At 54.2% G+C, this 56,587-nt stretch carries 55 protein-coding genes and 1 pseudogene (1 of these 56 running past the window's edge); 37 read left to right on the forward strand and 19 right to left on the reverse strand.

Features of this window, described 5'->3' with window-relative positions; translation table 11 throughout:
• From AC2FNE_RS07960 to AC2FNE_RS08005, 10 genes are all read left to right on the forward strand, one after another.
• Positions 1 to 1,059, forward strand: the 3' portion of a protein-coding gene (locus tag AC2FNE_RS07960) for an ATP-binding protein (RefSeq protein ID WP_496805126.1). 579 nt of this gene lie to the left of the window's left edge; only the last 1,059 of its 1,638 coding nucleotides appear in the window; the start codon falls outside the window, past its left edge; its stop codon occupies positions 1,057 to 1,059.
• 1 nt (position 1,060) lies between these two features.
• Positions 1,061 to 1,885, forward strand: a complete 825-nt coding sequence (locus AC2FNE_RS07965) for an HNH endonuclease (RefSeq protein ID WP_496805127.1) — start codon at positions 1,061 to 1,063, stop codon at positions 1,883 to 1,885.
• Positions 1,878 to 3,704, forward strand: a complete 1,827-nt coding sequence (locus tag AC2FNE_RS07970; RefSeq protein ID WP_496805128.1) for a DEAD/DEAH box helicase — start codon at positions 1,878 to 1,880, stop codon at positions 3,702 to 3,704. The genes AC2FNE_RS07965 and AC2FNE_RS07970 overlap by 8 nt, the downstream gene beginning before the upstream one ends.
• Positions 3,704 to 4,138 carry an EcoRII N-terminal effector-binding domain-containing protein gene (locus AC2FNE_RS07975; RefSeq protein ID WP_496805129.1) on the forward strand — a complete coding sequence of 145 codons (435 nt, stop codon included), beginning with the start codon at positions 3,704 to 3,706 and terminating at the stop codon, positions 4,136 to 4,138. The genes AC2FNE_RS07970 and AC2FNE_RS07975 overlap by 1 nt, the downstream gene beginning before the upstream one ends.
• 67 nt (positions 4,139 to 4,205) lie before the next feature.
• Entirely contained in the window at positions 4,206 to 4,679 is a 474-nt protein-coding gene (locus AC2FNE_RS07980; RefSeq protein WP_496805130.1) for a hypothetical protein, read from the forward strand.
• Between the two features lie 113 nt (positions 4,680 to 4,792).
• A complete protein-coding gene (locus AC2FNE_RS07985) occupies positions 4,793 to 6,139 on the forward strand; it encodes a site-specific DNA-methyltransferase (protein ID WP_496805131.1) in 1,347 nt (448 codons plus the stop codon).
• A complete protein-coding gene (locus AC2FNE_RS07990; RefSeq protein ID WP_496805132.1) occupies positions 6,129 to 6,515 on the forward strand; it encodes a DUF5681 domain-containing protein in 387 nt (128 codons plus the stop codon). Before AC2FNE_RS07985 ends, AC2FNE_RS07990 begins: the two co-directional genes overlap by 11 nt.
• A complete protein-coding gene (locus AC2FNE_RS07995) occupies positions 6,505 to 7,680 on the forward strand; it encodes a hypothetical protein (protein WP_496805133.1) in 1,176 nt (391 codons plus the stop codon). The genes AC2FNE_RS07990 and AC2FNE_RS07995 overlap by 11 nt, the downstream gene beginning before the upstream one ends.
• A gap of 114 nt (positions 7,681 to 7,794) precedes the next feature.
• On the forward strand, positions 7,795 to 9,021 hold the full coding sequence (gene dcm, locus AC2FNE_RS08000; protein ID WP_496805134.1) for a DNA (cytosine-5-)-methyltransferase: 1,227 nt from the start codon (positions 7,795 to 7,797) through the stop codon (positions 9,019 to 9,021).
• A gap of 1 nt (position 9,022) precedes the next feature.
• Positions 9,023 to 9,496, forward strand: a complete 474-nt coding sequence (locus tag AC2FNE_RS08005; protein WP_496805135.1) for a very short patch repair endonuclease — start codon at positions 9,023 to 9,025, stop codon at positions 9,494 to 9,496.
• Positions 9,497 to 9,738: 242 nt separating this feature from the next.
• Here AC2FNE_RS08005 and AC2FNE_RS08010 read toward each other — a convergent pair whose 3' ends face one another.
• Together AC2FNE_RS08010 and AC2FNE_RS08015 are read right to left on the reverse strand one after the other, a co-directional pair.
• Positions 9,739 to 10,227, reverse strand: coding sequence for a GFA family protein (locus AC2FNE_RS08010; RefSeq protein WP_496805136.1), 489 nt, complete (start codon positions 10,225 to 10,227; stop codon positions 9,739 to 9,741).
• Positions 10,228 to 10,453: 226 nt separating this feature from the next.
• The gene (locus AC2FNE_RS08015) at positions 10,454 to 11,152 is read right to left on the reverse strand and encodes an RraA family protein (protein ID WP_496805137.1); all 699 of its coding nucleotides are present in this window, start codon (positions 11,150 to 11,152) and stop codon (positions 10,454 to 10,456) included.
• 360 nt (positions 11,153 to 11,512) lie between these two features.
• Between AC2FNE_RS08015 and AC2FNE_RS08020 the strand changes: the two genes are divergently transcribed.
• The 9 genes from AC2FNE_RS08020 to AC2FNE_RS08060 all read left to right on the forward strand — a co-directional run bounded on the left by AC2FNE_RS08020 (position 11,513) and on the right by AC2FNE_RS08060 (position 19,466).
• On the forward strand, positions 11,513 to 11,746 hold the full coding sequence (locus AC2FNE_RS08020) for a DUF3489 domain-containing protein (protein WP_496805138.1): 234 nt from the start codon (positions 11,513 to 11,515) through the stop codon (positions 11,744 to 11,746).
• Positions 11,746 to 12,183, forward strand: coding sequence for a DUF2924 domain-containing protein (locus AC2FNE_RS08025; protein ID WP_496805139.1), 438 nt, complete (start codon positions 11,746 to 11,748; stop codon positions 12,181 to 12,183). The genes AC2FNE_RS08020 and AC2FNE_RS08025 overlap by 1 nt, the downstream gene beginning before the upstream one ends.
• Positions 12,180 to 13,856 (forward strand): recombinase family protein, encoded by a 1,677-nt coding sequence (locus tag AC2FNE_RS08030; RefSeq protein WP_496805140.1) that lies wholly within the window; start codon positions 12,180 to 12,182, stop codon positions 13,854 to 13,856. Before AC2FNE_RS08025 ends, AC2FNE_RS08030 begins: the two co-directional genes overlap by 4 nt.
• Before the next feature lie 67 nt (positions 13,857 to 13,923).
• Positions 13,924 to 14,280 carry a hypothetical protein gene (locus AC2FNE_RS08035; RefSeq protein ID WP_496805141.1) on the forward strand — a complete coding sequence of 119 codons (357 nt, stop codon included), beginning with the start codon at positions 13,924 to 13,926 and terminating at the stop codon, positions 14,278 to 14,280.
• A 24-nt stretch (positions 14,281 to 14,304) separates the two neighbouring features.
• The gene (locus AC2FNE_RS08040) at positions 14,305 to 15,489 is read left to right on the forward strand and encodes a tyrosine-type recombinase/integrase (protein ID WP_209509453.1); all 1,185 of its coding nucleotides are present in this window, start codon (positions 14,305 to 14,307) and stop codon (positions 15,487 to 15,489) included.
• On the forward strand, positions 15,489 to 16,373 hold the full coding sequence (locus AC2FNE_RS08045) for a hypothetical protein (RefSeq protein WP_209509452.1): 885 nt from the start codon (positions 15,489 to 15,491) through the stop codon (positions 16,371 to 16,373). The genes AC2FNE_RS08040 and AC2FNE_RS08045 overlap by 1 nt, the downstream gene beginning before the upstream one ends.
• A 140-nt stretch (positions 16,374 to 16,513) precedes the next feature.
• On the forward strand, positions 16,514 to 16,738 hold the full coding sequence (locus tag AC2FNE_RS08050; protein ID WP_209509451.1) for a helix-turn-helix transcriptional regulator: 225 nt from the start codon (positions 16,514 to 16,516) through the stop codon (positions 16,736 to 16,738).
• Entirely contained in the window at positions 16,735 to 17,109 is a 375-nt protein-coding gene (locus AC2FNE_RS08055) for a hypothetical protein (protein WP_496805142.1), read from the forward strand. The genes AC2FNE_RS08050 and AC2FNE_RS08055 overlap by 4 nt, the downstream gene beginning before the upstream one ends.
• Entirely contained in the window at positions 17,106 to 19,466 is a 2,361-nt protein-coding gene (locus tag AC2FNE_RS08060) for a phage/plasmid primase, P4 family (protein WP_496805143.1), read from the forward strand. Before AC2FNE_RS08055 ends, AC2FNE_RS08060 begins: the two co-directional genes overlap by 4 nt.
• A 240-nt stretch (positions 19,467 to 19,706) precedes the next feature.
• Here the strand turns inward: AC2FNE_RS08060 and AC2FNE_RS08065 are convergent.
• Positions 19,707 to 20,491 (reverse strand): annotated as a pseudogene (locus AC2FNE_RS08065) (IS5 family transposase); the annotation flags it as partial.
• Between the two features lie 167 nt (positions 20,492 to 20,658).
• Between AC2FNE_RS08065 and AC2FNE_RS08070 the strand changes: the two are divergent.
• From AC2FNE_RS08070 to AC2FNE_RS08090, 5 genes are all read left to right on the forward strand, one after another.
• Positions 20,659 to 22,398, forward strand: a complete 1,740-nt coding sequence (locus AC2FNE_RS08070) for an amidohydrolase (protein WP_496716031.1) — start codon at positions 20,659 to 20,661, stop codon at positions 22,396 to 22,398.
• A 158-nt stretch (positions 22,399 to 22,556) separates the two neighbouring features.
• Positions 22,557 to 22,946, forward strand: coding sequence for a hypothetical protein (locus AC2FNE_RS08075; RefSeq protein WP_496805144.1), 390 nt, complete (start codon positions 22,557 to 22,559; stop codon positions 22,944 to 22,946).
• Complete coding sequence (locus AC2FNE_RS08080; protein ID WP_171239094.1) at positions 22,936 to 23,205, forward strand: hypothetical protein; 270 nt, start codon at positions 22,936 to 22,938, stop codon at positions 23,203 to 23,205. Before AC2FNE_RS08075 ends, AC2FNE_RS08080 begins: the two co-directional genes overlap by 11 nt.
• A gap of 347 nt (positions 23,206 to 23,552) precedes the next feature.
• Entirely contained in the window at positions 23,553 to 25,415 is a 1,863-nt protein-coding gene (locus AC2FNE_RS08085; RefSeq protein ID WP_050931066.1) for an adenylate/guanylate cyclase domain-containing protein, read from the forward strand.
• A gap of 172 nt (positions 25,416 to 25,587) precedes the next feature.
• Positions 25,588 to 26,220, forward strand: a complete 633-nt coding sequence (locus AC2FNE_RS08090; protein ID WP_496805145.1) for a tyrosine-type recombinase/integrase — start codon at positions 25,588 to 25,590, stop codon at positions 26,218 to 26,220.
• Positions 26,221 to 26,340: 120 nt separating this feature from the next.
• Here AC2FNE_RS08090 and AC2FNE_RS08095 read toward each other — a convergent pair whose 3' ends face one another.
• A complete protein-coding gene (locus tag AC2FNE_RS08095; protein WP_367879970.1) occupies positions 26,341 to 26,631 on the reverse strand; it encodes a DUF1330 domain-containing protein in 291 nt (96 codons plus the stop codon).
• A 345-nt stretch (positions 26,632 to 26,976) separates the two neighbouring features.
• On the opposite strand from AC2FNE_RS08095, the gene AC2FNE_RS08100 reads away from it, so the two are divergent.
• Positions 26,977 to 27,912, forward strand: a complete 936-nt coding sequence (locus AC2FNE_RS08100) for an FUSC family protein (RefSeq protein WP_496717086.1) — start codon at positions 26,977 to 26,979, stop codon at positions 27,910 to 27,912.
• Positions 27,913 to 28,026: 114 nt separating this feature from the next.
• Here the strand turns inward: AC2FNE_RS08100 and AC2FNE_RS08105 are convergent, their stop codons facing one another.
• Positions 28,027 to 28,299: a hypothetical protein gene (locus AC2FNE_RS08105; protein WP_496717085.1), complete on the reverse strand. Its 273-nt coding sequence runs from the start codon at positions 28,297 to 28,299 to the stop codon at positions 28,027 to 28,029.
• Positions 28,300 to 28,637: 338 nt separating this feature from the next.
• Here AC2FNE_RS08105 and AC2FNE_RS08110 point away from each other — a divergent pair, with 338 nt between their 5' ends.
• The 3 genes from AC2FNE_RS08110 (at position 28,638) to AC2FNE_RS08120 (ending at position 34,451) form a co-directional block, all read left to right on the forward strand.
• Positions 28,638 to 30,740, forward strand: coding sequence for an alkyl/aryl-sulfatase (locus tag AC2FNE_RS08110; RefSeq protein ID WP_496717084.1), 2,103 nt, complete (start codon positions 28,638 to 28,640; stop codon positions 30,738 to 30,740).
• 497 nt (positions 30,741 to 31,237) lie between these two features.
• Entirely contained in the window at positions 31,238 to 32,362 is a 1,125-nt protein-coding gene (locus AC2FNE_RS08115) for an alpha/beta hydrolase (protein ID WP_170499405.1), read from the forward strand.
• Positions 32,363 to 32,873: 511 nt separating this feature from the next.
• Positions 32,874 to 34,451, forward strand: a complete 1,578-nt coding sequence (locus AC2FNE_RS08120; RefSeq protein WP_496805146.1) for an adenylate/guanylate cyclase domain-containing protein — start codon at positions 32,874 to 32,876, stop codon at positions 34,449 to 34,451.
• A 392-nt stretch (positions 34,452 to 34,843) separates the two neighbouring features.
• On the opposite strand, the gene AC2FNE_RS08125 is transcribed toward AC2FNE_RS08120, so the two are convergent.
• From AC2FNE_RS08125 to AC2FNE_RS08155, 7 genes are all read right to left on the reverse strand, one after another.
• Complete coding sequence (locus tag AC2FNE_RS08125; RefSeq protein ID WP_496805155.1) at positions 34,844 to 35,215, reverse strand: LysR substrate-binding domain-containing protein; 372 nt, start codon at positions 35,213 to 35,215, stop codon at positions 34,844 to 34,846.
• Positions 35,154 to 35,354, reverse strand: a complete 201-nt coding sequence (locus tag AC2FNE_RS08130; RefSeq protein ID WP_496716864.1) for a hypothetical protein — start codon at positions 35,352 to 35,354, stop codon at positions 35,154 to 35,156. Before AC2FNE_RS08130 ends, AC2FNE_RS08125 begins: the two co-directional genes overlap by 62 nt.
• A gap of 167 nt (positions 35,355 to 35,521) precedes the next feature.
• Entirely contained in the window at positions 35,522 to 36,625 is a 1,104-nt protein-coding gene (locus AC2FNE_RS08135; RefSeq protein WP_496805147.1) for a mechanosensitive ion channel family protein, read from the reverse strand.
• Between the two features lie 67 nt (positions 36,626 to 36,692).
• Entirely contained in the window at positions 36,693 to 37,040 is a 348-nt protein-coding gene (locus tag AC2FNE_RS08140) for a hypothetical protein (protein WP_170608576.1), read from the reverse strand.
• A gap of 37 nt (positions 37,041 to 37,077) precedes the next feature.
• The gene (locus AC2FNE_RS08145; protein ID WP_496716862.1) at positions 37,078 to 38,175 is read right to left on the reverse strand and encodes an alpha/beta hydrolase; all 1,098 of its coding nucleotides are present in this window, start codon (positions 38,173 to 38,175) and stop codon (positions 37,078 to 37,080) included.
• Between the two features lie 90 nt (positions 38,176 to 38,265).
• On the reverse strand, positions 38,266 to 39,066 hold the full coding sequence (locus AC2FNE_RS08150) for a hypothetical protein (RefSeq protein ID WP_170461201.1): 801 nt from the start codon (positions 39,064 to 39,066) through the stop codon (positions 38,266 to 38,268).
• 73 nt (positions 39,067 to 39,139) lie between these two features.
• On the reverse strand, positions 39,140 to 40,723 hold the full coding sequence (locus tag AC2FNE_RS08155; RefSeq protein ID WP_496805148.1) for a sulfatase-like hydrolase/transferase: 1,584 nt from the start codon (positions 40,721 to 40,723) through the stop codon (positions 39,140 to 39,142).
• Between the two features lie 143 nt (positions 40,724 to 40,866).
• Here AC2FNE_RS08155 and AC2FNE_RS08160 point away from each other — a divergent pair, with 143 nt between their 5' ends.
• A complete protein-coding gene (locus tag AC2FNE_RS08160) occupies positions 40,867 to 41,448 on the forward strand; it encodes a TetR/AcrR family transcriptional regulator (protein WP_496805149.1) in 582 nt (193 codons plus the stop codon).
• A gap of 316 nt (positions 41,449 to 41,764) precedes the next feature.
• On the opposite strand, the gene AC2FNE_RS08165 is transcribed toward AC2FNE_RS08160, so the two are convergent.
• Entirely contained in the window at positions 41,765 to 42,877 is a 1,113-nt protein-coding gene (locus AC2FNE_RS08165) for an HlyD family secretion protein (RefSeq protein ID WP_170619605.1), read from the reverse strand.
• 143 nt (positions 42,878 to 43,020) lie between these two features.
• On the opposite strand from AC2FNE_RS08165, the gene AC2FNE_RS08170 reads away from it, so the two are divergent.
• Entirely contained in the window at positions 43,021 to 43,515 is a 495-nt protein-coding gene (locus tag AC2FNE_RS08170; protein ID WP_496805150.1) for a hypothetical protein, read from the forward strand.
• Between the two features lie 768 nt (positions 43,516 to 44,283).
• Here the strand turns inward: AC2FNE_RS08170 and AC2FNE_RS08175 are convergent.
• Both AC2FNE_RS08175 and AC2FNE_RS08180 read right to left on the reverse strand, forming a co-directional pair.
• Complete coding sequence (locus tag AC2FNE_RS08175; RefSeq protein ID WP_496716860.1) at positions 44,284 to 45,309, reverse strand: carbohydrate porin; 1,026 nt, start codon at positions 45,307 to 45,309, stop codon at positions 44,284 to 44,286.
• 292 nt (positions 45,310 to 45,601) lie between these two features.
• A complete protein-coding gene (locus AC2FNE_RS08180) occupies positions 45,602 to 46,474 on the reverse strand; it encodes a bile acid:sodium symporter family protein (RefSeq protein ID WP_496716859.1) in 873 nt (290 codons plus the stop codon).
• Between the two features lie 194 nt (positions 46,475 to 46,668).
• Between AC2FNE_RS08180 and AC2FNE_RS08185 the strand changes: the two genes are divergently transcribed.
• The gene (locus AC2FNE_RS08185; RefSeq protein ID WP_496805151.1) at positions 46,669 to 47,679 is read left to right on the forward strand and encodes an AraC family transcriptional regulator; all 1,011 of its coding nucleotides are present in this window, start codon (positions 46,669 to 46,671) and stop codon (positions 47,677 to 47,679) included.
• A 9-nt stretch (positions 47,680 to 47,688) separates the two neighbouring features.
• Here AC2FNE_RS08185 and AC2FNE_RS08190 read toward each other — a convergent pair whose 3' ends face one another.
• Positions 47,689 to 47,811 carry a hypothetical protein gene (locus AC2FNE_RS08190; RefSeq protein WP_496805152.1) on the reverse strand — a complete coding sequence of 41 codons (123 nt, stop codon included), beginning with the start codon at positions 47,809 to 47,811 and terminating at the stop codon, positions 47,689 to 47,691.
• Between the two features lie 29 nt (positions 47,812 to 47,840).
• On the opposite strand from AC2FNE_RS08190, the gene AC2FNE_RS08195 reads away from it, so the two are divergent.
• The 3 genes from AC2FNE_RS08195 (at position 47,841) to AC2FNE_RS08205 (ending at position 49,948) form a co-directional block, all read left to right on the forward strand.
• Positions 47,841 to 48,707, forward strand: coding sequence for a cysteine hydrolase family protein (locus AC2FNE_RS08195; RefSeq protein ID WP_496716858.1), 867 nt, complete (start codon positions 47,841 to 47,843; stop codon positions 48,705 to 48,707).
• Positions 48,708 to 48,755: 48 nt separating this feature from the next.
• Complete coding sequence (locus AC2FNE_RS08200) at positions 48,756 to 49,241, forward strand: YHS domain-containing (seleno)protein (protein ID WP_496716857.1); 486 nt, start codon at positions 48,756 to 48,758, stop codon at positions 49,239 to 49,241.
• 137 nt (positions 49,242 to 49,378) lie between these two features.
• Entirely contained in the window at positions 49,379 to 49,948 is a 570-nt protein-coding gene (locus tag AC2FNE_RS08205; protein WP_170473744.1) for a carboxymuconolactone decarboxylase family protein, read from the forward strand.
• Between the two features lie 30 nt (positions 49,949 to 49,978).
• On the opposite strand, the gene AC2FNE_RS08210 is transcribed toward AC2FNE_RS08205, so the two are convergent.
• Positions 49,979 to 50,896: a LysR family transcriptional regulator gene (locus AC2FNE_RS08210; protein WP_496716856.1), complete on the reverse strand. Its 918-nt coding sequence runs from the start codon at positions 50,894 to 50,896 to the stop codon at positions 49,979 to 49,981.
• A 118-nt stretch (positions 50,897 to 51,014) separates the two neighbouring features.
• Between AC2FNE_RS08210 and AC2FNE_RS08215 the strand changes: the two genes are divergently transcribed.
• Genes AC2FNE_RS08215 through AC2FNE_RS08225 form a run of 3 tightly spaced genes read left to right on the forward strand, consistent with a single transcriptional unit; the run spans position 51,015 to position 53,649 of the window.
• The gene (locus AC2FNE_RS08215; RefSeq protein WP_496805153.1) at positions 51,015 to 51,641 is read left to right on the forward strand and encodes a pyridoxamine 5'-phosphate oxidase family protein; all 627 of its coding nucleotides are present in this window, start codon (positions 51,015 to 51,017) and stop codon (positions 51,639 to 51,641) included.
• A gap of 60 nt (positions 51,642 to 51,701) precedes the next feature.
• Positions 51,702 to 52,682: an alpha/beta fold hydrolase gene (locus AC2FNE_RS08220; protein ID WP_496716855.1), complete on the forward strand. Its 981-nt coding sequence runs from the start codon at positions 51,702 to 51,704 to the stop codon at positions 52,680 to 52,682.
• A 55-nt stretch (positions 52,683 to 52,737) separates the two neighbouring features.
• Entirely contained in the window at positions 52,738 to 53,649 is a 912-nt protein-coding gene (locus AC2FNE_RS08225; protein WP_496716854.1) for a PhzF family phenazine biosynthesis protein, read from the forward strand.
• A 370-nt stretch (positions 53,650 to 54,019) separates the two neighbouring features.
• Here AC2FNE_RS08225 and AC2FNE_RS08230 read toward each other — a convergent pair whose 3' ends face one another.
• Both AC2FNE_RS08230 and AC2FNE_RS08235 read right to left on the reverse strand, forming a co-directional pair.
• The gene (locus AC2FNE_RS08230; RefSeq protein WP_496716020.1) at positions 54,020 to 55,561 is read right to left on the reverse strand and encodes a glutamate synthase-related protein; all 1,542 of its coding nucleotides are present in this window, start codon (positions 55,559 to 55,561) and stop codon (positions 54,020 to 54,022) included.
• Between the two features lie 160 nt (positions 55,562 to 55,721).
• Positions 55,722 to 56,303: a TVP38/TMEM64 family protein gene (locus tag AC2FNE_RS08235; protein WP_170525501.1), complete on the reverse strand. Its 582-nt coding sequence runs from the start codon at positions 56,301 to 56,303 to the stop codon at positions 55,722 to 55,724.
• Positions 56,304 to 56,587 lie beyond the last annotated feature (284 nt).

The raw sequence follows: 56,587 nt of genomic DNA on the forward strand, positions 1-56,587 counted from the left end.
GAGCACGCGGCATTAATCTACTACAGGTTTTTGGATGCGAATGATGAACGAGAGCGGAACGTCGTAATCACCATAAACGGTGAAAATGTCGATCCTTGGAACCCGTTTTACCCCGAAAAGGCCGAACAAGTTCTGCCTCCAGAAAAGCAGAAACTAGAGATCGAATTGGAAGATGGTTCGGTTGAGCTTGCGCACATCAAGGCGTGGATTCTTCCCAACAGAAGGGACCTTTCAAAGGAAGAGCAAAAGGTTGCCAACATTACCAACCGTGGTCAGGGTTTTTACATCCACCGGGAAGGTCGTGTGATTCAGCAAGGTGGCTGGCTTGGGGTGTTCGGGGCGGTAGAACCGCATACGTCACTTTTGAGGGTCGAGTTCGACTTTGATTACAAACTTGATGAGGCATTTAAGGTCGACGTCAAGAAATCAAAAATCCTCTTTGACCCGGCACTTGAAGAGGCCTTGAAGACATTGCTGCAGCCCACGTACCGCGAAGCTGGAAACCGCTATCGCCGAAAAGAGAAGGCCGTTGCAGCGGAACGTGGAGTGGATCACGGAAGCGCCAATAAGGCAATCGGCAACACTCCATCCACGAAAAAACCTGCTGTCGGTTCGGCAGACCCGGAGCAAAAGACGGCAACCCTCAATAACAATCGTGGAGCCGGAATAAAGCTTAGAGTCCCTGTGGATATTAATGTCAGCGCCGATAGCATCTATGTAGAGGCGGTAGAAACGATCACTTCGGGCGATCTCTGGGAACCGGCAATGCGCAGCGAAGCGGACTCAGGTTTCGTTTCAGGCGTGCGCATTAACAAACACCATGATTTCTATATGAAGATCTACCAGAGGGCGGCTGCCAGTGGATATGCAGTGGAAGGCATGGACCTTCTTCTCTGGGCCTTCGCAGTCGCGGAACAAAATAATACGAACGATGAGCTTGAGCCTATTTTCGAGGACATAAGAAACGAAATATCCACCAACCTTAGAAAGCTACTTCGCGAAGTTCCTTTGCCAGACGACGAAGAGCTGACAGGAACCGTGGACGAAGACGAGGCCTGAGATGCTAGCCGAAAAACGGGCCTTGATTCATCAGGAGGTTGAGGAAGGAACCGGCGCGGGCATTTGTCTGGAAGAGGACCGGAGCGGGCTCCAGACCGCATTGCATCTTTGGTTCTCGGACCTTGAAAGGTCGCACAGTCCGATCGTCATTCTGCAGCCTACAGGCCTTCATCGTTTCCGGGCGAAGTTGACCTTTGGAAATTTTGCCGCGGACACCATCCGTCAAATGCAAAATGCGGAAGAGGAAGAGATACAGCTGGCCCGTGCGCTTGTTTCTTCGGTCGCCCTGGACGCTAAGGTAACTTTGAGTGATGGGCAGACGCTCGATAACTGGCACGTCAGTCCCAAAGACTTCTCTATAATCGTTGAAAAGAAGGACATTGAGGCCCGCTTTGACGACGAGGCGCTTACAGAAACATGCAGGTCTATTGTAATACCGCTGCTTGCAGCAATGGCAGAGCTCTATGGTTACGATCCGGTCGAAGAGATCCATCAGCCCGACGAAAACGCCTTGCTCGAAGGGGCCGTCAAAGTTGCAGTGATCAGAAAGCGAGAACGTAATCCCAGAAACCGCCTGCTGTGTATCCGTATTCATGGACCAATATGCAAGATATGCGGGCTCGACCCGGAAAAGCTTTATGAAGAGGCCGGCGGAATCATTGAAGTCCATCACCTGCAACCTCTGTCGCTGACGGAAGACGAGCGACCCTACGATCCGATAACTGACCTGATTCCTCTTTGCCCAAACTGCCATCGTGCCGTTCACACTCGGCGTCCGGTTCCCTGGACGCCTGAAGAGATCCTCGAGAAATTTGACAATGGCTGAATCGGCGCAGTCTCTTCCTCTTGATTACAGGGTTGTTGCCGCCAGTCCAACGGCGGGATGGGAGTTGTCTTCGCGTGTGGTCCAGCCCGAGCTTCAGATCAGCAAGACCGACTTCGGATTTGTAGTGAGCCTGGTCGGGAGCCGAACTGTACGGGGGCAGAAGAAGGTTTGGAATGCACTTAGTCCTCGTCATAACTGGGTTGCCGATGGGCATGTGATCCGGCCGCTTCCCCACGACACGCCAGACGTTCTTCGAGAGCTTATTGGTGAAGAATTACCCGAAATGATCGGCTTTTCTGATGTCGTTCGTCTGCTCCGAATTGAAAACTCGGATATTCCCGTTTTTGCAGATAGTGGTGTGCTCCTTCCTGCGCGTGAAGCTGCTGAAGAGATTTCGCGCGCTGAGCCCGTAAAGGGCCTGCAAGCTGTGCTTTATCCCTACCAGGCTCAGGGCGTGTCCTGGATGCGTCGGACTATTGAACATACCGGAGGACTGATACTCGCGGATGAGATGGGACTTGGCAAAACTATTCAGGTGATAGCGTTGCTACTGTGTGAGAAACCGACACAGGAAGCGCCTGCACTTATTGCGTGCCCCACAAGCCTTATTGCGAATTGGCGTAATGAGATACTCAAATTCGCGCCGGAGCTGTCTGTCATTATCCATCGTGGTGCACATAGAACAGGGGTAGTTTCTGGGCTTCAACAGGCTCAAGTGGTGCTTTCTACATATGATACGGTTGTGAATGACATCTCCATTTTTTCCGGTCTTCGCTGGACCTGGCTGATATGCGACGAAGCCCAGGCGCTAAAAAACCCTGATTCTGGCCGGCGGAAAGCAGTGGCATCTCTTCCCAGAGAGCGGACAATACCCATGACCGGCACGCCAGTGGAAACCAGCCTGCTTGATCTATGGTCGCTTACAGATCTTGCGATTCCGGGTCTTTTGGGCAGCCGTGCAAACTTCGAGACCGACTTCCCAGACACCGAGGAATCGGCGCGAGCACTTTCGCAGATTACCGACCCGGTTGTACTTTGCAGAAAGGTTGCCGACGTTGCCGGGGATCTTCCGGAGCGCAGGGACATCGACATTCCACTTGAGCTCGGGGATGAGCTTGCGCTTCGTTACGACGAAGTTCGGCGGGCAACGCTCGAGAGATACCCGGTAGCCGGAAATCTCGTGGCGACCGGGCAACTCCAGCTATTCTGCGCTCATCCGTGGTTGCAAGGCGGGGGTGGAGCCGACGAAAACGATGACGCTGAAGTCGCTCCAGCCGGTAAAACCCCGCTTGTCACTCCGAAGATCGAACGCACTGTCTCTATCCTGGACGAGGCGTTTCAAAGCGGTAAGAAGGTTCTCATCTTTGCAATCTTCAATCGATGCAGTGACCTCATTCGCGAGGCGGCAAAGGGGCTACTTCCGGAGGCTTTCTGGTCGAGTATTAATGGATCAACACCGCAACAGGAGCGGCAGTCGATCGTGGATGCATTTTCTGATCACGAGGGACCCGGTTGCCTTGTCCTGAATCCGAAGGCGGCTGGCGCGGGGTTGAACATCACAGCTGCGACAATTGTCATCCATTTTACCCAGGCGTGGAACCCGGCGCTTGAAGCACAGGCGAGTGCCAGAGCGCATCGGAGAGGTCAAACGGAACCTGTTTGGATCTATCGCCTCTTTTATGAGGATACGGTAGAACGCGTTATGATTGACCGATCAGAATGGCGCCGACAGCTGGGGAATGAAGCGGTTCCTGTATCTACCCGGGATCCTAATGATCTGAAACGTGCGCTAACAATAAGGCCTGGAATAGGAAGCTGATGAGTAACCAAACTTTCGAAAAAATGCTGACGGCAAATGACACCGGTGAGACAGGCGGTCATCAGGCAGGTGTTCATATTCCCAAGACGCAGACCGATCTTCTGGAAATGTTACCATTTCTTGATGCGTCGCAAAAAAACCCAGACGCTTGGCTCGAAATGCGTGATGAAACGGGCGAAACATGGCGATTCCGGTACATCTACTACAACAATAGATTGCACGATGAAGGCGGAACCCGAGACGAGTATCGAATTACACATATGACAAAGTTCTTCAGAGCCGTTGGAGCTAGTGCGGGTGACATTTTAGTGCTTTCCGGAGCGCGTGGGTCCCACAGTTATTCGATCTCAATTCGGAAGCCGGATAATATTCCGCAGGAAGATTCGGATAGGCCAGTTCGAGTGCGACTTCGGGGCTGGCGTCGAGTGCACTAACAGCCGCTACATCAATGGCGAGTTAAAGATCCAAATGGATCTTGAGCAAATCTAGGGTGAGCTGTTTGTGAATGTTGTGGCCAAGAAAGGTTCGGAGGAGCATCGTTTGTACGGCGGCAAGCATGATCATAGGCGTTACGAATGGCACGCTGAAAGGATCCGCGCGGATCAGGATGCTTGGGTTGACTCATCACTATTGATGGATGTGGTTCGCACGAACAGCAGCACTCCGATCCCGGACGTTGTCCTCGAATACCTGCGTCGCCGGCTTGACGGAGAGGTCCCCTCTCCACCTGGACGGAGGCCAGCGGGCGCTGCGGGGTTCATTCGAAACGAACTTATCCGCCTCTACTATCGTAGTTATTTGGACTGGCTGACGGCGAGGAAAAAGTCGGCGGGCCTTGACGGGTGGGCTAGCATCCGTGAAGCGGAATGGTGGCAGGGAGCGCCCAGTGAGCGAGCCGCCCGAATGACCAGGAAACGTCTCGCCCGATCGATCTCCTGGCAGAGGGTGCGCCAGATTGCGTCGGAGACCAGCTGAACGGCGCAGCCTCACGCAACGCGTTCCAAATAAGTCCGACGAATTATTCGAAATGATCGCTGTTCCTACCCTGTTTAATAGGGAGGTCGTCTTCAACCGATGGAGTACGACCAATGACAGACAGCAATCAAAGGGGAGCATCCGCTCTCGAACAGATCGCCATAGCAGACCTGAAACCCTTCGATCGGAACGCTCGCACGCATAGTGACAGGCAGATCAGTCTGCTCGCAGGCTCGATCGAGGCCTTAGGGTTTAACAACCCGGTTCTCGTCGATCATGCGAACTGCATCATCGCCGGACACGGTCGGGTGAAAGCCGCCCGCAAACTAGGACTGAAGACGGTGCCTGCCGTCCGGATTGAGCACCTGAGCGAAAGCGAAAAGCGAGCCTACATCCTCGCTGACAACCGCCTGGCGGAGAGGGCTGGCTGGGATCGTGACATCCTGGCCATCGAACTTCAGCACCTGACGACGTCCGACCTGACCTTCGATGTCGAGATAACCGGGTTTGAAACGGCCGAAATCGACCTCCTCATCGGCGACGAAGCAACCGAAGACAGCGAGGGTGAGAGAGCGGTCTTGCTGGACCCTCAGGAACTAGCGGTGACCAGGACAGGAGACGTCTGGCGCCTCGGGGATCACCGGCTATGCTGCGGAAATAGCCTCGATCCTGCGGCCTGGGAAGCAGTGATGGAAGGTGAACGGGCCCATGCGGTCTTTACGGATCCCCCATACAACGTGCCTGTGTCAGGTCACATCTGTGGCCTCGGTGAGACGCAGCATCGCGAGTTCGCGATGGCATCCGGCGAGATGTCACGTGCCGAGTTCACGGCCTTTCTCAAACACTCGCTCGACCTCCAGCGTCAATTCAGCTGCGACGGGGCGGTTCTGTTCAACTGCATGGACTGGCGGCACATCGGCGAGATGGATGCAGCAGCCACTGAGGCTGGCCTCACCACGCTGAATATCTGCGTCTGGGTCAAATCCAACGGTGGCATGGGGTCGCTTTACCGGTCGCGCCACGAGTTTGTTTTCGTTTTCCGGTCGGGCCGGGGGGGCCACGTCAATAATGTTCAGCTTGGCCGGTACGGGCGGTATCGGACAAATGTCTGGGAATACGCCGGGGTCAACAGTTTCGGCCATGGCCGTATGGACGCTCTTGAAATGCATCCCACCGTCAAGCCGGTTGCGCTGGTTGCGGACGCAATCCGGGACTGTTCGCGCAGGCGGGATCTCATCCTTGATCCCTTTGGCGGGTCAGGCACGACACTCATTGCCGCCGATAAGACCGGCCGGCGCGCGCGGCTGATCGAGATAGATCCTCTCTATTGCGATGCCACGATCCGGCGCTGGCAGCGGATGACGGGCCTCGAAGCTCTTCGCGCTGACACCGACGAAACTTTCGATGAAACAGCATCTCTGCAGCCGGTACAGGCGGAGGAGCACACAGATGGGCAGTAAAAAGCGATACTCCGCAGATTATGACGTCGGTTTCGGCAAACCGCCAAAGCACAGGCAGTTTAAGAAAGGGCAGTCCGGCAATCCGAAAGGCCGGCCGAAGAAATCGAAGAACCTGAACACGCTGCTTGAAGCGGAACTTGAGAGCCGGATCACCGTTCGCGAAGGGGATCAGGAAAAAAGCCTGACCAAGCGCCAGGCAGTCATAAAACGGATTGTCCAGGGCGCGCTGGCCGGCGACATCCGGCAGTTGCAGTTCCTGTTCCGCTATCTCGAAGGACGTAACGATCCGGAACCCTTCCGCATCACGCCGGAAGATGAAGCGGAAATCGCAGCCCTGATCGCCAAAGCCGGCAAGGAGGCCAGCGATGAAAGTTAGTCGTGATAATCTTGTTCTGGGTTGTTACCGCTCGGATTTCGCCGCCTTCAACCGCTTTGCATTTCGGGAGCTACACCCGGGCGTTGCCCTGTATGACAACTGGCACATCGCCTTGATGGCCGACCGTCTCGAGAAGTGCGCACGCGGTGAAATCCGGCGCCTGATCATCAATGTCCCGCCTCGCAGCCTGAAATCCCACGCCGCCAGCGTCGCCTTCCCACTCTGGGTCCTTGGCCGGGACCCGTTGCGGAAGATCATGACCATCGCGGGCACGCGATCGCTGGTGGCTGATCTGAGTGGCAGCTCAGACCGGCTTCTTCGGTCGGATCGGCTTCGGGCAATCTTTCCGCACTTAATGCCAGGCCAGAAGCCCGGAGTTCTCGAGTTGCCTGATGGCGGACGACGCATGCCTGTTCTTGCGGGAAACAGTCAGATCGGGCGCGGGGCTGACATGATCATAATTGATGACCCGATGCCAGCCGACGCTGCGAAAGATGAAAAAGCACGGACCGAGGTAAACCGATGGTTCGATGGCGAGGTGATCCAGCGACTGAATGACAAGACCAACGGCGTCGTTATCGTGGTCATGCAGCGCCTGCATCCTGAAGATCTGACAAGTCATCTTCTTGCCGGCTCCGAAACCTGGGATCATCTTTCACTGCCGGCCATCGCGCTTGAGGATGAATGCTGGTCGCTACTCGACGGACGCGTTGTTCAGCGCAGGCGTGGCGAGGCGCTGTCCCCGCAAACCGAAGACAAGGGTCAGCTGCGCGACCGACTGATGCAGATCGGAGCCGGCAATTTTACCGCGCAGTATCTGCAGGCTCCGCGGCTCTATGCGGAACCCGATGAGAAGAGATCCGGGGCTTTTCAGGTCGACTCCGGGCACGGGTACCCGACCTTGGTTTTCCGCAGGGTGCCGGAGGTGAATTATCTGAGGCAGGAAATCTTCGGGGATACAGACGTCTTCGCACCGCCCAGACCGCGCCCCCTTACGGATAAAGAAAAGGCAGCGGCCATGATTCATTCAGAAGAAAACAGGCGTGCCACGGAAGAATGGGTTCAGCGTGAGATCATCAACAACCCCTCGCCGGGAGGACCACGCACACTGCCGCCGGGGGTGTTCTATCCGGAAGACCTTGATTCAGGTGATCAAGGCGACTGACCCAGGATGGAGTGGGCATTAACCTGATATATACCATATGTCCGCAAATTGTTCTTGTCTGGCGGGCGTGCGCCCGCCATAGTGTCAGAAAAATACCCAGGGTGGCGAGCAGCAATGACAAACTTCGGGATTCTCTTGCAGAAGGCAGGTTATTCGGTGCCGGAAGCGGCAAAGCACCTCGATTATTCCGAGGGCCATATCTACCGCTGGATTCGCGGTGAAGAAAATCCCCGCGCCGGCGTCACCCGCCTTCTGGAACTGGAGATCGAGGGACGTCGCCCCCTGCCGAGGGCCGGCGACTTCAGGTTTATCGATCTCTTTGCCGGCATAGGCGGACTGCGAAAAGCCATGGAGGGGGCGGGCGGCCGCTGCGTGTTTACTTCCGAATGGGATAAGTACGCGCAACAGACCTATCTGGCGAACTTCGCCGATAACCGCCCGATCGCTGGCGATATTCGCGAAGTCGACGCCGCCGCCATCCCGGATCACGATGTGCTCGTTGCAGGATTTCCGTGTCAGCCGTTTTCGATCGCCGGGGTGTCAAAGAAGAACGCGCTGGGCCGGGCCCACGGGTTTGAAGATGAAACTCAGGGCACCCTGTTTTTTGATGTGCTGCGAATTCTGAAGCACCACCGTCCGGCTGCGTTTCTCCTGGAAAACGTCAAGAATCTGAAAAGCCATGACAAAGGAAAGACCTTTGCGGTGATCAAGCGGAAATTGGAAGAAGAACTGGGCTACTCGCTGCGGACCCGTATCATCGATGCCGCCCACTTCGTACCTCAGCACCGCGAACGTATTGTTATCGTCGGCTTCCGGGAAGATACTGGGTTTTCTTTTGATGACATCAATCTACCGGTGCGTGGTCACAGGGTCATGCGCGACATTCTGCATCCTGAGAACGGGCTGGAAGACCCTGAAGGGCATTATACGATTGGCCGGGATGCGGCAGTCAGTGAAAAATATACGCTCTCTGACAAGCTCTGGCAGTATCTACAGAACTATGCAGCCAAGCATAAAGCAAAAGGCAACGGTTTCGGTTTCGGGCTGGTCGATGGCGACAGTATCGCTCGTACGCTGTCGGCCCGGTATTACAAGGATGGTTCTGAAATCCTCGTCAGCCGCGGTGAGGGGCGAAACCCGAGGCGCCTGACACCACGCGAGTGCGCCCGTCTGATGGGCTATGACGAAGACTTCCGGATTCCGGTCTCCGATACCCAGGCGTACAAACAGTTCGGGAACTCTGTCGCGGTGCCGGTATTCGCGGAGGTTGCACGGATCATGAGACCGCATATTCTGAGTTTGACAAGCAATCAGGTGGAGCCGGTAAGCAGAGTTGGTTGATGTGCACGACAAAGCCACCCGCAGCCGGAATATGGCGGCGATACGTGGCACAGATACAAAACCAGAGATGATGATCCGCCGCGGGCTCCACGCCCGCGGTTTCCGCTTCCGGCTGCATGATCGGAAGCTGCCTGGCCGCCCTGACTTGATCTTTCCGAAACATCACGCTGTGCTCTTCGTCCATGGTTGCTTCTGGCATGGTCACGGCTGCCATCTATTCAAATGGCCGGGCACGCGAGAAGAATTCTGGCGTCAAAAGATCGGGGCTAATGTTGCCCGGGATGAGACCAGCAAAAAGTCGCTGCACCAGACCGGCTGGCGCGTCGGGGTTGTCTGGGAATGCGCCCTGAAGGGGCGCCAGCGACGACCGGTCGACGATCTCCTGAATGCCGTCTCCGATTGGCTGAACGCGCCAAATGGCGACCTCAGTCTGCAGTGTTTGACCGAAGATAGGCCTGTGGCGGTATCCTCATAAATTTCGGTGTTCTGGCAGATCTCTTTGAGGGCGCCGGTGCCAAGGTGCTGACCGAGGTCGAGATTAGTCGAGAATACTCATAAAAGTTTGGCCACGACCACAACTTATCCAACGCTGTCCTGTTGCCCCAAGGTCTGCTGTGCGGGACAAAACAGGCATTCGCTGCTGTGCGGCGACTGAATGGCTTTTGAGTGACCGCTGTGCGGACAGAGCAGCCCAAAGAAATCCGAAGGTGCCCTGAATCAACCCTCAACCACGTAAGGTTCTTTTCGCACGTTCGGTTCGATGGGTGTACCGTCGTTCTCGGCTGCATGCCGTTCGTAGAAAGGGAAGCCTGGCGGCACAATGGTTCCGGGCCGCGCTTCGGACAGAAATATGTGCTTGCTGTTTTCTGGCGTCACCGAAATGGATGTGGGTCTGTCAAGGGTGCCAACATAAATTCCCAGACGGTCCGGCCATCGCTCAAAAGTCAAAGCCAACTTTGTCCCACATTCGGAGCAGAAATGGACATTTATGTCTTTACCGCTTCCATCTGAAGGAAGCGTGTAAATTGACGGGTTTCTATGAGTAAACCTGAAGGGTTCGCGTTCGAATATCGGCTCGATCATCTTATCAGAGCCTGTGGCGCGCTGGCAGAACCGACAGTAACAAATGGTAACCCACAAAGGTTCACCCCCTGTGTTGTACTCCACGTTCCCACAAAGACAGCGGCCTGTTTGCCCATTGGTCATGTCCGATTGAATCCTTCGACAGAGTTATCCATTAAATCCAACGCTACCTGATCGCGGCAGGGACATAAACGTTTGTCGACTGGCTCCTTTGGGCTCGCAACAGTCATTCGCTGCACTTTGCCTGAATGTCGGCTTTCGGCCAAAGCGATCAAACTGCTTGCTGTTCCTCACTGACTGCTCTGCGGACACAGCGGAAAGTAAGAATTCCGCCCTCCATCAACCGCTTTCAGTCTTTGTAAGTCACCCGATTGCTTGCCAATAGATCGCCGACCCAGTCCGGGACTCGCATCCCCCCGACAACTCTTTCGTCCTGCACCTGCTCTGCTTTTCGAATTCGTTCGAGATTCTCGATGACTTCATCCAAACGTTCAAACGGGACGACTACAACACCGTCTCGATCTGCCACGATCATGTCGCCGGTTTCTACTTCCTGGGCTCCAATCTGGATCGGGAAACCAACGGCCCCGGGCCCGGACATATGCGGCGACGCGGGTGTGACACCGGTGCACCAAACCGGCAAGCCAACCTTGACTATACCTTCGTAGTCGCGGAGCGGCCCGTCTGTCACAAACCCAGCGGCGCCGCAGTTCTTCAACATTCCAACGAGCCCATCCCCACCTGCCGCACACCCGGAGTGGGCTGCGAACGAGGAGACGACGACATCTCCGGGACGCGTGAATTCAAGGGCTGCAAATACGGCAAGCACATCCGCAGCTCCACAGTCGGCAGTTAGTGCCGGGCCAGCGGCAACGCAACATAGATCATGGCCGCCGCCAATCGGCTGAATGGTGTTGGATAGGGCACCACCTCCAAACATAGCATCAACGACAAACCCGGTCGGGGCGCCTCGGAAAGCAGTAATTTGAGCTTCGGTTGGACGCCGAAGGTCTTTCTTGATTGTCAGTGTCGGTGGGGCTTCGATCATCCGCAGTTCCCTCTATTGCCTTATTCGTAACCGATCACGTTAAGGGGCACACCGCACCTTGTCTATTTACACCCAATGAGTTCCGTTTTGGCTCAACGTAGTCGTTCGTTGCACGGCAGCGCAAAATAGCTAGATGAGCGTCTGTTCTGGGCTCTAAGCGGTCATCTGAGCCTTTCTGTCGGATGACTGCTTTTCCACGTTAAACGGCCATTATTCCACTGGACTTGTGCGCCAAACAGAGCGGTACTGTCTGTGTCGCGACGCACCTGGCGCTGTGCGCCGCCTTCTCCGCCCGGGCTTCCGGGCTCTGCTCAGTAGCAGGATCACTTCCGACCTGCATCAACCAGATGGAGAAGATCAGTGACACAATCATCGAAACCAAAAACCAAGAAAGCGCAGCTTATCCGGATGCTGAACCGGAAGGCCGGTGCGGATGTTGCAACGATCAGCAGTAAACTCGGCTGGCAGTCGCATACGACTCGGGCGGCGCTGACTGGCCTGCGCAAATCGGGGTTCGAGATCTCCGCGGAAAAGGCGGGAGAGGGCAAGCCTCTCAGCTACCGCATCACGGCACAACCGGCCGACGCCGCCTGATGACGAGCGATGAGGAGATCACTGCGCGCTGGGCAGAACTCGGTCAGATGGAGCGAGCCGCCCTGCGCGTGGCCTGGGCGGAGGCGTTTGGCGACGTCCCGCCGCACTTCCTGTCGATGATGTTCATGCGCAAGGCGCTGATCTGGGATGCGCAATGCCGCGCGTTCGGGGGCCTGACGACGGAGGTAAAGCGCGCTTTGAAATCCGCAATTGGCGGCAAACAGGTCAGACCCCCGACACCCGTGATCAAAACCGGTACGCAGTTGGTACGCGAGTGGAACGGCCGGCGATACCAGGTCGAGGTCCGGGAAGACGGGTTCATGATGAATGGCGACCACTTCAAATCCCTGTCGGCCATCGCGCTTCAGATCACCGGCACCAGCTGGTCGGGGCCGCGGTTCTTCGGCATCAACGGCAGGGCAGGGACGGACGCATGAAGAAGATCCGCTGTGCCATCTACACCCGCAAGAGCTCAGAGGATGGATTGGAGCAAGAGTTCAACTCACTCGATGCTCAATACGAGGCCTGCGCTGCCTACATCGCCAGTCAGAAAGCTGAAGGCTGGGTGCTGTTGCCGGACCGGTACGATGATGGCGGTCTCTCTGGCGGCAGCATGGAGCGCCCGGGTTTGCAGCGCCTTCTGGCGGACATCGACAGGGGTACCGTGGATCAGATCCTCGTCTACAAGATCGACAGGCTCACGCGTTCGCTGGCGGACTTTGCCAAGATGGTCGAGCGGCTGGATGCAGCAGGCACGTCCTTTGTCTCGGTCACGCAATCCTTCAACACCGCCACCAGCATGGGGCGGCTGACGCTGAACATGCTGCTGTCCTTTGCCCAGTTCGAGCGTGAGGTCACCGCCGAACGCATTCGCGACAAGATTGCGGCCTCAAAGAAGAAGGGGCTCTGGATGGGTGCGACGGTGCCGCTGGGCTATGCCGCCGATGGCCGGTCTCTGAAGATCGCTGAACCCGATGCGGAGGTGATCCGCACGATTTATGACCTCTACCTCAAACACCGGAACACGCGCGTCGTTAAAGAAGCGGTTGATGCGCTTGGTCTAAAGACCCCTGTCAGAACGCTGATCTCGGGCAGAGTGAAAGGCGGCGCGTCCTTCAGCTACGGTCATATCCACTACATCCTGACCAACCCGGTGTATGCTGGACGCATCCGGCATCATGCGAATGTCTATCCCGGCCAGCATCCGCCGCTGATTGAGCCTGAGGTCTGGGACAGTATCCAGGAACAGCTCCGATCTGATGCAGCGAAAGATCGAACCTTCACGAGGCGGAACCGGAAGGGTGCAAGAGCATCAGCTTCACCGCTGGCCGGCAAGATCTTCGATCAGACCGGGGATATTCTGACCCCAAGCCATTCGAAGACGGCGAAGGGTCGCAAGCTGCGCTACTACGTATCCCATCGGCTGGTACGCGGAACGGCACCACGTGATCCATCGGGATGGCGGTTGCCGGCTTCAGAGCTGGAAGACAAAGTTGCTGATCTGATCCGGCGACATCTCAATCAACCAGAAGTGCGCGCAGGCATTCTGGTTGATGCTGCTGCAGATGAAACCGCGACGATCGGAACCCGGTTGTCCCGACTGGCCGTTGGCGACGCCGCCGCAAACAAAGATATGAGGCGTCTCTGTTTGAACCTGATCGAACGCATCGACATCATGCCGGGTGAAATCTGTGTCGCAGTCTCGGCTGAGCATCTTGCGACTGTCATCGATGTGGATCACGCACGCATCAACGAAGACGTGCTGACCTTCAGATCCCCGTTCCAACACCGCAAGCGCGGCGTGGAAACCAGGCTCATCATCGGCGACGCGCAGCCGGAGATTGATGCAACCCTGCTGCGCAACATCGCCCGCGCGCATCGGTATTTTGATCTGGTGCGCTCCGGCAAAACTTTTGCCGAAATCTCCGAGGCCGAAGGCGTCTCGAAACGTCGGGTTCAGCAGCTAATTGAACTGGCCTTCCTCGCGCCTGACATCATCAGAGCCATCCGCGAAGGCCGGCAGCCCGTCGGCATGACATCCGACCAGTTGAAGCGCCATGCCTTCTCACCGATCTGGACAGAGCAGCGCGACGCCTTTGCGACGCTGTAAGCCACTGCATCTAAATAAATTCTTGCGGCTGCGGCGCTGATCGTCGCTGGCTTCGTCCTCCGGCAATATGCCACTGGGTTATGACCGCACGAAAGGCGATGCTGCCACCATCACATTCGCGCAAACTGCTACCGCGGAAATGGCGATTCCAGACTTTTGGGAGAATTGCGCCGAATACCGGAGATTGGTCGGTCTGGGGTATTTATTTACCTTAGAAGACGCCCGAAACTACGCGTCGAAATATAAAAATCTGCATTATATCAATAACTTAGAGGGTGGTGGCTGGGGTGGTAGCAGCCATGGAGTCTTCCAGTGCTTTCCTGTGATGTCCAGGGAGATATTGAAAAAAAATAATAAAACAGTTCTCTTCTTCCAAAGAGTTCCTCAAAATCCTAGAGTGTTCCCACCATCTTGGTGGGAATAATGGTGGGAATAACGGCGAGGTTTGATGGCTAAGCGATTAACTGCGCGATCAATAGAGAGCCTGGGGCCTGGACGCTACTCAGATGGAACTGGCATCGGCCTGATGCTTTGGGTCTCTGATACTGGCGCGCGCTCTTGGGTTCAGAGACTCCGGGTGCATGGACGACGCAGAGATATGGGCTTGGGTTCATATCCGCTGGTAACGCTGGCCGAAGCTCGCGATTTGGCCCAAGCAAACAAAAAAGCGGCTGTACAAGGTCGCGATCCGTTCTCAGAAAAGAGACGCTTAAAAAAAGAAGCTGCACGGCGATTGACTTTTGCGGAGGCGGCGGAGCGCACGCGAGACGAACTTGCTCCGACCTGGCGAGGAAAGAAGGAACCGCAAGCGTTTCTTTCCTCTCTGAAGACTTATGCGTTTCCATATTTTGGTAACACCGCAGTCGTCGAAATAACATCTGCCGATATACGGCGCGCGGTTCTGGCCTGCCGTGCAAAGGTGCCGAACTTGAGCGTCAAGGTACAGCATCGCATCCTCAGCGTGTTCAGATGGTCTATTGCCGAAGGATTGCGCGAGACAAACCCGGCCACGAGCGAGGCGTTGGCTTTGCCCAAGATGGAACGTAAGCAAAAAAACAACCGTGCATTGCCATACTCCGAAGTTCGCGACGCAATTGAGACTATCAAAGCTTCCGGTGCTTGGGCTTCGACCAAACTTGCAATCGAGTTTACGGTGTTGACGGCTGCGAGATCCGGTGAAGTCCGCGGTGCTGTTTGGGACGAGATCGATATGTCATTCGCAGTTTGGACCATCCCTGCTGAGCGAATGAAAATGAATCGCGAACACAGGGTTCCGCTTTCTGGTCGCGCACTGGAAGTTCTAAAAGAAGCCGAATCTCTTCGAGATGCTTCCGGTCTAGTCTTTCCCTCCGTTCGCGGCAAACAACTCAGCGATATGACGCTTTCGAAACTTGTCAAAGAACTTGGTATCAAAAGCACGGTACACGGTTTCCGCTCATCGTTCAGGACGTGGGCTCAAGAGCGGACAAACGTGCCGGGTGAGGTTGCGGAGGCTGCGCTGGCGCATGTTAAGGCCGATAAGGTGGAAGCCGCGTATGCTCGTTCCGATCTCTTTGAAAAGAGACGAAAACTAATGAAGAGTTGGGCTGCTTTCCTTTCCGAAGACAGTGCCAAAGTTGCGAGGATCGGCTGATGCGAGTTTATGTTGAAGCTAAGCTTCCCGAGTTGTGTCTTCCAATTGAGGCTGTGTTTTGGCTCGCGTTCGGGCGCGCTCCAGAAATACACTTGGATGAATGGGGTTACGGCATTGATATGGAAGAGCCGGTAGACTATCGGCTGAGCCCCAACGTCGTCGGTGATACGTACCCTGATGTTGACGAGTTTCCATTGCCAGAAGAACTCGCTGCAACAGGCCATCCCGTTGACGAAGCGAAGTATCTCTTAGGCGTCCGCCCAGAGCGCGCGGCCAGCTGGATAGACAACGAAGTAGAAAAGGAAGCCATGTCTTATGCGAAAGAAATGCAAAAACTTGTCTCGCCGCTGTTGGACGAGTGTAAAGCGGAAGTATTCCTCGCTTTGCGCAATGGCAAACTAAGAGGGCGAGCATTTCGTTGGGCAGACGAAGAAGCACGTTCGCATTTCTTTGAAGACATACCTGCCGATTATTGGACCCTGAGTTTGCTAGTAGACGAGCCTGCACGTTTTGACGACGCTCGCGAGGGTTATGCCTGCATTTATGTGCTGTTCGAAGATGTGCTCTCGACTTTTCCAACGCCTAAAGGCGTTACAAACCCCGAAACTGGAGAACGCACTGTTTTCAGCACCGTACTCGATGAAAAGATATCACCAGAAGTCAAGTCTTCTAAGCCAAGGGGAGCGCCTCAAAAAGGAGACGGGATAGCGAAAGCGGCGGTTCGAGCAGAAATGTCACGGCTATCGGACGAGGGCAGATTATCGGGAAAGAAAGAGGCCGACATACAGTACGCTATCGAGTGGTCAGAAAAAAACCTCTCTGTTTCGGTAAGCCGGTCAAGTATGCAGCGTTGGATTGGCGACATATTGGGCACGCGCCCATAAATAATGCTCATAATTCTCCGCGGAACTTCGCGTCGTTGCGGGCTTTCTAACGCCAATTTTGGGCCGTCATTCGTTTGAACGGCCGTCGATTTTAGTATCAATGGTTCAGCATGTTCCGCAGCAACACAAGGACATGCGACATGGCACAGAGCAGTACACAGACACACGAGCGCTTCCAGCGCCGTCCGATGGTGGAGGAAATGACGGGTCTTTCCCGGTCTTCCATCTACGCCAAAATGGATCCGCGCAACCCGCATCATGACCCTGACTTTCCAAAGCCGGTTCGGCTCGGGAAGAGAGCCGTCGCATGGCGCGAAAGCGAGGTTCTTGCCTGGATGAATGGCCGCGAGAGTACTGCGGCATGAGATATCAATCTGACAATCCGCTCCTCGAAGTCTCTCCGTATGCAAGCGACGGCGGCCAGTTGATTGGCCGCGATCCACGAGACATACCGGCTGAGGACTATGTCGACAGACTGTTCCTTTTCGGACTTCAGGCAATAAGGGCCAAATGCCTGGATTGCGCCCTCGATCCAAAAGAGGTGCGCAAATGCGTGCAGACAAATTGCCCGCTTTGGGATTTGCGGATGGGGTGCGTCCCCAAGGCCTACAGAAAAGCCGCCATTAGGGAGAAAATGTCTGCTAATCCGTCCGCGGCTACTACCCTAGCCGAAGAAGCCCAGGCTGAACAAAATCCGGACGATGAGGCGGAAAATGATGCGGAGCGCGCGATATGACCGCCATTATGCCTCTTGCTCGACAGCCCGAACCAGCTGGGAACCACTTGCTCGCCAGAAAGCTCGCGGAAGCCGGTCTGCCCGTGTTTCCTTGTCTGGAAGAAGATCGCGGCGCAAAAAAAGCTAAGGCGCCTTACACGTCGCACGGCTTCAAGGATGCGACGACCGACTTCGCCACCATTGATCGATGGTGGCAACTCCATCCGGGCGCAGTCGTCGGTTTGCCGACCGGGAGTGTTTCAGGGTTGTCTGTCGTTGATGGCGACATTGACAAGGAAACCGGGGAAGCCAGCGGCGAAGACCAGATCGAGCAATTGTCACTGTCGCACCCGGATGCTGTGAAGGTACGCACGCAATCGGGTGGCGTACAGTTGATCTTCAAGCATATCGAGGGCGTGCCCACGTCCAGCAAGAAAGCGGCCAGCCATGTCGATACGCGCGGCGATGGCGGATACATCATCGCACCCGGTTCGATCATGGCTAACGGAGCGACTTACGCCTATGAGGGCCGAAACCTATCGGCCGCCTTTGAGGCCCAAGACCTGCCCGGCTTTCCGCTCGAGGCATATTTTAAAGCTGTTTCCGTAAAGGACACAGCAAAATATGCTCAAACGTCATTGACGCCAAAAGTCGAAGTCATTGATTTCAGCCAGGCCCAAGCGACGGATGACGAAACTCTTGAAGCAATGCGAGAGTTGCTCGCGGCGGCCCCGAACACTCTGATCCGAGAAGACTGGGTAAAGCTTGCCGTCTCGTTGCGTGTAGGTTTCGGCGAAACGCTGCGCGATGACTTCATCGACTTTTCAATGAAGTATGTCGGTGGCGATTGCGCTGCCAGGGACGCAGCCAAAGTTTGGAATTCATCCGGCAACCCGCACAAAATCACCTCCATCGCACCCGCTCTGGCCTTGCTGAAACAGGCAGTCGGTGAGGCGCAAAACAAAGCGATCTGGCGCAGCGTTCTTAGCAAACGGTCTCCAGTGTCGTCTGGCGGCATGCCGCGATCCGATGCGATTGAATCCGTCGACCTGAGCCATGATGCCCTCGCCATCGCACTTGGAGAGAGCGGATGGAATGAGGATGCGCGTTACGTTGCAGCCTGGAACAAGTGGCTGTTTTGGACTGGCACGCATTGGGCGATCGACGATCGCCTGCAGTACATGACGTTGACGCGTAAATTCTTGCGGCAACGTGCGGCAGAGCTGATCGAGCAAGCCAAGGATGATGGTCAATCCAAGAGGGCGGAAAAACAGGCCGATATCATTCGTGGGAAAACCACTGTTGCCGCGGTCGCGGACTTCGCCCGCTCAAACTCGGCAAGCGCGGCCAGCCCCGACGATTTCGACGGAAACCGAATGCTCCTCGGCACGCCGGGCGGAACCGTCGACTTACGCACCGGTGAAATGCGCGCAGCACGCCGGGATGACATGATCACGAAACAGACCGCCGTTGAACCAGCTCCCGCCGGTATAGAACCGTCGCTTTGGTTGCAGTTTTTGCGTGACGTCTTTGATGGCGACGCGGAAGTGATCTCTTTCATACAGCGTGCGGCTGGTTACGCGCTGACAGGCATGACCAGCGAGCATAAGATGTTGTTTCTCTACGGCACCGGTCGAAACGGCAAATCTGTCTTCCTCAACACGCTCTTCGATCTTTTCGGCGACTACGCGCGTCGCGCTCCGGCGTCGATCTTCCTCAACTCCAAGTTTGAGCAACACTCCACTGGTATTGCCGGTTTGCAGGGTGCGCGCCTCGTCGTCGGCTCCGAACTGCCTAAGGGTAAAAGCTGGGATGAAGCGACAATCAAAGATTTGACCGGTGGCGACAAGCTGACGGCGCGCCTGATGAAGCAGGATTATCTCGACTTCGAACCGCAGTTGACGCTCTTCATTGCCGGAAACAATATGCCATCCTTCGCAGGTATCGACGAAGCGATCCGCGCCCGGGTCGCACTGGTGCCGTTCACTGTGACGATCCCGCCCGAAAAGCGCGATAAGACGCTGCCGGATAAACTGCGCGCAGAAGCGCCCGCCATTCTGCGGTGGGCGATCGACGGAGCGCTGCAATGGCAGAAGAGTGGGTTGGACGTACCGGCCAGCATTACCGCGGCATCCAACGCGTATTTCCACGACGAGGACATTCTCGGCCAGTTCCTCGAAGACGAGACCGCAGCCGACACGGGCAATTTCGTCACAACCAGTACCTTGCATCATCGCTTCGGACAGTGGTGCGAACAGCAAGGACTGCAGCCCTGGACACAACGCACGCTGCAAAAGGAGATGAAGAGCCGGCAATTTGTCACCACGCGGCGCAACACCGGGCGCGGGTTTCTGCACCTCAAATTGAAGCTTGGGTGACGAAAGTGACGGAAGTGACGCTTTTCCCTTTATGCGACGTACGCGCGAGACTCCGAAAGACTCTCAGATACGTCCCACATAGGAAGAAGCGTCACTTCCGTCACTTTTGCCAAACATTGGAGAATGGACGATGAGTGAAATTGAAAAAGACAAACGACCTGAACACGATCTGTTCACCTTCCGCCAAGACGAAGACGGCGGATTGCATGTGACGCAGCACGGGGAAGATGCCCTAGGTCGTGTTGACAAAAGACGGACCCAGAGGCGGATGGATGTTATGTCTATGAAGCCCAGGAAGCTTTCGGCGGTTTTGTCGTAACGGGTGGCGACGCGGCGAGCGTTTTTCAGCTTGTTGAAGCATCGCTCGACCAGGTTGCGCAAAGAATAGAGCAAATGATCGACACCAACACGCATTTTGCGTGATTTGCGCATTGGAATTTGGGTGATTACGTCCCGTGCCTCCATCTTTTTCCGAATGCTGTCAGCATCATAACCTCTGTCTGCCAAAAGGACGCTTGGCTCTGGCAGATTGTCGGCCATGACCAGATCGAACCCCAAGTAATCGGATGTCTGGCCGGGCGTTATCTCAGTCCTCATAGGCAGTCCGGCAGCATTGACGAGGAGATGGATCTTGGTCGTGAAGCCACCGCGAGAACGGCCAAAACCCTGTCGCGGAGTCCCCCTTTAGCGCCCGCTGCCTGATGGTGCGCGCGAACGACTGTGCTGTCGATCATTTGCAGGGCGTCTGGCACGGCCCCACTCTGGTTCAAGGCGTCCATGATGTCTTCCCAAAGTCCCGCCAACGTCCAGCGCCGGAATTGCCGGTAGACGCTCGACCATTTGCCGAACTCCTCAGGCAGGTCTCGCCACGGCGCGCCGGTGCGGGCAATCCAGAAAATTCCATCAAGAACAACACGGTGGTTGGTCGGCTTGCGCCCATTAGGCGCGCGGACAGCGAGAATAAACCGTTCAAAGAACGCCCACTCCTCGTCCGACATCAGGTCTCGTGCCAAGCTGGTCTCCATCGCAGATACCAGCTTGAATCACGCCTAACGCACTGTGTGAATCCCTTTTGTCAAAACGACCTAGGTCGCCAATGTATTCCATGAACATTCAAGTTTTTTTTGGGGGGGGACCATGGAAAAACAGAAACCTTTGATTAAGGTGAACTTGCAAACAGGGGAGAAACAAGATGAAGTTGATTATGGCCAGTTTCCTGGCACTAAGCGCGAGCGTTGCTCATGCCCAGGATGCCGCAGACCTGGTTTTGAAAAATGCTTTCGTCCTGACAATGGACAAAGAAAATCCCGAGGCGCAAGCCGTTGCCGTACGAGGCAATCAGATCGTGTATGTTGGCGACGTGAACGGCGCGGAAAGCTTGACTGGCGAGAACACCGAAGTCCTTGACCTGACCGGCAAGATGGTGCTCCCCGGCTATGTCAGCGCCCACGACCATGTTCTTGGCTCCGCGTGGTCGACACTAGGCGTCGATCTGAATGCGGCAAAAGACAAAGAAGAAACATTGCAGATGCTGCGGGACTACGTGGCGGAAAACCCGGATCTGCCGATCGTTGTCGGCCAAGGATACAATGCAACCCTTATGGGTGGGGCGCCGACTGCCGCTGAGTTGGATGAAATCATCCCCGACAAGATCGCGATTATCATCGACTTCACCATTCACGATGCCTGGCTGAACACCAAGGCGCTCGAAGCAGGAAACATCACCAAAGATACGCCGGACCCGGTGCCAGGGGTTACTTACTGGATCAGGGATGACGACGGAAACCCATTGGGCGTCGGGAAGGAAGGTTCGTGGTTCCCTGTCTATACGAAAGTCGCTTGGGAACCCGAGCGAATGATCGAGGAAAGCCGCGAAAAACTTCAGCCACAAGTGGTCGCAGGCGGCACAACAACAGCACTGATTCCTGGTGTTGTCACTCCGAATTTCACAAACGCACCTGGCATGTTTGATGATCTGGAAATTTCCATGAAGGTGCTTGAGAAAGCTCTCGCCGACGGTGATTTGCCGGTGCGAACATTTGTTCAACCGGCCTACAAGGACGCGACCGCCGATCCTGTTGAATTTGCGGCACGGGCACGTGCAATGGCCGACAGGTACAACGGCGACTTGTTTCGCGTACATGGCATCAAATTACACCCCGAAGGGACGTGGAGTGCCGGCGCGGTTCTGATGCTGGAGCCGTTCGAGGGAACAGACAATATAGGCATTTCGGCAGTGAAGCCGGATCAGATGAAAGAGGTTGTCAAAGCCGCAAACGACCAAGGCCTAGATGTTTTTGCCCATGTTGAAGGGTCGGGCACTGTGCGTGGAATGATTGACGCGATCCTTGCGTCACGCGATTCCGGCAACACGAACGAGCGCAACGCACTGCATCACTTTCAGATCGTGCACCCTGATGACCAGCAGCGCATGATTGATAACAATATCCCAGTCAACATCACCCCGATTTTTTCGGTGGATTGGGCTGGGCAGGATCAGGACTTTCTCAGCATGTTGGGTGACACGCGGACGAACGAGCGTGTTTCTCAATACAAGCCACTGGCCGATGCCGGGGTCAGTGTCAGCCTTGCAGGAGATTATCCGTCCGCGCCGATGTCAACCAACAGCATGCTTTACCAGATTTATACTGCGGTTTCTTTCAAAAATCCCCTGGATCCCGAGAACTCTAAGAAGTTCCCAAATGGAGCTGAACCGCTGGACCTGATGCAGGCAATTGAGGCTGTAACAATTAACCCTGCATGGCAACTAAGAATGGAAGACAAGCTTGGCTCTCTGGAAGTCGGCAAATTGGCAGATATTGTGATCTTGGATCGGAACATTCTGGATTTGGACAATCCCGAAGAGCTCCTGAAAACAAAAGTTCAAGCAACGATCATGGATGGCCAATTCCGTTATCGTAATGGGCTGTGAGTGGGCTGCCAGAACTAGGATCAAAAGGCGTCTCGTGCCAAGCTGGTCTCCATCGCAGATACCAGCTTGAACCACGCCTATCGCCGAGTGTGAATCCCTTTTGTCAACACGACCTAACCAAGATCTTTGGCAGTGACAGCCCTGCCGTGAATGAGGGCTTGTTCCTGCAGGCCTATAAAACGCTCAAACCTTCTGAAGTTGAAGATGGATCAGAGGACATGCGGGGCTTCATGCCTGCGATCGTCAGAGAGATCGCGCCGCGTGACGGCGTCGAGCGCATCTTGGCGGTGCAGATGGCAACAACGCACGTGGCAATGATCCGGCAAGGCGGCCGCATGGCGAATGCCGAGCAACTCCCTCAGTTCGAGGCGCACGAACGGGCGTACAACAAACTGGCCCGAACCTACACGTCTCAGGTTGAAGCCTTGCGCAAATACCGAAATGGCGGAAAGCAGACAGTCACCGTGCAGCACGTCAACGTCGAAGATGGCGGGCAGGCCATTGTCGGAAACGTCGAGGCCAGGGGGAGGGTCGCGCATGAAAAGTGACGACAACCCCATGAGCAGGGCGCACGCAGCTCCGAGATGCACTGCGAAATCAAAACGAACTGGAGAGCGCTGCAAAGGCCCGGCCGTGAAAGGGTGGACGGTGTGCAGGTTCCACGGTGCCCGCGGCGGTCATGGCCCCGGTAAAGCCAACCCGGCTTACAGGCACGGCATGCGGACGCGGGAATGGCAAGAAATGCGCAAGGCGATCAACGATCTGGTGCGGATGGAAAGGGAGATCGAGGATTTGATGTCCGATTGATTGCGATCTCTCAATGGCGGCTTAGCGTTCCAAACCAGTCATCTGACAAAATGACTCAGGTGACTGCTTCGAGCCCTTTCCGGAACTGACCCAGCCGAAGCCCTCGCAAATACAGCATAAACGCATCCGGTCCTGACCACTGCGGCGCAGAAGGAAGAGCTGCCATTCGTGACCGGTGCGGCGAGATCTCAGCCCCCATTGTCCGGGTTGCGGACGAAGCGGTCCACGAATTGCCTGCTTTGGAGCAGGCTCTTGCGTGCAGAGATGTGATGCGACGCAAAACGACTGCTTTCATTCTGGCATGGCCAGACTGCGTGGGTTAGCCTTCGTACCCAAGGGAAGTGAGAATGGAACGCAGGCTTTCGGCAATTCTCGCGGCGGATGTCGTCGGCTACACGCGCTTGATGGGCGCGGACGAAACGGGCGTATTGACCGCGCTGCGTTCACATATCGAGGACCTTATCGCTCCACTGGTTTCTGAACATGGCGGGCGCATCGTCAAGCTGATGGGTGACGGTCTTCTGGTCGAATTTCCAAGTGCCGTAAGCGCTCTGCAATGCGCAGTTGGAATCCAGAGCGGGATGGAAAATCGCAATGCCGGGACCGCGCAGCAGCAGCGCATCGATTTCCGCATCGGCATCAATATCGGCGATGTGATCGTTGAGGGCGACGACATTTATGGCGACGGCGTGAATATTGCGGCACGTATTGAAAGCCTCTCAGAGCCCGGTGGGATACTTCTTTCCCAAAGCGCCCATGATCAGGTCAAGGGAAAGGTGAATGGCCAATTTCGCGACCTTGGACTGCAAACGCTGAAGAATGTTGCTGATCCCATACGGGTCTTCAGTTTTCAAACTGGTGGCGTAGTCAGGAAGCGACCGACCCTACTCAGAAGACATCTGGCACGCCGCATCGGTCTGGTATCCGCGGTTCTGATCTTGATCGCGATCACCGGCGTTGGAATATGGTGGTATCGAGATGACGCTTCTTTTGGGGGGCGTGCGGATTTTCAGCTACCCGACCGGCCCTCAATCGCGGTTCTGCCTTTCGAAACATTCCGAGATGACGAAGACTATCGCTATCTCGCCGATGGCATGTCCGAAGACATCATTACGCAGCTTGCGCGCAATGCCGAGCTTACAGTGATGGCGCGGTCAGCATCATTTGCTGTCGCAGAGAAAACGAGTGACGCCGCCGAGATTGCGCGAGAACTTGGCGTTTACTACTTACTCACAGGCAGTGTCCGGCGCAGCGGCGATCACCTCAGGATCACAACACAGCTGGTCGACGGGAAAAGTGGGAGGAATGTTTGGGCTGAGGCCTATGAGAGCACAGCGGAAACCGTATTCGATACGCAGGACGACATCGTCGAACGGATTGTAGGTTCTCTTTTCTCCGAAGTTCGCGAAATCGAAAAGGGCGAAATTCTGAGGCGACCGCCGGAAACCTTGGACGTCTATGAACTCGCTTTGCGTGGCGTCGCGCGGAAGCATCGGCTGAACCCTGTAGATTCGGAATTGGCGAGACAAGATCTTTCTCGCGCGATCGAACTGGACCCGGACTACGCACCGGCTTGGCTATACCTGGGTTGGGTGGAAGGGATAGCCATTGCCTTCGGTTGGGCTTCGGACCTCGGACCAGCCGATCTGTCATCGGCGATTGCAAAGATCGAGAAGGCCATTGAAATCGACCCGACTCTGGCGACCGCATTTCAGGCACTTGGTATACTTCGGTCTTGGGTTGGCGATACTGAAGGCGCGCTTCAAGCCGCGAGAAGGTCGGTGGAACTCGGGCCGGGAGATGCAGACAACATCCTGTTTCTGGGCCGTGCATATGCCAATATCGGTGAGTTCGACAAAGCGGTCGAAACAGCGCGGAAAGCTTTCGAGCTGAACCCGATCAGACCTAGTTACTATGATGCTGCGATGAGTCGCGCGTTGTGGGGACAGGGTGAATACGATGCATCTCTAGAGGCCGCGAGCGACTGTCTTGCCAAGACGCCGGGTTATTCAGCCTGTCAAGTATTCCAGGTCGCCAGCAACATCGCACTCAACAAGCCAGATAGCGCGTCTGAAGCGGTTCGAAGGCTCACTGAATTGTACCCAACTATGACAATCGGTGTTGCTGTAACTGGTATGGGCTACGCTGGTGATCAGTCTGCAAATGCAAGGCTTGCCGAGCAACTGAAAGCCGCTGGACTGCCAGATTAAGTAAAGGCATCGCTCCGACAAAGGCCGCTTTGGGCTCGAAGCGGACTACGCGCCGCAGAAATGCTGGTCGAGCCTTTGGTTCCCAAAGCGGTCCTTGGTCGAGAGACAGTAGATTGTCGACGTCGGCGCGGTGCTGACGCCAGGAGCGGGAGGGCCGGATGGAGACCCCATCATGTCCAGAATCCAGCTCCCGGCAACGCGACCCGTACGCCCGGCATGGAACAAGGGCCGACTTATCGGCCAGAAGCGACCGCTCCTGCCCAAGCAGGTTTGGGCCATTCGAGCCAGGCTTGAACTTGCCAATAACCTACGGGACCTGGCGCTGTTCAACCTTGCAATCGACAGCAAGCTCCGCGGGTGTGACCTCGTTCGTCTGCGCGTCAGTGACCTCGTCGTTGGCGGCTCAGTCCGAGACCGCGTGTCGGTCATACAGAGTAAGACGGGCAGGCCCGTTCAGTTCGAAGTCTCCGGGAATACGCGAAGCTCGGTTCTTGAATGGGTCATGTCGCCCCCGATGATCGGTTGCGGCGTCCTGTTTCCGAGCAGGTTCCACGGCTCGCCCCATCTCTCCACTCGACAGTACGCCCGTCTTGTGAGGGACTGGGTGTCTGCGATCGGTCTCGATCCAAATGCCTATGGGACGCATTCCCTGCGGAGGACAAAGGCCGCGTTGATCTACCGGAAGACAGGCAACTTGCGCGCGGTCCAGCTTCTGCTCGGTCACACCAAGGTGGACAGCACGGTCAGGTACCTCGGCGTCGAACTCGACGACGCGCTGAGCATCGCAGAGAAGATCGAAATCTGAGAAAGTGGCGGGCGGCAGCGGTCGTCCGCCATTTCAAACCGGACTGCGATCACCTCTAGCGGGAGCGGCGGCTCCGAGCCCGAAGCCGACAAAGAGCGGTGGAAAAGGGGTACCCCGCTACTACGCGTCGTCGCCTTCGATAACGCGCATATCACGCAAAACGCCCAGGCGAGGTAGGATGGCCTGATACGTTGGGTCCTCGTAGGCAGCTATTGCTGCATCCGTGCTTTCGAACTCGATGATTATGGCGCGTTCATACTGACCGGCCTCGAATGTCTTTACAGGCATACCTCTGGCGATAAATCGCCCGCCCAAGGCCTCGATTGCTCGCCTCGCGTCGGCTGCATAGGACGCGAGATTTTTCTCGGTCGGCGGGGTTCTGTAGCAAACTACCAAGTATCCTTTGGGCAAGTTTCATCCTTTCAGCGTGTGGTTTCGCTGATTTTTCCTACACAGGTGAACTTGCGATCGCAATCGGCAGATCCGTCCCGCATGTGAGACATCAATCAGCCGCGCGGCAAACGACCGGTTCGGATCTGCTCTATCCATGCTTGCTCGAACGACCGCTTTCGGGAGATCGAGCTGCGCCGCAGCGACGAAAAAGATGATAGGCAGTAATCTGGGTGACTGGCCATGCCGCGGGCGCATCGGTCCGGATTGTCCGCAAAGCAGATGTTGAGCAGATTCCACGAAATGTCCGCTCCGAGCCCAAAGCGGTCACTTGCAAACGCTCCCGATGTAACGCTTATTTAAGTAATGAACTCGCAACAGAAGCCGTTTGTTCCGTGGTCGCAGATAACGCAGTTAGTGGCACTTGGAACGCCAGTTTTTTTGCTTTCTGTTTTGCTCGATCTGCCGCACGCAGTTGGAATGATCGCTTTCGCTGCCGGGCTATTGGCTACCGTTTTCTGCAACCGAAAATGGGGTTTGATTTCTGTTGCGTTAACGGCGGTGGCATATCCGGTTGCGGCTTTGACAGGAACTACGGGTGTTTTTATCGTAGGAGCTCTTCTTGCGATCGGAAGTATGCTGGCATTGCGTCAAGCCGGGGCCAGAGCTGTCGGCTATGCTGCGTTCGGCTGGTCCTATCTAGTATTCTCTGAAACAACGCATCCAGATGCGTCAACTATGACGTACTATGTTTTTGGAGCGCTTTGGGGTGTAACCTCTGCTAGGCTGGTGGGAATAGAGGCACTAATGGCACCCAAAGGTCCGGACTTGGGGCTCCCACCTTTCGCTGTAAGATGTGCGATAGTCATTGGCTTCTTGGCTTCGCTGGTACTAGCGAAGTTTCTGCCGATAGAACGTTCCTATTGGGTTCCGTTCGTTTATTTGAGCGTACTCATAGCAAACGGCACGAACGGGTTGAGCATGTCTTTATCGAGGATGACCGGCGTTGTTTTGGGTGTTGCGGGTGTCCTTTTACTCTCTTGGTTCGAGCCTCCACGCTGGTTCGAATTCGGTCTCGCGACGGTTGGTTTTGTATTGGCGATGAGGATCATTTTGGCATTCCCTATACTTAGCCGTGCCTGCATGACGGCAGCAATTGTCCTAATGCTGATTTCTGTTGAACCCGATGCTGCCGCTTCAAGGCTATTGGCTGAAGTGGTTAGTGTTTTGGTTTTGTTGCTGCTCGCGGGTTCCATCAGTTTCTTTGCACCAGAGGAGGAAGCGACGGGCGATCAGACCTAGGCCAGATTAATTCTCCAATGAGGCATTGGTCTAATGAGCCCTCGTCGACATAAAGCTGTCATAGGACCGCTCAGGGTCCATATTCTACTTTTTCGTAACAACTAGACTTGTGCGTCAGGGATCAGTTCGCCGACGCTGAACAAGACCAGAAATGACACCAACTATTAGACCAAACGCTAATGCACTCGGCATTTTCAGGCTCCAATCTGCCGACAAGAGATTGCCCTCGGGGAGCCAGTAGGCAAAGAACGCGCAAAGCGCGACAGCATAAACCAATGCCGAAAACCCATATGACGCGTTGCGTCTTCCAAAGTTTTTTACGATCGAGTGCGATCCAAAAACTGCGGGCAGGCCAACAAGAATTGCCGCAAAAACAAAATTTAACATTTCTACCCCCTGAGCGGCATTAACCCGAACTGGGTAGACAATCCTTACAATAACAATGGGTTTCAGTAAATCGCGGTCAGTTCCTTGTCTCGGCTGACCATGGCACTGGGCACTACACGGCTATGCTAGGTTGCGGTGTATGCCTCGCAAAAAGCAGCTGAAGAACTGACGAGAGGGAGAGACGGTAAATTTCGCGCGACTCGTGCTCGTCGAACTAAATGAACTTCTCACAAACCCGACAGACCCGCTAAAGCGAAAAAGAGACTGAGATCCGACGGTTCTGCGTTATGGTCGAGCGACACCTAGACCCAAAAAAGTATGAACAGGGAGGCGAAGCCATGACAACGCGACGAGATTTCATGAAGTCTGTTCCAGCTGCTGGAGCTGCATTCGCGGTGGCGGCGCATATAGCGCTTGACGATTCTCCGGCCTTTGCCCAATCGGCTTCCACCCCGCCAGATGGGCACTTTCATCCCAAAGGAAAGGCGCCTTCCGGGCACACACTCAAGGTTCTGGCCGAGGCGCGCGAGAAGCTACCCTTTTCGGACACGCGGGACTTCGATGAGAATGCCAAAGGCCTTATCGCCGAAATGCCCGAGAAGAAGATCTTGACCGATACCGGCAATGTCGCCTGGGACATGGAAAGCTTTGACTTCTTCAACGAAGACGTCGACTGGCCAAGCATCCACCCCTCGCTACAGCGGATCTCGCGTCTGAACCAGAACTACGGGCTCTACGAGGTGATCCCGGGCATCTATCAGGTGCGCGGTTTCGATTTATCTCAGATGACATTGGTGCGCGGTAAGACAGGTTGGATCGTCTTTGATACCCTAATAAGCTCCGAGACCGCGCGAGCGGCCTGGGATTTGTTCCAGCAGCACGTGGGCGAGGGACTTCCGATTACCGCCGTGATTCACTCGCACAGCCACGGCGATCACTGGGGCGGCGTGCGGGGTATCGTGGACGAAGCGGATGTGCGCGCCGGCAAGATCGAGATCATTGTTCCGCGCGACTTCATGGAGTTTACGATCTCCGAAAATGTCTATGCCGGCAACGCCATGAACCGTCGGCTTTCCTATCAGTACGGCCAGCAGTTGCCGATCAGCCCCTACGGTTTCGCGGGACAAGGCCTGGGCCACCGGGTGTCGTTTGGAGAAGTTGGGCTGATCTCGCCGACCAAGGTCGTCGAGGAGGACATAGAGTATCTCGAGGTCGACGGCATTCGAATGGTGTTCCAGAATACGCCTAACACCGAAGCGCCCTCCGAGATGAACACCTACATTCCAGAGATGAGGGCACTATGGATGGCCGAAAATGTTAACGCGACGCTGCACAATATCTACACAATGCGAGGTGCAGAGGTTCGTGATGCGCTGATCTGGTCGAAGTACATTGCCCAAGCGCTTTATCTCTTCGGCACCGAAGCCGACGTAATGTTTACAGCGCACCACTGGCCCCGCTGGGGCAATGACCGAGTACAGGAAGTTCTTCGGGCACAACGCGATCTCTATGCGCACATGAACAACCAGGTGTTGCATCTTGCTAACCAGGGCGTGACGATCAACCAAATCCACAATGTGTATAAGTTGCCTGAAAGTCTGGAGCAAAAATGGTATTGCCGCGGTTATCATGGTACCGCGCGCCACAATAGCCGTGGAGTTATCCAGAAGTACCTTGGGTTCTGGGATGCTAATCCTGCAACGCTGGTGCCGCCTTCTCCCGAAGACTCGGCACCTCTCTTTGTCGAGATGATGGGCGGCGGCGCGGCGATTCTAGCAAAAGGCAAGGAATTGCACGACACAGGTGAGTACCTGATGGCCGTCGAGATTCTGAACAAGCTCTTCCTCGCAGAGAACGACAATCAGGAGGCGCGAGATCTGCTGGCCGATTGCTATGAGCAGCTTGGTTACCAGGATGAGAACCCGGGTATTCGCAATTGCTACCTCGCAGGCGCCTATGAACTTCGCTCTGGGATCTCAGATGCGCCGGTCGTAAAGGGCTCTAGCCCTGACGTGATAAGGGCGATGTCCACAGAACTATTCCTCAACTTCCTCGGCATCCGCATGGACAGTAGCAAAGCCGAAGGCATGAAATTCACCATCAATATGATCACTCCGGACAATGGTGAGAAGTTCATAGTTGAGATGGAGAATGCGACACTAACAAATATCGAAGGCTTCCTGGCTGACGACCCTGATCTGACGCTAACAATCAACCGCGCGGATCTCGAGCGTACGATGGGCGGCGAAGTCACTTTGGATGCTCAGATTGCCGACGGCACCGCCACGGTGGAGGGTGACGTGGAAGTTCTTGCGCAACTAGCCTCGACCATGGTTGATTTCGATCCCTTGTTCGAGCTCTTGCCGGGAACCGCGACAGCGCACGAGGTCGAACAGGCAAATGCCTACGAGGCTGTGCCAGGAGCGCCGATCGCCGAGTGACGCGACTATCGAGACGGTGCGTACCGATATGCAATTGACAGCTTTGTCCGCAAAGCGGAACTTGCGCAAGTATTCCGGAGCGACCGCTTTCGGCATAAGCAGACATTCAAGTCCACGAAATCGGTCCTTCTGTGTACGATGTCTGCTTTCAACAGGACCGGACGTTCGGCAAAATTGGGTCAACTTCCGGTATGCGGACTTTCCAGACCTTCGTTCTGGTTGGCCCGACGGCGGCTTCTGGCCCGAACCCGACCTTTTTGCCGGTCGCGGTGAATTTACACTTTTGAGCCTTAGATGACCAATATTTTGCGTTGGCAACCGTGTATCGAAATCCCTGAAAATAGCGACAAAAGGACTTAATAACAAATATCGATTCATTGGATTTGAGTGCTGTGATCGAGATCAATAGCTTCAAGCTTCTATTGGGCTATACATAGGGTGTCAGCTCGTGAAGCCTTGTTTGCCCGTGATAACTAGAATTTGGGAAGATTATGTTTATGAATCATTTTGGTGTCGTTGTGGATTGGTTTCGAGGTTTTCTCACTGTTCTTTTGATAACTGGTGCGCTTACGTCTTGTTCCCGTTCCCCAGAACTGGTTGGTATCGACAACTCCAAGATCCCTGCCGTTTCTGTCACGGAGGCAACGCGGCAAAAGATTTTCATCACCACCACAAGGCAAGCGACAGAGGTTGTTGGAGCATTCTACTCTGGCCAAAGAGCTCCAGAACTGGGATTAGCATCGGTTGTAGTATCGATACCACCTAATCATGTTTCAGGAGAGTTAGAGCGTTCCAAGAGGATGCCGCCGGACCCAAGAACTGAATTTGCGGTCATCGAACCGACAGTCTATCAAACCGACGATGCATTCATCAGGTCCCTGAATGGAGCGCTCGCCAAGTTGCCACCCGGTGATCGCGACATTCTGTTCTTTGTGCATGGCTACAACAACACTATCAGCGATTCGATCCTTAGGCTGGCCCAGTTTGTAGAAGACACGGACTTTAAAGGCGTGCCTGTCTTGTTCTCCTGGGCGTCTGCAGCACAACCGGTCAAGTACGTGTATGATCTGAACAGCGCTCTTGCCGCGCGTCCGCAGTTCCTGAAGGCCGCAGACATACTTGTCAGAACCAAGGCAAATGGCGCTGACATATTCGCACACTCGATGGGCTCGATGTTGTTAATGGAAGCAATCGTCTTTGCCGAACGGGCGGGCAAGTTCAACTCCACGGGTCGCCTCAAATCCGTCATGATGGCATCTCCGGACATAGATATTGATGTGTTCCGGTCTCAATTGGGCATGATAGACGGAGACCGCACCAAATTGTTTGTCCTGACATCCAAGGATGATAACGCCCTTGGGTTTTCTCGCAGGATTTCGGGTGGGATTAGCAGGGTGGGAGCGTCCGACTCAGCCGAACTTGCCGAGCTTGGAGTGACTGTGATCGACCTGAGCAATATTGATGACTCCAAATCTGGCAGCCATTCGAAATTCGCAGGATCACCGGAAGTCGTACAATTGATTGGCCAGGGTCTGAACAGTTCCAGCCGCTTTGGGAGCAAGTCAAATCATCCCCTTGAAAATATGATCTCTGGCCTGCCCATCCTAGTTGTATCAAACTAAAGGCCGATGCCTCTTGATGTTTCGGGGAAGTATCAAAGTACATTTGGGCTACGCAGCCGGTTTCAACCAATAGACAGAAAAATCGTTTACGCGCCCAATGCCCCCGTTGAATACCTAAATGCTAAGACCCTAAAAATTACGTTCAGCCACCTTTACTTCCACCTATAGCAAGGCTGCGCAAACCGCCTTTTGCGACCAATGCTGCGCCCGAACACTATGTCTGCATTGGGCTCAAGGCAGTCATCCGACCTTTTTACTCAGATGACTGTAATGTCACGCTAAGCGGTCATTGGAGGTGCGCATTCCGAGGAATTTCACCCGAAGGTCTGCTTTTACTAGCACCCGACATTCGCGAAATTTTGCTGAACGGCAACCAAGCTGCCGGATGCTGACGTAGCAAGATTTGCTTCGCTACTGACGCCCGGGCACTGTGAGCCCATTTGGAGGTTTTTCTCGTTCACGGCATACTGTCGGCTCAACGTCTGTTTTTTGCACGGCGAGGAGCCTTGGAATGACGGTCAAAAAGTCGGCGGACCTGAAGTGGTTTGCATTGCTCTCGCGGATTGCGAACGGGATTGGACAAATAGCAGCGCCAATTGGCGCCAAGTTGCCAGTCGCGTTTCTGATTGTCGTTTGCTTCATGGTCGCACTTGCTCTGACGGGCATGGCAGAACTGCGCAAGGCAAACGATCGAGCGGATCAGCTATTGGAGGATCAGATTCGGATCAGCACTTTGCTGGCAGTTCAACGCAGTATTCTGACCGTGAAACTGGTTGGCGCAGACGCAATACTGAATTTTGGCAACGCGGCGGAAAACGAAAAGCTGGGGAAGAAGCTTTATGACGAAGTATACCTTTTCAGAGCAGGTGCTTCACAAACAGGCAACCCCAATAGGGCGACGCACTTTCTGACGCCACAATATGAGAAAGAATTCATTGCCAATGAACGACGAATTGAAGCTGCCGCATCAAAAATACGTACTCATCTAAAGGAAGGTAACGCTGTCGCTGCAAAAGCAGTTTACGACACGGAATTTTCTAACGCTGTTGGCGAACTGGATCGAATAATTTTCTCCATTTACTTCAATGTACGGGAAAGGATGCAAGACAGCACCGAGGAAAATAATAGGGCCTATGAGCGTGCTCAGACATTGTTGGTGGGGGCATCCGGCTTCGCCATTGTTTTGGCATTGCTTCTTGGTTTTGCGATTTCAAGATCGATCACAAATCCTCTCGATCGAATACGTGTTGCACTTTCCCGGTTATCGGTCGGAAACTTCGAAACGCGTGTTAACGTCGCCAACCGCGACGAACTTGGTGAGTTGGCGGGTCACGTAAATGGAACAAGTCAAAAGTTGGGTGAGCTTTATTCCGCGATTGAGGCTCAAAAAGTCGAGTTGGCCAGTCTTAATTCGGCGCTTGAAGACAAGGTTCAAACCCAGGTCAAGGAGATCGAACGCACCAACCGTCTGAGAAGGTTTCTTCCGGCACAGGTGGCTGAGATGATCGTCGGGGCACCGGACGAGCAGAATATTCTGCGCACGCAGCGATCGGAGATAACTGTGTTGTTCGCCGATTTGCGTGGCTTCACCGCCTATTCTAATGCGGCAACGCCGGATCAGGTCGTTGACGCGTTGAACTGTTTTCATGGTACCTGCGGCCCTCTGATCGAAGCAAGCGGAGGCACGCTGGAGCGTTTTTTGGGTGACGGATTGATGGTCCTGTTCGGAGCCCCGGTTGCTATGGAAAACGCCGCTCAGCGCGCAGTAGACCTCGCTCTTGAATTGCGCTCAGCGGTCCAGTCCTCATTGTCGGGGTTCAAGTCCGGTTTGGAGAAACGAAGCTTGGGTATCGGGATAGGCGTTGGTACTGGCGCTGCCACAATGGGCCAAATCGGATTTGAAGGTCGACGGGACTATTCGGCCATAGGTCCGGCACCGAACCTTGCCGAACGCTTATGCGACGTGGCAGAGGACGGTCAAATTTTGATTTCTCATGCGACCGCTTGGCAAGTCGACGCCGCAATGGAGCCGACTGGTCCATTTGATCTGAAGGGAGTCGGGCCAGCTATCGCTGCTTTCAAGGTGTGAAACGCTGTAGAAAGATCGCAAGTGCCATCGTCTCCTTCGGGCTCGCAACAGTCATTCGCTGCACTTTGCCTGAATGTCGGCTTTCGGCCGAAGCGATCAAACTGCTTGCTGTTTCTGACTGACTGCTCTGCGGACTTTCCCGCCGTTCGGCTTTCGAAACCCAGTGGCTGGAATCTGCGGTTCGCGACTGCGGCCTGAATAGCGTGGAGAGGCTTCCAGCTGTTTTGTGCAGACGCAACAGAACTCGGGGCAGGCACAAGGAGCGGTCCTTCAACCATGCGATATTCGTCTGAATTTCTTGGATGACGGTTCCGAGCCGAGGCTAAAGCCATCGTCCACATGCACCAGAATCCAGAGATGCACCGACAATCGTGCGGACCATTGAAATCGGGCTAGCCATCAGCGCCTCGCATGACCGAGGCGGCCACTTCGCGAAGTTTCTCGGCTGCCGGGGATAGGGCACGGCCCTTGTAAGTCACAATGCCAAGTTTGCGGCTGATTGTTGGTTCAGAAATTGGGATGATCGCAATGTCGAGGTCGCGCCCTGAGAGCCGGATGAGGGAGGGAGTTGCCGCTATTCCAATCCCCCGTGCGACGAGGCTAAGTTGCGAATGGAAATGCCCGACCTGTATGTCGTTCGAAAGCACATCGTAGAGAGTGCCTAGGTGGCGTTGTAGGAGTTTGCGTGTACCGCTCTCCGGCCTAAGCAGGATGAAGTGCTGGTTCTTTACCTCCTCCCAGGTGGTCGATGTCGCCGACGCCAGTGGGTGTCCGTACTTCGATTTCCGAGATAGCCTCCGTCTTCTGTCGGAGATCCATGATCTTCGTCTGGGCGCCCTCGATCTGGGTCGGATTCAGGTGGTCGAGGGCATCGAGCAAACGGCGAAAGTCTTGGTGCAGCATGGGTATCCTCCGCGTAAAATGCGAAGTGATATACGCTTTTCTGCGAAATACCGAAGCGCACCAACACGGATTGCGGACACCCCCAAAGTAATTGGGTTTTCCAGGTCAAACATCCTGGTCTTTTGCGTAATCAACTAAGCTTAATCTGTGTTTAGTTGATCAGCTTGTTAGGGTTGTGCTTGTTGCCCACCTAGTACATTGATCGTCGGAAAGGCGAAATTGGCATTCAAGTCAGCAAATATCCTTTTGATTTCCTGGATTAGTATGTGGCGGGCGTTCAGTTCGGCCTCCCAAGTGTTTGAAGCCACGTAACAATCGACCAGAATGTCGACGGAGGACTCTTTCAATTCATGGAGCTTGACGAAGCAGTGGAAATTCTCACTTTTTAAGAAAAGGTCGCACTCAAAAATGAATTCTGAAATTCTATCGCAGAGGGCCTCCAAGACCTCAGGTGACGTCGAATAAGTAGTAGATACAGACCAACGAATGCGACGTGCATCACGTTCGGAAAAGTTTGTTAATACAGAATTTGCCAACTCGCTGTTGGGCACAAAAAGTTTTGACCCATCGAAGTTTCTTATGACAGTCGAGCGAAGTTCCATTTTTTCGATTATGCCTTGCTGACCACCACCAAAGTTCACCCAGTCTCCGACCTTGAATCTACGTTCGCCACCTATACTCACACCCGCGATCAAGTTACGTAACAAATCCTGAGCAGCCAATGCGACTGCTGCACCTGCAATACCCAATCCGGTCAGCGCGGGCCCTAAATCAATTCCCCAGCCCTGTAGAATGACGAAAATCATCAGAACGATAACTACCAGCTTTGCAAACTGAGGCAGCCAGTTCCCAGATATTACATTGTAGCTTCCAACGGATTGTGCAGCCTTGGCGATTGCGCTTTGCAACAGCTCATTGAGGAAGCGAAACAATGTGACAATCAGTGCTATCCTAATCACGGCGCCTAGCAGCTGCGATACGGTTCCCGGAACTCCCAGAAATGAGTAGGAGATATAAAATGCTGCGGCGACACAGATTGCGGAGATAGCTATGATCAAACGGCTTTTTTCTGCGGTTGTGATTTCAATGTGGAATGCACGAGCAATCGAAGCCAAAGGCAAAATCAAAAACTTCGCTAGCGGCGTTTTTGTGAGCCAAATTAAAACCGGCAGTAAAACTGCCGCCAGCAGCATGTAAGGGTCCGCGCTGATCCACCAATCTGTAAGTTGCACAGTTTCCGACATGTTAAAAAGCAGTAGGCTGGAAGTCATTTCAAAGTCACTCTGAGTTGATTGTAGTCTGAGCGTTTGAGGAGTTTCTTTTCCGATCTTAGCGTTGTCAGCGGGTCATCGGAGTCGCGCCTGTTTCCATTCGAACGAGTTTTCCGTCCTTTAGATGCATGACAACCATCACGGATTCCTTTTCGCCGTTGGTGAAAGTCATAAACTGATGCGTCACAAGGATGTCTTCGTTCTCATAGAGGATTCTATAGTCCCGACGCTCAGGTCTAGGGCCTTCAGAGGACCAAATGTCCAACATCTCCTTCTTGAAAACACTGCCGCGACCTTGATGTCGGACGAACTCAAAACCGTCGTCAATCCGGGCCTCCAGCAAGTGTCGATCTCTTTCGTCAAACGCATTTTTCCACTTTTGTGAGAACTTTATTTCGTTCCCCTCCTTTCCCATGACCTTGGTTTCAGCCGACGTTAAGGCATTGGCCTTATTACTGTGTGATCAGCAAATCTCCTCCTCTTTGCGCAAAAAGGACGCCACGGGTGAACAATCCTGGCTCGCTCGCAGTTCCGAATACGTTCACACCTTGCTCGTTAAGCGCCTGGACATATGAGAGAAAAAGCTCGGATTCGGCCGCCTTGCTGTGTGCCAGAGGTCGGCTATCCTGAACTCCGGACAAGTCTACAATTGATACCTCAACGTCCCCAAGTTCACTCGACGAACGAACAGCCCCGACTCTTTTTTCCCGACCTCGCAGGCGTGCTGAAAGGGCTAGTGCTTGGTCGTCATCCGAAACAATGACGAAAATGGGAAGACCGGCTTCCAGTACAACCTCTGCCTGTTCCTGAAATAATCCAATATCAAGATCTGCCGACACCAAAACAACCGCATCAATCTTTGCGAGCGTTCGTTGGTCTTTAGCAAGTGCCAGCGACCTTAATGTTTCCATTACAAGGAACGTGCCCATTGAGTGTCCGGTCACAATGTATCCGGAGAGTGAGGATCGCGAGGTCGCAGCAAGAGTCTCAGCGAGTGAGTCACGCGCGAACAGGGCTCTTTCTCGGTCTTGAAGATACAGTGGAACCTTAGCCGCCGATGGCCATGAGTACAGGATATTCACACCGCGCGTATTTAGGTCGTAGGTGAATTGAGCGGCGGTGACCACCGCCTCCGCAAAGTTTGTGTTGTACCCATGCACGAGGATGGCACCTTGTTTTCTCGTTGTGCCCAGACGCTTTGCACTTTGGTTTATTGAACCGACAAATTCATCCGCTCCACTCAAGCTTTGATGTGACGTCAGTAGAATGTGTTTTTCAGGGTCCGGCTCACTGCGCCCAGGATAGGGTGCCGTTCCAACATCACGGTTGCTCGGGATTGAAACCTCAATTTGGCTAAAATGGGTGACGGGAGATCTTTGACTGGAAAAAAAGGGGGGACCAGCTAATGGCGCCCTAGAAGTCGCTATCAACAAAGACTGTGTTTTCAATTCGGCCGGCTGTTCAGATGCCTGCTCCAAGGTGCCACGCGGTTTAGCGCAGCCGGACAGAGCACTCGCACAGATAAGCACCGTGGTAATAAGGCACCTCATTTCTCTTGGCCCTCTTTCATGCGCAGTGCGGTACGGACCCAACTCGAAGTTTTTCAGACCAGGCCGCTACACCAACAAACCTTTCACGCTTTAGAATCTGAATTTGACGCCTAGAACCGGCCCGTGCTGATCAACGTCATATTCGAACGCCCCAGTGGATAGCGTGTCGCTATAGTCCATGCTGAAGTAACGCCACCCAAAGAACAGCGAAGTTGTTTCCCACGGACGCCAATCAACACCTACATTGGCTCCGATTTGCAGGTCGTTGCCGCCTGCGCCAAAGCCGCCAAGTTCCAAGGATGCGATTGCAGTCCATCGCTCATTGAGCACCCAAGTCCCGCGTGCACCGATTACCGGCTCCCACCAGCCTTCATCGCCGCCCAACACAGGGATTGGTGCCGGAGATGTTACTGTAATCTCCTGGCGCAACGAGTTGTAGCGCGCGCCAGCCTGTAGATCGATGGCGTAGCGCTCCCCATTACCCCCGATTGCGTCAACGGCCTTGTACGCTGCATATAAACCCAGCCATTCTTGACGAATATCAGCGCTGAACGAGGCGCTTCCAGGTGTGGGTAGGCTGCCATCTGCTTCAAGCGAAACATAGTTGGCATCAATTATGAAACCCCAATCGCCGCGCCAGGCTTCGTACCTACCGGCTGCGGCGAAATCGAGGAGTTCCAGTGCATCGCCAAAATCCAGGTCAAGTGGGACGGTCACTCCTGCAACCGTCGAGTCCCCTCTGGTTCTCGCTGGCAGGAAAGCATAGATCGCAAGAGTATGACGCCATTCTGTTTCGCTTTGTCCGGCGAGCGGAATTGGCTCCGCGATGGCTTGCTTCGAAGCGAGTACGGTTATTGTCGCTAAGGCAAGTCTCGATATGGTTTGTTTCATAGGTCAGCTCGTTTGGCTATTTTGATTTCTATATTGGGCGAGCCGCCAATTGGGCGTCTCAAATCTCGTAACCTTAGTGACGTTGGGCTTTGAGACGTGCTTCCTCAGGAGTGATTGGTTCGCGGTGAGGGAACTGCTCGACGCGACCGTAGTGCATGCCCAAAAGCTTCTGCATCGGTTGAACCACCCAAAGGCCAGGATAAGCTGCGCCGTATTTTTCGCCGGGATCTCGCTTCACGTTGTAGAAGTCCATTCCCGGCAACCCGCCATGACCTTCTGTGATGTGGATCTTGTGATCATTATATCGGAAAGCGCCAAGCACATCGGCGCTGTAGTGGGCCATAAACTGTCGACGTCCATAACCTTCTCCATTCAGAAGAAGCGATGTCTGATCAATACCGTCGGTGATCCTATCACTGGGTATTTTGTCCAGTGCGCCACCGATCCGAGCCGCGGTAGTAAACAGGTCGGTAACATGAATTACATCCATGGGGTCTTGCATCGGTTCGATCATACCTGGCCACCAGGCCATAGCAGGGACCCGAACCCCACCCTCAAGAACATCTCCTTTTGCACCGCGTAACAGAGTGTAGCCAGCGGTTGGCCAGAAGGCGTACATTGGGCCATTGTCACTGATCCAGACGACCAGTGTGTTTTCAGCGATGCCTTCTGCTTTCAAAGTTTCGAGCAATTGGCCGACATGCTTATTGTGCAAAGCCATGAAAGACGCCTGACGATTGTTCTTGTCCACCATCGGGTGGTCGATGAACTCTTGGCTTGGCGCTATTTGCTGAGCGTATGAGGCCCAGTAGATGAAGAATGGGTTTTCGTCGTCGGCGTGTTCTTTCACATATTCTGTGATCTGGCTGATGGACTCGTTTTCAAAAGCTTCCTGCCTTTCTGGTGAGAGCGTCCCAGCTGCACCTTCGATTGGGGTGCGACCCTCGCCTTTCCTGCCGATATAACCACCTATAGAAAGATCGATACCCGCCTCTTCCAGATAGCTTTCGTTTCCGGGGAAGTCAGCGAAGGGAAATGTACCGCTTTGATCCTCATATGATGCCTGCCAATAGTCCGGGGCTCCATTGAAGAGGCCATAGTACGCGTAATCATACCCTTGGTTTTCCGGAGCATGTTCGGGCAAATCACCAAGGTGCCATTTACCCCACATCGCGGTTTGGTAGCCGACCTCGGATAGAACTTCTGCTGTCGTGACTTCTTCAGGCGACAACCCATCGACCTGTCCTGGCCATAGAACAGTCAAAAGACCTGTGCGAACCGGGTGGCGGCCCGTGTTGATGGCGATACGGGTTGGTGTGCATGATGGCTCGGCGTAACCCGACCAGAACCTCATCCCTTCAAATGCAATCTTGTCCAGAGTTTCCGAAGGTGTGCCACGATGCTTTCCACCGCCTTGCCAACCCAACTCACCCCAGCCGATATCGTCGGTCAGTATATAAATGATGTTGGGTTTTTTTCCGAACTTCTCCTCCAATGCCGCAAGCTTTGCATCAATTTCGGCATCTTCAGCGGCCCAAGTCTCAGCATTACGCTGTGCGTTTACCAAATGGGGGCCGTCGGGTTCAAAGGAGCTTGCTGGAGCTGCAATAGCCATAAGTACCGCGAGTGCGGCGCTTGTTCTAAGTCCTTGTTTCATAGTCTCCCCCTCAAATTTGTATACAGGCTTAGTAAAGCATACTATACGCTACCGTCTATAAAAATATACGGTTGCGTATAGTTGTATATTTTAGATGGATTAGATAACTGCTGAATTTGATACAGATCAAAGGTAATAGTGTTTTGGTTAAAAAGCGTGTCAGCAAAAAAGATTGGTTAAACGCCTCGCTCGACCTACTTCGGGCCGGAGGGATTGAAGCAGTCCGTGTTGAACGCCTTGCCGATAAGTTGAACGTGGCCAAAAGCGGTTTCTACTATCACTTTCGTGACAGGGCGGACCTGCACAAAGCCTTGCTCGATCATTGGCTGCAACTTGATGGTACTCCTTTCCTTAAAGAGCGACGATTTGCTGAGGCTTCGCCGGCTGAGAAGCTCGCTATCGTTGCTGAAGTCGTAGACCAGGCCGATCTCAGCCGATACGACAACGCAATTCGCCAGTGGGCTCGCCAAGATTCAAAGGTTCGACGTGTCTGGCGGAAAGAAATGAACAAAAGGCTTGAGCATATTCGCGGTCTGTTTCGGGCGCTTGGCTTCGAGGGTGAGCAATTGGAGATGCGGGTCCGGACGTTCGTCGCCTATCAGGTTGGTGAACGGGAGCTTTTTTCGGAGCTATCCGCGAAAGATCGTTCTCGGCTTCGAAGCTTGCGACTAAAACTCTTGGTCGAAGGACAGATTGAACTAAGCTCGGCCAATGGCCGTCGATAGGCCAAGTTTGCGAGAATAGCGTCATTGCTTCCTCATTTTTCCAAGTCGATTTCGGCAAATTGGTTTCAGCAGTGGCAGTTCAACTGCTGAGGGCTTCGGGCTTGAGACGTGCATCGATAGCTTGAGACCACGTGTTAACAACAAAGTAAGCCTTCAAAGGAAATAAGCGGTTTTCACGCCGGCTGAGAAACGGACGCTAAAGTACCGAACCTCATCAACCAATTAATGCAATGCGCCAACGCGACTCCCGCTCAATGCAGCAAGATCTATCTTTGGCACTGGCAATCAGGAAGCTTTAGTCATTTGAGGTTCAACCTCAGAGATAATTGAATTGCATGCGTAGCCAAAACAGAACCCGAGCAAGAAGTTCAACCGGGCCAGCGCCATCAGTGATCATTGTGGCTGAACCCGACATCCCAAGCCGAGTCGCATGGGTCGGCAGGTCCTCTGGAAGAGCAAGACGCACGGCGAATTGGTTGGTCCCAACGAGTTGACCGACTGAAGGAAGCGTACCGGTGGCGCCACTCAGTGTTCCTTCGGCCGTTCCGGGAATAACTGCCTCTATTGTAGTAATGAATGAAGTACCTGGCAGCGACTGCATCGCAACCATGACCTCGCTGCCAATTTCGAAGGCATGGGCTCCGCTTTGACTGAAAACGGCCGTAAGGGCGCGGCTCACGTTTGGCAAGAATGCTACGGCAGGTTGAAAGCTAGTCACTCGTTGGCCTGGTTGAAGCGTTAACGCTGTGACCAACCCATCATCCGGCGCGATAACAACAGTTTGCTCCAGGTTCCAGCGTGCCAAAACCAAGTCCTGTTCTGCTTGTACAACCGCTGCGTTTACGCCTTCGACCTCCGAGCCAATACGGATCTCAATCCCACGTTTCCGAGCGCGGGCGGCATCGAGGCTGGCTTCAAGCTGTTCGATATTTGATACCGCTTCCTGCATTTGGAATTCTGTGCTGGCACCCCTTTCCGCAAGCTGAACGATGTCATCGCGGCGTTGGAATCCGAATTCTAGCTGGGCTTCGATACGCTCAATGTCAGCCTCAGCCGCTTCAAGTTCAGCCTGTAGACCTTCGGCTGCTGACCTTGCATCCACCAACGCAGCCTCAGCTCGGGAGACCTCTGCGGCATAAGGTGTTGGGTCAATCCGAAACAGTAGGTCGCCTTTCTGAACAGGCTCGTTTGCTTTCACGCCGATCTCGGTAACTGTTCCTGAAATATTCGGAGTAATTTCTATTGTTACACCCTGTACAGCCACTCGACCCGAAGGTGTCAGATAGTTGAGCGCTCCAATGACAACCAATGCGATTACAAGCCCCAACAAGGCTATGATCGATTTCCAAGTGCCGTTCCAAGGAAGCAGCTTAAAGCGGCCAAAGATCAAGTAGACGAGAATCGCGTAGAGGCTGAGAACGATGAGCATAAAGACAACTCCAAACGTTTTCCAAGCCGACATTATTACGACCTGACGAGGTCTATTATTCGTTACACAAGGACAAACACTTGACAAGACGCTCATTCTGCAAACCAATTTCACATTAGGCAGCTGATTGTCAGGAGCGCAAAATGTGCAGCGAGATACATTACTCGGCGAATTCTCTGAGCACAGCAGTGGCGGCCGCTTGTCTATTGTGTCTAACAGTTTCGTCATCTTCCGCTCAGACGGCTAGCATCGAGTGTCCCGAAAACCCCGAGAAATCGGGAACTTTTACTTTGCAGGGTGAAACGCGATCTTTTTTTGTCGGCTACCGATGGGGCGAAGGCGTCTTAACTCTCAATAACGGTGAGGAGCATAAATTCTCGGCACGCGGATTGAAGTTTGGCGAGACGGGTTCCAGTACGATGCAAATTGTCGGTGAGGTCTATGGCTTGGAGCCCTTGGATGACTTCGAAGGGGATTACGTTGGTACTTTCGGTGGTGTACTTCCACTTATAGGTCAAACCGACGTCCTTCTGGTGAACTCAAAATGTGTAACTCTCGCTGCGAAACTAGTGGGAACTGGATGGACAGTTTCTCTCGAAGCGGATCAAACTGTGGCCATTAAGTTCGAGAATAACTGACTTGCGATTCATAAAGAAATCGCAATTTCTGCTAGGATACAACGCCGGCTGCTAAGCCTTAGCGTACGCGTCACAGTTCTTGATCATTCCAATAATCTGTCCGTCGGAAAACTTCCGTTTCAACCTCCATCCGTTGCTTGGGTGGACCACCAACTCCTCAAGAACATGATTTCTGGTCGGGTTGCGTCAGAACTACAATTCAAGTTTGGTCGTGGTCATTTCGCTAAAGTTTGCAAAGTCTGCTTACTGCGCATCTCAGACCTTCGCGTGAACCCCAGGTTCCTCAGTGAGGCCCTTTGCGGGATTGAGTAATGCAAAGGGCCATAAACGTGACAAGTTAGATGAACTGGTTGCGATACGCGACAAGCTAGAAATCGAGGGCATTAAGTTTGGGACACTACCGGAAAAACGTTCGCTCACACCAGGTGACATCCATCTAGTCGGATGACGCATCTGCTGTATCGGGTTCAATCGACCCTTGGTGAACTACGCAGCTCTACAAATCAAACATTTAATCGAGAATGGTCTAGCTGAAACAGCGGCGCAGAACTGCCTCGGCATCGAAGCGCCGCAGTACTCAGCACCAAGGTCAGCGATGCGCAGGATGCGGACTTTGCAAAGTTCAAGTCGTTTCCCGAGAGCAGACTATCATTCACTGAACGGCATTGGCAAAACTCGTCCCGAGCTACAGTAGCCTTGAGAGCTAGATGCAGCGAGTGCATTCGGAATTTCCGAGGTCATACTACCGAATGCAGCGCCTTCGCCAATTCAAAATGTCAGCCGCGCTCGTAACCCAAGAACAGTCACCGTACCGTCGCTTGAGTTAAATGCTGGATTATCCAAGTACTGTATACTTGGAGTAATCGCGAAGTTCTGAGCGACCTGCCAGCGATAGAAAGCTTCGACTGCGACTTGGTCTTCATCTGAATTCGGTGGACGACCCCAACTAGCTCCAAGTCCCACTTCACTCGCGCGGAAAACGCCCTTCGTAATACCAGCGGCCGCGTATCTTTGGTACGGTGTGCTGGCATCTTCGTTTGCCCATGCAAGTCGGGCAAAAGTTCCAATGCGCGAATTTTCGAACGTATAGCTGCCTGTTAGGCCCACACCGTAATTGTCATCGTCGGTGTGCCAAAGAGCTACGTGAACATTGTTGAACAAAAACGAAGCATCGGACACGCTTTGATCGGTCCAACCAAACTCAAGAGCTTTGAAGTATTCGCCATCACCAAGAGTATCAAAGCTCAAGCTATCGTATTGCCCATTGGCATCCATAACCATGCCCAAAACATAGAAGTTGGTGCGAGGAATGCCGATGTACCCCGAGATTCCGAACGAACCGGTCGACGGATAGCCAATAGTAGGGTTCAAGATAATACTGTTGTTCTGAAACGACGTAAGGTTGTCGGAGTATGGCGTAATGTCGAACTGCGAGAAGGCACTCATGTATCCGACGCTTACCTCAATCGGAGTATTCCCAGCGTCTAATCTTTGTCGCCATTTTAAGACGGTGATACCCCATTGCTGGTCAGACCAGTCCGGCGCAGTTGTTCCTACCCACCCGAAATTCAGCACAAGTGCTTCGGGCGACAATTCGCTTCCTATTTTGTGGCGGTTCTCAATTCTGAAATCCAAAGTACCTTTTCGTGATGGATTCGACCGGTTCAACAAATCCCAAGAAAAGAAGGCTCTGAAGATACCACCTACGGCATCAGTTTCACCAAAGCTGTTATCGGACCACTGGGCGTTAAAGTTGTAGTCGAAGCCTAGTTTGAAGCCATATCGTTCGGCCAAGATCGAGCTGGAAGAGGTCGTTCAGTCCGAAAGACGAATAGTCGGCTCGGGATATTGAAGGTCAGTGCTAAGCTGATTAGCCGTTCAGAGCAGTGACGGCTTCAAGTTACCTTGCTCGCATTGACGCGAGGCCGTTGAACGGCAGGTTTGTTGCGCTCTACGAAACTGCACACTCTAGGGCGAATGTCCGGTTTGGAGCTCCTTGATCGCTCTTTGACCAGACGGCGCTCTGGTATGGAAACAAAGGGGCTTGGCTCAGCGCATAACCAGAGCTAGCAAATAGGCGTCAGGATCATGAAATTGGGCTTCTTCGCGCAAGGAAAGCGAAGACAGGCAACATTGTTACGATCCAGACCACGCTATAAATTGCGGATGGGATGGCATATTCGCTTAACCCATTGGTGTTAGGCAACAGCAAAGTGGCAATTGCGATTCCCAAAGCTCCGTTTTGAACGCCGGTCTCAATTGAAATCGTCTTCGCCTCGATGTCTGTGCATCCGAGCATCCCTGAACTCATGATGCCAATAAACGTGAGTGACGCACCTGCAACAAATAGTGCGGGTCCAATCCTAAGGTAGTTATCCGCGACCACCACCCAGTTTGAAATGATCGCGCCTCCAATGACCAGTGCAAAAAGTAGCATAGAGACCTTGCTAAAGACTGGTTCGACAGCGGCTACAATCCGCGGCGCCAATGACCGCGCGGTCACCCCGACTAGGATTGGAGAAGCTGTTAAAAAAAACATTGCTAAAGCCGTCGAAGAGATGTCGATAGCGGGCGCAGTTGCCCCCATGAACATCTGCATCGAAAACCCCAGGATAAGCGGTACGGTAACGACACAAGTCAGACTGAAGACTGCTGTAAGAGTAACGGACAAAGCAACATCCCAATTCGAAAGCTTGGTTACGATGTTACTGATCGCCCCGCCCGGACAGGCCGCTAAAATCATAATACCAACGGCTGTCTCGGCGGAAATCCCAAAGATAAAGATCACCATCAAAGCGATGCAAGGCAGCAAAATGATCTGGTTGAGAGCCCCGACGCAAAAGGCACGTGGACGTCGTCCGATGCGTTGAAAGTCGGCCGCCGTGAGTCCGAGGCCAAGGCAGAACATGATGACAACAACTGCGAGCGGCAGCAGCACAGATATAAAAATTTCGCCCATCTATCATGACCTCTATGACTGCATGCTTCCGCACGCTTTCGGACGATACCGTTCAGAAAACCTGATGACGAGTTTTATCAGTTTGGCGCATTTATCCTCAAGCGCCCGAAGATCGAGGCTGTCTTTATTTATTATACCTATCACAGGGTTGGACGATCTGGTGTGAAAGAGCTTTCCAGTGCTAATCTCACTGTATGGCAAGTGTAACTTACGCATTCGCTCGCGCGATGGCCAACGCCGCCGGGATGACGCTGAACGACGATGGCGCCCTGATTTCGAATGGCGCTGTCGTGCTGCGTTTACCAGAAGCTCAAGACGGCCAATTGGCGGATGATGCGTATTTCGATTTGATAGATTGGATTCGTGCGCAACAAGCGGACGAGGCCGCGTTGGTTGAGGCCTATGCAAACGCGATTGCGACCGATGATCTCGGCGTACTTGGCTTGGCCGTTAAGACAGCTCCGACCTTGCGGCAATCATTGCAACGGATCGAGCGCTATTTTCGTCTCGTCACGGACACCGCAGTTTACAAACTTGATGAAACCGGCGACCCGGTTCTTTGGATTTTTGAAGGACAAACACCACATCGCGCCGCCTTGGAGCTGCGCAACGAATGCGCGCTTGCGGCCTTTGCGAGGAACATGCATCGGTTTGTGGGTGATGGGTTGTCGCTCGCATATGTCACGTTTCAGCATGCATGCAGACAAGAGCCAGAACATTACGCCGAATATTTCGGGTGCCCGGTTCGATTTGGGAGCGCCCACAACGCCATTGCTATGCGCCCTGCTATGCTGGAAAGCGAAAATCGTCTTGGCGATCCGGGCTTGTCAGATTTCATGACGAAGCACCTGGATGAGGAGTTCAACTCTCGCGATGACGACACCTCACTGAGCCAAGCAATTGTCCACCGGCTTACGCCAGCCCTAAGTAACGGCGCACCGCAGGCGGCGCATGTCGCCCAAGAGATGGGAATGAGCGAGCGCACTCTTTACCGCAGGTTGGCCGAAGAAGGGCTGACCTATCGCGACGTTCTTGGTCAGGCACAAGTTGCACTCGCTCGTGACCTGCTCCGTGACGGTAAGGCTTCCATAGCCGAGATCGCCTTTATGACCGGGTTTTCGGAACAGAGCACGTTCAGCCGCGCCTTCAAGCGCTGGGTTGGCCAGGCTCCGGCACGATTCAGGCAGCAGGCGACCTCCGACTAGGCACACACCTCAAGACCACATGGCAGGTTCGGCCAAAACCTTGGCAGGGCGGGCCGATACCTCAATCGATGTGGCGCCTAACTTCTTCTTTGTCAGATCCACCTGGGGCGCTCCCGAGTAAAGCAAACCCATTTGCCCCTCTCAGACAAAGGAAATTTGCAATGAGCAATCATGACCACAAACATAGAGCAAGCTGCGCTTGCGAAGTCACGCCCGAACGCGTTGATATGGCGCGCCGGCGACTCTTGCAACAAGCCGCCGGTGCGGCCGCGGCAGGTACAACAATAGTGGCTGGCGGGCAGGCCCTTGCCGCGACCGACGAAGCACGCGCCTACTATGCTGACCCGGAAAATCCAGGCCTTCCCCAAATCGACATGACCATTGAGCCGGGGCGTACTGCGCTTGTGGTGACCGACCCCCAGATTGATTTTTTGTCAGAGGACGGTGTGACGTGGGGTGTCGTTGGCGAAAGCGTGACCGAACAGGGCACGGTCGACAATATCGAACGGCTTTTCATTGCCGCCAAGGCTGCGGGGATGCCGGTCTTCATCTCGCCCCACTATTACTACCCGCATGACCACAAGTGGGAGTTCGAGGGCACTCTGGAAGCCACGATGCACAGCATCGGCATGTTTGACCGCCTGGGACCGCTCAATTTGGACAACTTCGAGGGCTCAGGTGCCGACTGGATGCCGCAATACAAGAAGTACATCGAGGATGGCGAAACCATCATTTGCTCGCCACACAAGGTTTACAGCCCTGCTCAGAATGACCTGAACCTGCAATTGCGTAAACGCAAGATCGACAAGGTGATCCTCGCGGGGATGTCGGCGAACCTGTGTACGCAGGCGCATCTCTACGAGCTGCTGGAGCTGGGCTACGAAGTCGCTGTCGTTCGCGATGCCACAGCCGGGGCCAAGGTGCCTGAAGGTGACGGGTATCTCGCCGCCATAATCAACTTCCGAATGGTCGCCAACGGCGTCTGGTGGACCGACGACGCGGTTGAGCGCATTGGCCAATCGGCCTGACCCAAATCGATCTTCAAATTTGATCCTGACATCCTGAAAGGACATATCATGACACGCATCTTTACATTTGCCGCACTTACAACAGCGTTGACGCTCGCCCTGGCGGCGGCGGCATTGGCTGACGATGAATACAACGTTTCGAACAGTCTTACCTTGACCGGGCAGCCCCTCGGCATGCATGGCGTCGATCCTGTATCGATGTTTGAAGCCGAAAAACCCGAAATGGGCAACGCCACTTTTACATCGGCCCATGATGGAGTGGACTACTATTTTGCGTCGCAGGCAGCGCAAGCCACATTCGAGGCGGATCCGACGGCACATCTGCCTCAATTCGGCGGGTTCTGCGCCTTTGGCGTCTATGTAGGCAAGAAGCTTGATGGCGATGTTCGGTATGCCGATATCGTGGACAACAAGCTCTATCTCTTTGTGAATGAGGACATCTTCAAGAAGTACCTTGAGGACAAAGAGACCGTGATCCAAGGCGCCCATGCCAAGTGGGCAGACATCCACCACACGCCTGTCGGCAGCCTTTGATCGAGGAATTTGGTGGCTTTTGCCGGTCGGAGCCACCGCTGCCTCTCCCCTCCCCAAAAGGCCGGCATTTCTCCAAGACGCCCTGTCCGCAATGACAATTTGCGTGCGTCGAAAACTCTTCCCAAAGGAAACCAGACATGACTGATTTTGAGACCTATACAATCGCCTCAGCCCCTGATGCCGCGAAACCAATTCTGGAAGCATCGCTGAAAGGATATGGTTTTGTGCCCAACCTTTATGCGGCCATGGCCGAAGCGCCCGCAATATTGGAAGGCTATACGACACTTTCCAACATCTTTGGAAAGACCAGCCTGTCAGAGACTGAGCGCCAGATCATCCTTATGACTAACAACCGGTTGAACGGGTGCAAGTACTGCATGGCCGCCCATACCACTCTTTCACAGATGGCCGGTGTCCCCGAAGACGTGATCGCAGCGTTACGCGATGGCAGCCCTATCGCCGACCCCAAATTGGAAGCACTGCGCAAATTCGTCATCGTGATCAACGAAAGCCGTGGCTGGCCCAGCGACGCACAGGTCGAGGCGTTTCTGACGGCTGGCTATACCCGCCAGACCATGCTGGAAGTCATCCTTGGCACAGCGTTGAAAATCCTGTCGAACTATACGAACCATGTGGCGGAAACGGCTTTGGATGATGCGTTTGTCCCAAATGCATGGACCGCCTCATCCGCGGCGGCGGCTGAATAGCGCGATTTTGCCTAATTGTTGGTCTTGCGCTTAGGCCTGAGTTTGGTTCTGGCCAATAAGGGAATCCGATTTGAGACGTTCGACCGCAAAATCAACAAAAGCGCGTACCTTCGCAGACACGGTTCGACCCTCTTGATGCACAAGATGGATGGGAACCTCGGGTGGCTCATATGACTTCATGACAGTCTTGAGCCGCCCATCTGCAATGTAGGGTGCCACCTGATACGACAAAAGCCGTCCGATCCCATGACCTTGCAACGCCAACTCAATCACGGCGTCATTAGTATTCATGCTGATGCGTGGGTTCACTCGTTTGGTTATGCTCTTTCTACCGCTTTGAAAATGCCATTGGCCGGATGCATTCAGGGCAGTAGAATTAATGATGGCGTGGCAGGACAAATCATCCGGAGTTTCAGGTTTGCCATGCGATTCAAGGTAAGATGGCGACGCAAATAGTATTTGATTTACCGCACCGCACCTAACGGCCATCAAACTGGAATCAGCGAGGTTGCCAATTCTGATACCAACGTCGAGACCCTCATCAATCAGATTTACTACGCGGTCCACATAAAGCGTGCGTGCCGATAGCTTCGGATAAAGATCCAGAAATTCGCCCAGAAGCGGAGTGATGAACATACGACCAAACAAGACCGATGCGGTGACACTTAGTTCCCCGGTGGGTTCGGCATAGGAACCGAAAGCGGCGCGCTCGGCCTCTTCAAGATCAGCCAAAATACGTCTGGCATCCTCAAAAAACCTTTGTCCACTATCAGTCAGCATCACCGAGCGCGTGGTGCGCACAAAAAGACGGATCCCCAGGCTGTCCTCAAGCATGGAAACCATTCGGGTCACTGTTGGCGGTGACATGTTGAGGTGGCGGGCCGCCGCGGCAAAACCTTTCAACTCGGCCACCTTCACAAAGACGTTTAGCGCGTGAAATCGGTCCACAGCATTATTCCACTTTTTGGAATAATATATTGCCAAGTATCTGAATTCCGCAACATAGAAGCTCTGATTAACTTCACCTCAGTCCCAGGGCATCGCCCAGACCGAGATGGAGAATTCAATGGCACGACCCTTTGCAGAGATCAGCTTCACGCCTTCCGTGCGCGAAACGCAGGCCAAAAATGGTTCAGCGAACGGCTACGCGAAGTTTCTGGAAGGCACCCGTCACGAGGACCTGATCAGCCCGATTGAGGCCAGCTTCATCGCGCAAAGGGACGGCTTCTATCAGGCCACGGTCTCAGAAACCGGCTGGCCTTATGTGCAATTCCGCGGCGGTCCAACGGGTTTTCTGAAAGTGTTGGATGAACGGACACTTGCCTATGCCGATTTCCGCGGCAACCGGCAGTATCTCAGCACTGGGAATCTGCTGGGCAATGACCGCATCTCGCTGATCCTGATGGACTACCCCAATCAGAAGCGTCTCAAGATCTGGGGTCGGGCGATGATCATTGGTGCCGAGGACGATCCGGCCTTGATGCAGCGCCTGAGAGCGCCGGACTATCGCGCTGACCCGGAGCGGGCGGTTGTGATCAAGCTTGAAGCGATGGACTGGAACTGCCCGCAGCACATCCCCCAACGCCTGACCTTTGAAGAGTTTGAAGATTATCTGACCCCGTTTCGCACTGAGCTGGCAGCGCTGAAAGCACGAAACGCAAGGCTCGAAGCGTCGCTCGGACAGCAAAACTGACCCGTGTCAATCCTGGCGTGTTCAGACGCGCCCCCCGTAACCCAATGAAAGGAAATACCCATGTCGCGCAATTTGAAATCCATCCTGAGCGCCAGCATTCTCGCGCTTTCAATCGCTGCACCAATTGCACCAGCTCCTGCAATCGCAGCAGGGACCGGAATTGAGGCCATGTGGGCCGTCTATTTCCGCACCGAACAAATCGACGAAGTCAGTATCGCTTATCGTGAGGCCGGAGATCCGAGCAGGCCCACCGTCCTGCTGCTTCATGGCTTTCCGACTTCCTCGCATATGTTCCGTAACCTTATCCCGGAACTGGCCAAGAACTACCACGTGATCGCGCCCGATTTCCCCGGATTTGGCGCGTCGGACATGCCGATGGCCGAAAACTTCGAGTATTCTTTCGCAAATATCTCTGGAATGATGACGGCGCTGCTCGACCGGAAAGGTATCGATCAATACGCGGTCTATCTGATGGATTACGGTGCCCCGGTTGGTTTCCGTATGTTTGCGGAACAACCCGAACGGGTCACTGGCTTTATCATTCAAAACGGGAATGCTTATGAAGAAGGGCTGCGCGAGTTCTGGGATCCCATCAAAGCCTATTGGGCCGAGCCATCGCAAGAGAATGGCGACCAGCTTCGTGGATTCCTCACTCTAGATGCCACCAAATGGCAGTTCACCCACGGAGTTCAAAAACCCGAGTTGATCAGCCCGGATAACTATTGGCACGTCCAATACCTGCTTGACCGCGATGGCAATCAAGAGGTGCAACTTGAACTCTTTCTGGATTACGGCACCAACGTTGCCGAGTACCCAAAATGGCAAGCGCTGTTTCGCGAACATCAACCCCCGACGCTGCTGATGTGGGGCAAAAATGATCACATCTTTCCGGTCGAAGGCGCCTATCCCTATCAACGCGATCTGAATGATCTCGAGTTTCATCTGCTCGATACGGGACACTTTGCACTCGAAGAGTACGGGCCCGAGATTGCGGCGCAGATGACCGCCTTTCTGAACCGCATCACCACCGCTAGCAACTGACGTGGAACTGGCCGCACCGCGCTCAAAGGTGCGACCTCACGCATGGAGTAAGTCAATGAATACGCAAACAAATACTGCCGTAGAGGTAACAGTGGAAATCGTACACGGCTTTGTCGACGGTGGCGCCGGAGGAAATCCCGCAGGCGTCGTCCTGGACGCTGATGAATTGAGTGAACAGGATATGCAAGCCGTTGCGGCAAGGGTTGGATTGTCCGAAACGGCCTTTGTCTCTCGGTCTGAGACTGAAGGCTTCAAACTTGATTTCTTCACACCAAACCGGCGCATTGCTCATTGCGGTCACGCAACAATCGCCGCCTTCTCGCGCCTTGATGCGCTAGGCCGGATTCCCAATCCCAACACCTCGAAGGAGACGGTTGATGGGCCGAGGCGCATACTCATGAAAGAAGGTGCCGCCTATATGGAACAACTGGCCCCAAAATACGCGATACCAGAGGAATGGGCGGAAAAGGGTGTAAGCATCGACGATGTACTGAACTCCCTTGGGATCAGCAGACATCAACTTGATCAGGAGATCCCACCGGTTTTGGTCAATACCGGCAACAGTTTCATTGTTATCGGCCTCGCTTATGCCGAAGGTCTTGCCAAGGTGAAACCAGATTTCGCCAAAATCACACAAATCAGCGAACAACTGGATCTGATCGGCTATTACGTCTTTACAACAGACCCATCAGCGACCAACCGAGACGCGACAACCCGCATGTTTGCGCCCAGATATGCGATTGAAGAAGAAGCTGCGACGGGGATGGCTGCGGGGCCTTTAGCGTGTGTATTGCACGACTTTGTCGGATCATCTCAACGATCATTTCAAATCGAACAAGGGGTGTTTATGAACCCGGCGAGTCCGAGCCTGATAAAAATCGATCTGGAAATCGATAATGGAACAATCTCTGGCCTCATGGCAGGTGGTTTCGGCAAAGTCATGTGCTCGCGTCGAATTGTTTTCTAGCGTGGCGCTCGCGGCGAATGGCGGGCTGCAACGCAGCAACGACGCCCATCGGGCGACGTCCGAATTGGGCCGTCCGCTGAATTTTGCAAAGTCCGCTGTCTGCGCATCGCTGACCTTAAAGCGCGTTGAAGCATTTTGTATTTTGGGCTCAGAGCAGACGTTCGCTGCACTCGGTGTGGACGACTGCTATGCGGACTTTTATGTCCTTCTCCGCAGATGCAGCCTAACCAATTTGGAACGGGCGTACTGCTCAGATTCCAGACTATGCAAAGTCGGGCGACCGACCCAGGGCAGGCCCTCGCGCCTGTACGCACTGCTTTGGCGCCACCTCCCCAATCCAGACATTCGAGCGGTGAAGCGACTGCTGTGCCTACGTTATAAGATCCCGCACACCCGCAAATCGCACTCCGCTCAGATCCGCCATCTCGCGTTTCCAGGTTGTGATGTCATCCGAGTTGAAGTCGCTCAGGCTCGAATGACTGCAAGCGCGGGCCAAGACTTGCATCAGTTCGACCGACGCTCCGAAATAGCGGGCGAGTTTCTGGGCGCCGACTTGCACGTCGAGCAAGGCCCGGAGTTCGGACTTTTGCGTGGCCACACCCACCGGACAATTGTTCGTATTGCACATGCGTGCCGCGATGCATCCTACCGCCTGCATGGCGGAGTTCGATACCGCAACCGCGTCCGCTCCAAGCGCCAGTGCCTTGGCGAAATCCTCGGCGACCCGCAACCCGCCAGTGATGACCAACGTGACCTCGCGACCCGCCTTGGAATCCAGATGACGGCGGGCCCTGGCCAATGCCGGAATTGTCGGGACCGAGATGTGGTTGCGGAAGATCAGCGGTGCCGCACCGGTGCCACCTCCTCGCCCGTCCAGGATGATATAGTCGACCCCGGCCTCCAGAGCGAAGTCGATGTCATCTTCGATGTGATTGGCGGAAAGTTTGAACCCAATAGGAATGCCGCCAGAGCGTTCGCGCACCTCGTCCGAGACTTTGCGGAAATCGGTCGGCGTGTTCAGGTCCGCAAAGGTCGACGGTGAAATCGCGTCCTGTCCCGGTTCGAGGCCTCGAACATCGGCAATTTTGCCCTGAACCTTGTCGCCCGGCAGATGGCCCCCGGTGCCGGTCTTTGCCCCCTGGCCACCCTTGAAGTGAAACGCCTGTACGGTCTCGACAAGATCAGGCCGCCAGCCGAACCGCGCGGATGCGAGTTCATAGAAGTAGCGGCTGTTCTCGGCCTTTTCCTCCGGCAGCATGCCGCCTTCGCCAGAGCAGATCCCGGTTCCGGCCATTTCAGCCCCACGGGCGAGCGCTGTCTTGGCTTCTTCCGACAGCGCGCCGAAGCTCATGTCGGACACAAAGAGCGGTATGTCTAGTTGCAGGGGCTTTGTAGCTCTTGGTCCGATGACAACCCCGGTTGCAACAGGCTGGTCGTCCAGCAGCGGCTTACGGGCCATCTGCGCGGGCAGGATCTGGATGTCGTCCCAATGCGGCAAGTCCTTTCTCGGCACACCCATGGCGCCCATTTCTCCGTGGTGACCCAGTTTGGACAGCCCGTCACGGGCCAGTTCATGAATGCGTGCGACCGTGGGCTCCTCTGGTGTCGGAACAGCCGCAGGTGCTCCGGATTCCTTCGGTTTGGGTGCCGGATCACCGATCGCCAGATCCCCCAAGCTTGCATGTGTGCCGTCGCAGAAAGGTGCATTGGCGCTGGCCTTAGATTGGCAAAGGGCTGCCCGACCGGGTTTTTGGGCGGTGAAACTTACGGGCGTGATGTTGGTTCCACGATGTGATCCGTCGCAGAAAGGTTGGTTGGCTGAACGCCCGCAACGGCACCATGTGTACGTCTTCCCCTCTTCAAGATCGACCATTTTGGGTTTTTTTGCCGCTATTACTGGAACGTCAGTCATTTCAAATCCTTTATTAAATTTTGACCCATTGGAGGGGTAGATATGTGTCTTCCAGTACTAAATCCTAAGTTTGACTGAGGTCCGTTCCACCTCTTCAAAAGGCTATGGGAAAAAGCTTGATTCCGGCTAAATTGTAACCTGGAGTTAGAGGGCCGTTGCGCTAGATCCACCCCCGTCTTTTCGCAACAACATGCAACATCAGAACAAGGGCTATGCAGGCAGCGGACATTGCGAGTAGCGAAGGCCACTCAAGAGTTTTCATCCGCGAACCAAGATAGGTCGAAAGTATAGTTACCGGTAGGATACCCAGGGCCGTGGTCCAGACGAACGTCCACAAGCGCACACGCGTCAAACCAGCTGCGTAGTTTATCAGATTGAAGGCGATCACTGGAATGAAACGAGACACGAGTAGCGCCAGCGCCCCGTGATCGTCAGTCCACCTGTCAAACAATTTGGCGTGGTCATCTGAAATCCAGTTTTGAACCACTGCCCGGCCAAGCCAGCGGGACAGCGCAAAAGCGGTCAACGCTCCAAACATGGCACCGACCCATATCATTGCGCTACCCCAAATAGTTCCGAAAACAGCACCTGCACAGACGGCCAACAGTTCTGCCGGGAAAGGAATGAAACTGTGTACTATCATCAACGCGATAACCACCAGCGGCCCCCAAAGCCCGAAAGACCGGAGAAAATTGGCCATGTTTTCAGGTGTGGTGACCGGAATGTTCAAAAAATGGAACATTGCTGCACTGAAAACAAACATGAGTGCCAACACTAACAAAATCGAATTTCGCGCGGAAAGAAGCATTTGCTCCAACATGAAATGGACATTTAGGCGAAAACTACACCTTAGCATAATTTGAAAAACTCAACGCCCGAAAAACAGGTGTGTGAATTGCTGGAGCCATGAGTTCCTTCGCGAATTTTGAGGTCCCAAGAACGCCCCAGCGAATTGGATAAGTCATAATGTTCCACTGATCTACTACTGCCAATTTAGCTCGGTTGTATGCCAATGGCCAAGCGCTC

The sequence above is a fragment of the Ruegeria sp. YKSD179 genome, assembly GCF_059612885.1.

Excerpts from the sequence above, each read along its gene's own strand:
- AC2FNE_RS08080 (WP_171239094.1), top strand. The coding sequence starts at position 22,936 with ATGAAAAGTGACGACAACCCCATGAGCAGGGCGCACGCAGCTCCGAGA.
- AC2FNE_RS08105 (WP_496717085.1), bottom strand. The coding sequence starts at position 28,299 with ATGTTAAATTTTGTTTTTGCGGCAATTCTTGTTGGCCTGCCCGCAGTT.
- AC2FNE_RS08010 (WP_496805136.1), bottom strand. The coding sequence starts at position 10,227 with ATGACCAATGGGCAAACAGGCCGCTGTCTTTGTGGGAACGTGGAGTAC.
- AC2FNE_RS08025 (WP_496805139.1), top strand. The coding sequence starts at position 11,746 with ATGACGAGCGATGAGGAGATCACTGCGCGCTGGGCAGAACTCGGTCAG.
- AC2FNE_RS08195 (WP_496716858.1), top strand. The coding sequence starts at position 47,841 with ATGAGCAATCATGACCACAAACATAGAGCAAGCTGCGCTTGCGAAGTC.
- AC2FNE_RS08030 (WP_496805140.1), top strand. The coding sequence starts at position 12,180 with ATGAAGAAGATCCGCTGTGCCATCTACACCCGCAAGAGCTCAGAGGAT.
- AC2FNE_RS07990 (WP_496805132.1), top strand. The coding sequence starts at position 6,129 with ATGGGCAGTAAAAAGCGATACTCCGCAGATTATGACGTCGGTTTCGGC.
- AC2FNE_RS08205 (WP_170473744.1), top strand. The coding sequence starts at position 49,379 with ATGACTGATTTTGAGACCTATACAATCGCCTCAGCCCCTGATGCCGCG.
- AC2FNE_RS08150 (WP_170461201.1), bottom strand. The coding sequence starts at position 39,066 with ATGAAACAAACCATATCGAGACTTGCCTTAGCGACAATAACCGTACTC.
- AC2FNE_RS08220 (WP_496716855.1), top strand. The coding sequence starts at position 51,702 with ATGTCGCGCAATTTGAAATCCATCCTGAGCGCCAGCATTCTCGCGCTT.
- AC2FNE_RS08225 (WP_496716854.1), top strand. The coding sequence starts at position 52,738 with ATGAATACGCAAACAAATACTGCCGTAGAGGTAACAGTGGAAATCGTA.
- AC2FNE_RS08190 (WP_496805152.1), bottom strand. The coding sequence starts at position 47,811 with ATGGGTTTGCTTTACTCGGGAGCGCCCCAGGTGGATCTGACAAAGAAG.
- AC2FNE_RS07965 (WP_496805127.1), top strand. The coding sequence starts at position 1,061 with ATGCTAGCCGAAAAACGGGCCTTGATTCATCAGGAGGTTGAGGAAGGA.
- AC2FNE_RS08170 (WP_496805150.1), top strand. The coding sequence starts at position 43,021 with ATGTGCAGCGAGATACATTACTCGGCGAATTCTCTGAGCACAGCAGTG.
- AC2FNE_RS07975 (WP_496805129.1), top strand. The coding sequence starts at position 3,704 with ATGAGTAACCAAACTTTCGAAAAAATGCTGACGGCAAATGACACCGGT.
- AC2FNE_RS08215 (WP_496805153.1), top strand. The coding sequence starts at position 51,015 with ATGGCACGACCCTTTGCAGAGATCAGCTTCACGCCTTCCGTGCGCGAA.
- AC2FNE_RS08235 (WP_170525501.1), bottom strand. The coding sequence starts at position 56,303 with ATGTTCCATTTTTTGAACATTCCGGTCACCACACCTGAAAACATGGCC.
- AC2FNE_RS08040 (WP_209509453.1), top strand. The coding sequence starts at position 14,305 with ATGGCTAAGCGATTAACTGCGCGATCAATAGAGAGCCTGGGGCCTGGA.
- AC2FNE_RS08230 (WP_496716020.1), bottom strand. The coding sequence starts at position 55,561 with ATGACTGACGTTCCAGTAATAGCGGCAAAAAAACCCAAAATGGTCGAT.
- AC2FNE_RS08130 (WP_496716864.1), bottom strand. The coding sequence starts at position 35,354 with ATGCTGCACCAAGACTTTCGCCGTTTGCTCGATGCCCTCGACCACCTG.
- AC2FNE_RS08145 (WP_496716862.1), bottom strand. The coding sequence starts at position 38,175 with ATGAGGTGCCTTATTACCACGGTGCTTATCTGTGCGAGTGCTCTGTCC.
- AC2FNE_RS08035 (WP_496805141.1), top strand. The coding sequence starts at position 13,924 with ATGCCACTGGGTTATGACCGCACGAAAGGCGATGCTGCCACCATCACA.
- AC2FNE_RS08200 (WP_496716857.1), top strand. The coding sequence starts at position 48,756 with ATGACACGCATCTTTACATTTGCCGCACTTACAACAGCGTTGACGCTC.
- AC2FNE_RS08135 (WP_496805147.1), bottom strand. The coding sequence starts at position 36,625 with ATGACTTCCAGCCTACTGCTTTTTAACATGTCGGAAACTGTGCAACTT.
- AC2FNE_RS07985 (WP_496805131.1), top strand. The coding sequence starts at position 4,793 with ATGACAGACAGCAATCAAAGGGGAGCATCCGCTCTCGAACAGATCGCC.
- dcm (WP_496805134.1), top strand. The coding sequence starts at position 7,795 with ATGACAAACTTCGGGATTCTCTTGCAGAAGGCAGGTTATTCGGTGCCG.
- AC2FNE_RS08090 (WP_496805145.1), top strand. The coding sequence starts at position 25,588 with ATGTCCAGAATCCAGCTCCCGGCAACGCGACCCGTACGCCCGGCATGG.
- AC2FNE_RS08060 (WP_496805143.1), top strand. The coding sequence starts at position 17,106 with ATGACCGCCATTATGCCTCTTGCTCGACAGCCCGAACCAGCTGGGAAC.
- AC2FNE_RS08050 (WP_209509451.1), top strand. The coding sequence starts at position 16,514 with ATGGCACAGAGCAGTACACAGACACACGAGCGCTTCCAGCGCCGTCCG.
- AC2FNE_RS08185 (WP_496805151.1), top strand. The coding sequence starts at position 46,669 with ATGGCAAGTGTAACTTACGCATTCGCTCGCGCGATGGCCAACGCCGCC.
- AC2FNE_RS08155 (WP_496805148.1), bottom strand. The coding sequence starts at position 40,723 with ATGAAACAAGGACTTAGAACAAGCGCCGCACTCGCGGTACTTATGGCT.
- AC2FNE_RS07970 (WP_496805128.1), top strand. The coding sequence starts at position 1,878 with ATGGCTGAATCGGCGCAGTCTCTTCCTCTTGATTACAGGGTTGTTGCC.
- AC2FNE_RS08140 (WP_170608576.1), bottom strand. The coding sequence starts at position 37,040 with ATGGGAAAGGAGGGGAACGAAATAAAGTTCTCACAAAAGTGGAAAAAT.
- AC2FNE_RS08180 (WP_496716859.1), bottom strand. The coding sequence starts at position 46,474 with ATGGGCGAAATTTTTATATCTGTGCTGCTGCCGCTCGCAGTTGTTGTC.
- AC2FNE_RS08015 (WP_496805137.1), bottom strand. The coding sequence starts at position 11,152 with ATGATCGAAGCCCCACCGACACTGACAATCAAGAAAGACCTTCGGCGT.
- AC2FNE_RS08165 (WP_170619605.1), bottom strand. The coding sequence starts at position 42,877 with ATGCTCATCGTTCTCAGCCTCTACGCGATTCTCGTCTACTTGATCTTT.
- AC2FNE_RS08045 (WP_209509452.1), top strand. The coding sequence starts at position 15,489 with ATGCGAGTTTATGTTGAAGCTAAGCTTCCCGAGTTGTGTCTTCCAATT.
- AC2FNE_RS08055 (WP_496805142.1), top strand. The coding sequence starts at position 16,735 with ATGAGATATCAATCTGACAATCCGCTCCTCGAAGTCTCTCCGTATGCA.
- AC2FNE_RS08085 (WP_050931066.1), top strand. The coding sequence starts at position 23,553 with ATGGAACGCAGGCTTTCGGCAATTCTCGCGGCGGATGTCGTCGGCTAC.
- AC2FNE_RS08070 (WP_496716031.1), top strand. The coding sequence starts at position 20,659 with ATGAAGTTGATTATGGCCAGTTTCCTGGCACTAAGCGCGAGCGTTGCT.
- AC2FNE_RS08100 (WP_496717086.1), top strand. The coding sequence starts at position 26,977 with ATGAACTCGCAACAGAAGCCGTTTGTTCCGTGGTCGCAGATAACGCAG.
- AC2FNE_RS08115 (WP_170499405.1), top strand. The coding sequence starts at position 31,238 with ATGAATCATTTTGGTGTCGTTGTGGATTGGTTTCGAGGTTTTCTCACT.
- AC2FNE_RS08120 (WP_496805146.1), top strand. The coding sequence starts at position 32,874 with ATGACGGTCAAAAAGTCGGCGGACCTGAAGTGGTTTGCATTGCTCTCG.
- AC2FNE_RS07995 (WP_496805133.1), top strand. The coding sequence starts at position 6,505 with ATGAAAGTTAGTCGTGATAATCTTGTTCTGGGTTGTTACCGCTCGGAT.
- AC2FNE_RS08110 (WP_496717084.1), top strand. The coding sequence starts at position 28,638 with ATGACAACGCGACGAGATTTCATGAAGTCTGTTCCAGCTGCTGGAGCT.